General features: G+C 33.9%; 51 protein-coding genes and 1 tRNA gene (1 of these 52 cut by a window edge). 38 read left to right on the top strand and 14 right to left on the bottom strand.

All coding sequences use genetic code 11. The features are described 5' to 3' along the window. Positions 1–37: 37 nt before the first annotated feature. The 3 genes from J0M37_15720 to J0M37_15710 are packed head-to-tail and all read left to right on the top strand — an operon-like array spanning position 38 to position 3,550. Positions 38–448 (top strand): ATP-binding protein, encoded by a 411-nt coding sequence (locus tag J0M37_15720; GenBank protein MBN8586537.1) that lies wholly within the window; start codon positions 38–40, stop codon positions 446–448. A gap of 10 nt (positions 449–458) precedes the next feature. Further along, the gene (locus tag J0M37_15715) at positions 459–1,757 is read left to right on the top strand and encodes an erythromycin esterase family protein (GenBank protein MBN8586536.1); all 1,299 of its coding nucleotides are present in this window, start codon (positions 459–461) and stop codon (positions 1,755–1,757) included. 2 nt (positions 1,758–1,759) lie between these two features. Further along, positions 1,760–3,550 (top strand): hypothetical protein, encoded by a 1,791-nt coding sequence (locus J0M37_15710; GenBank protein MBN8586535.1) that lies wholly within the window; start codon positions 1,760–1,762, stop codon positions 3,548–3,550. Here J0M37_15710 and J0M37_15705 read toward each other — a convergent pair. Beyond that, complete coding sequence (locus tag J0M37_15705) at positions 3,547–4,455, bottom strand: NAD(P)/FAD-dependent oxidoreductase (GenBank protein ID MBN8586534.1); 909 nt, start codon at positions 4,453–4,455, stop codon at positions 3,547–3,549. The two genes, J0M37_15710 and J0M37_15705, sit on opposite strands and share 4 nt — an antisense overlap. A gap of 198 nt (positions 4,456–4,653) precedes the next feature. Here J0M37_15705 and J0M37_15700 point away from each other — a divergent pair, with 198 nt between their 5' ends. Beyond that, entirely contained in the window at positions 4,654–5,190 is a 537-nt protein-coding gene (locus J0M37_15700; protein ID MBN8586533.1) for an AAA family ATPase, read from the top strand. Positions 5,191–5,229: 39 nt separating this feature from the next. Continuing rightward, positions 5,230–5,772: an ATP-binding cassette domain-containing protein gene (locus J0M37_15695; GenBank protein ID MBN8586532.1), complete on the top strand. Its 543-nt coding sequence runs from the start codon at positions 5,230–5,232 to the stop codon at positions 5,770–5,772. A 33-nt stretch (positions 5,773–5,805) separates the two neighbouring features. Here J0M37_15695 and mdh read toward each other — a convergent pair whose 3' ends face one another. From mdh to rplU, 3 genes are all read right to left on the bottom strand, one after another. Further along, entirely contained in the window at positions 5,806–6,738 is a 933-nt protein-coding gene (gene mdh, locus J0M37_15690) for a malate dehydrogenase (protein MBN8586531.1), read from the bottom strand. A 190-nt stretch (positions 6,739–6,928) separates the two neighbouring features. Further along, positions 6,929–7,192: a 50S ribosomal protein L27 gene (rpmA, locus tag J0M37_15685; GenBank protein ID MBN8586530.1), complete on the bottom strand. Its 264-nt coding sequence runs from the start codon at positions 7,190–7,192 to the stop codon at positions 6,929–6,931. Between the two features lie 56 nt (positions 7,193–7,248). Further along, entirely contained in the window at positions 7,249–7,557 is a 309-nt protein-coding gene (rplU, locus tag J0M37_15680) for a 50S ribosomal protein L21 (GenBank protein MBN8586529.1), read from the bottom strand. 215 nt (positions 7,558–7,772) lie between these two features. On the opposite strand from rplU, the gene J0M37_15675 reads away from it, so the two are divergent. The 3 genes from J0M37_15675 (at position 7,773) to J0M37_15665 (ending at position 10,043) form a co-directional block, all read left to right on the top strand. After that, a tRNA-Ala gene (locus J0M37_15675) sits at positions 7,773–7,845 on the top strand. Positions 7,846–7,938: 93 nt separating this feature from the next. Continuing rightward, on the top strand, positions 7,939–9,309 hold the full coding sequence (dgt, locus tag J0M37_15670) for a dNTP triphosphohydrolase (GenBank protein ID MBN8586528.1): 1,371 nt from the start codon (positions 7,939–7,941) through the stop codon (positions 9,307–9,309). 5 nt (positions 9,310–9,314) lie between these two features. After that, a complete protein-coding gene (locus J0M37_15665) occupies positions 9,315–10,043 on the top strand; it encodes a hypothetical protein (protein MBN8586527.1) in 729 nt (242 codons plus the stop codon). A gap of 119 nt (positions 10,044–10,162) precedes the next feature. Here J0M37_15665 and J0M37_15660 read toward each other — a convergent pair whose 3' ends face one another. From J0M37_15660 to J0M37_15650, 3 genes are read right to left on the bottom strand one after another with little or no spacing between them, the layout of a single operon-like run. Continuing rightward, positions 10,163–11,191: a histidine kinase gene (locus tag J0M37_15660; protein MBN8586526.1), complete on the bottom strand. Its 1,029-nt coding sequence runs from the start codon at positions 11,189–11,191 to the stop codon at positions 10,163–10,165. A gap of 31 nt (positions 11,192–11,222) precedes the next feature. Continuing rightward, positions 11,223–11,939 carry a response regulator transcription factor gene (locus J0M37_15655; GenBank protein ID MBN8586525.1) on the bottom strand — a complete coding sequence of 239 codons (717 nt, stop codon included), beginning with the start codon at positions 11,937–11,939 and terminating at the stop codon, positions 11,223–11,225. Next, positions 11,936–12,973 carry a histidine kinase gene (locus J0M37_15650; GenBank protein ID MBN8586524.1) on the bottom strand — a complete coding sequence of 346 codons (1,038 nt, stop codon included), beginning with the start codon at positions 12,971–12,973 and terminating at the stop codon, positions 11,936–11,938. Before J0M37_15650 ends, J0M37_15655 begins: the two co-directional genes overlap by 4 nt. Positions 12,974–13,224: 251 nt before the next feature. On the opposite strand from J0M37_15650, the gene J0M37_15645 reads away from it, so the two are divergent. The 4 genes from J0M37_15645 to J0M37_15630 all read left to right on the top strand — a co-directional run bounded on the left by J0M37_15645 (position 13,225) and on the right by J0M37_15630 (position 17,252). Next, positions 13,225–14,688, top strand: a complete 1,464-nt coding sequence (locus J0M37_15645; protein ID MBN8586523.1) for a T9SS type A sorting domain-containing protein — start codon at positions 13,225–13,227, stop codon at positions 14,686–14,688. A gap of 49 nt (positions 14,689–14,737) precedes the next feature. Beyond that, on the top strand, positions 14,738–15,400 hold the full coding sequence (locus J0M37_15640) for a DUF4395 domain-containing protein (protein ID MBN8586522.1): 663 nt from the start codon (positions 14,738–14,740) through the stop codon (positions 15,398–15,400). Between the two features lie 15 nt (positions 15,401–15,415). After that, positions 15,416–16,345 carry an NAD(P)-dependent alcohol dehydrogenase gene (locus J0M37_15635; protein MBN8586521.1) on the top strand — a complete coding sequence of 310 codons (930 nt, stop codon included), beginning with the start codon at positions 15,416–15,418 and terminating at the stop codon, positions 16,343–16,345. 67 nt (positions 16,346–16,412) lie between these two features. After that, a complete protein-coding gene (locus tag J0M37_15630; protein MBN8586520.1) occupies positions 16,413–17,252 on the top strand; it encodes a metallophosphoesterase in 840 nt (279 codons plus the stop codon). 213 nt (positions 17,253–17,465) lie between these two features. Here J0M37_15630 and J0M37_15625 read toward each other — a convergent pair whose 3' ends face one another. From J0M37_15625 to J0M37_15615, 3 genes are all read right to left on the bottom strand, one after another. Then, the gene (locus tag J0M37_15625; GenBank protein ID MBN8586519.1) at positions 17,466–20,645 is read right to left on the bottom strand and encodes a nucleotidyltransferase domain-containing protein; all 3,180 of its coding nucleotides are present in this window, start codon (positions 20,643–20,645) and stop codon (positions 17,466–17,468) included. Positions 20,646–20,766: 121 nt separating this feature from the next. Continuing rightward, positions 20,767–22,053 carry a Glu/Leu/Phe/Val dehydrogenase gene (locus J0M37_15620; GenBank protein ID MBN8586518.1) on the bottom strand — a complete coding sequence of 429 codons (1,287 nt, stop codon included), beginning with the start codon at positions 22,051–22,053 and terminating at the stop codon, positions 20,767–20,769. 187 nt (positions 22,054–22,240) lie between these two features. Next, on the bottom strand, positions 22,241–23,110 hold the full coding sequence (locus tag J0M37_15615; protein MBN8586517.1) for a WYL domain-containing transcriptional regulator: 870 nt from the start codon (positions 23,108–23,110) through the stop codon (positions 22,241–22,243). A 174-nt stretch (positions 23,111–23,284) separates the two neighbouring features. Here J0M37_15615 and J0M37_15610 point away from each other — a divergent pair, with 174 nt between their 5' ends. Next, complete coding sequence (locus tag J0M37_15610; protein MBN8586516.1) at positions 23,285–24,796, top strand: OmpA family protein; 1,512 nt, start codon at positions 23,285–23,287, stop codon at positions 24,794–24,796. Between the two features lie 187 nt (positions 24,797–24,983). Here the strand turns inward: J0M37_15610 and J0M37_15605 are convergent, their stop codons facing one another. The 3 genes from J0M37_15605 to J0M37_15595 form a co-directional block, all read right to left on the bottom strand. Next, positions 24,984–25,622 (bottom strand): response regulator transcription factor, encoded by a 639-nt coding sequence (locus J0M37_15605; protein MBN8586515.1) that lies wholly within the window; start codon positions 25,620–25,622, stop codon positions 24,984–24,986. 1 nt (position 25,623) lies between these two features. Beyond that, positions 25,624–26,706, bottom strand: a complete 1,083-nt coding sequence (locus J0M37_15600; protein MBN8586514.1) for a sensor histidine kinase — start codon at positions 26,704–26,706, stop codon at positions 25,624–25,626. 120 nt (positions 26,707–26,826) lie between these two features. Further along, positions 26,827–27,282, bottom strand: coding sequence for a rhodanese-like domain-containing protein (locus J0M37_15595; protein MBN8586513.1), 456 nt, complete (start codon positions 27,280–27,282; stop codon positions 26,827–26,829). 568 nt (positions 27,283–27,850) lie between these two features. Between J0M37_15595 and J0M37_15590 the strand changes: the two genes are divergently transcribed. From J0M37_15590 to J0M37_15485, 22 genes are all read left to right on the top strand, one after another. Beyond that, the gene (locus J0M37_15590) at positions 27,851–29,002 is read left to right on the top strand and encodes a Gfo/Idh/MocA family oxidoreductase (protein ID MBN8586512.1); all 1,152 of its coding nucleotides are present in this window, start codon (positions 27,851–27,853) and stop codon (positions 29,000–29,002) included. Further along, positions 28,999–30,243 carry a DUF1343 domain-containing protein gene (locus tag J0M37_15585; GenBank protein ID MBN8586511.1) on the top strand — a complete coding sequence of 415 codons (1,245 nt, stop codon included), beginning with the start codon at positions 28,999–29,001 and terminating at the stop codon, positions 30,241–30,243. Before J0M37_15590 ends, J0M37_15585 begins: the two co-directional genes overlap by 4 nt. Before the next feature lie 2 nt (positions 30,244–30,245). Further along, on the top strand, positions 30,246–30,599 hold the full coding sequence (locus tag J0M37_15580; GenBank protein MBN8586510.1) for a hypothetical protein: 354 nt from the start codon (positions 30,246–30,248) through the stop codon (positions 30,597–30,599). Between the two features lie 35 nt (positions 30,600–30,634). Further along, the gene (locus J0M37_15575) at positions 30,635–33,586 is read left to right on the top strand and encodes a hypothetical protein (GenBank protein MBN8586509.1); all 2,952 of its coding nucleotides are present in this window, start codon (positions 30,635–30,637) and stop codon (positions 33,584–33,586) included. 343 nt (positions 33,587–33,929) lie between these two features. Beyond that, the gene (locus J0M37_15570) at positions 33,930–34,982 is read left to right on the top strand and encodes a site-specific integrase (GenBank protein ID MBN8586508.1); all 1,053 of its coding nucleotides are present in this window, start codon (positions 33,930–33,932) and stop codon (positions 34,980–34,982) included. Positions 34,983–35,179: 197 nt separating this feature from the next. Further along, positions 35,180–35,560 carry a PEGA domain-containing protein gene (locus J0M37_15565; GenBank protein ID MBN8586507.1) on the top strand — a complete coding sequence of 127 codons (381 nt, stop codon included), beginning with the start codon at positions 35,180–35,182 and terminating at the stop codon, positions 35,558–35,560. A 151-nt stretch (positions 35,561–35,711) separates the two neighbouring features. Beyond that, positions 35,712–36,479, top strand: a complete 768-nt coding sequence (locus J0M37_15560; GenBank protein MBN8586506.1) for a hypothetical protein — start codon at positions 35,712–35,714, stop codon at positions 36,477–36,479. Positions 36,480–36,520: 41 nt separating this feature from the next. Then, a complete protein-coding gene (locus J0M37_15555) occupies positions 36,521–38,524 on the top strand; it encodes an SAM-dependent DNA methyltransferase (GenBank protein ID MBN8586505.1) in 2,004 nt (667 codons plus the stop codon). A 1-nt stretch (position 38,525) separates the two neighbouring features. Continuing rightward, positions 38,526–40,034, top strand: coding sequence for a hypothetical protein (locus tag J0M37_15550; protein ID MBN8586504.1), 1,509 nt, complete (start codon positions 38,526–38,528; stop codon positions 40,032–40,034). Beyond that, the gene (locus tag J0M37_15545; GenBank protein ID MBN8586503.1) at positions 40,027–41,382 is read left to right on the top strand and encodes a restriction endonuclease subunit S; all 1,356 of its coding nucleotides are present in this window, start codon (positions 40,027–40,029) and stop codon (positions 41,380–41,382) included. The genes J0M37_15550 and J0M37_15545 overlap by 8 nt, the downstream gene beginning before the upstream one ends. Continuing rightward, a complete protein-coding gene (locus tag J0M37_15540) occupies positions 41,372–42,214 on the top strand; it encodes a hypothetical protein (protein ID MBN8586502.1) in 843 nt (280 codons plus the stop codon). Before J0M37_15545 ends, J0M37_15540 begins: the two co-directional genes overlap by 11 nt. A gap of 14 nt (positions 42,215–42,228) precedes the next feature. After that, on the top strand, positions 42,229–45,225 hold the full coding sequence (locus J0M37_15535; GenBank protein MBN8586501.1) for a type I restriction endonuclease subunit R: 2,997 nt from the start codon (positions 42,229–42,231) through the stop codon (positions 45,223–45,225). A 23-nt stretch (positions 45,226–45,248) separates the two neighbouring features. Further along, positions 45,249–45,635 (top strand): hypothetical protein, encoded by a 387-nt coding sequence (locus J0M37_15530; protein MBN8586500.1) that lies wholly within the window; start codon positions 45,249–45,251, stop codon positions 45,633–45,635. Positions 45,636–45,657: 22 nt separating this feature from the next. Next, positions 45,658–46,467, top strand: coding sequence for a hypothetical protein (locus J0M37_15525; protein ID MBN8586499.1), 810 nt, complete (start codon positions 45,658–45,660; stop codon positions 46,465–46,467). Between the two features lie 104 nt (positions 46,468–46,571). After that, positions 46,572–46,994, top strand: coding sequence for a hypothetical protein (locus J0M37_15520; GenBank protein ID MBN8586498.1), 423 nt, complete (start codon positions 46,572–46,574; stop codon positions 46,992–46,994). A 43-nt stretch (positions 46,995–47,037) separates the two neighbouring features. Then, positions 47,038–48,360 carry a hypothetical protein gene (locus tag J0M37_15515; GenBank protein MBN8586497.1) on the top strand — a complete coding sequence of 441 codons (1,323 nt, stop codon included), beginning with the start codon at positions 47,038–47,040 and terminating at the stop codon, positions 48,358–48,360. An 88-nt stretch (positions 48,361–48,448) separates the two neighbouring features. Next, entirely contained in the window at positions 48,449–48,727 is a 279-nt protein-coding gene (locus tag J0M37_15510) for a helix-turn-helix domain-containing protein (GenBank protein ID MBN8586496.1), read from the top strand. A 7-nt stretch (positions 48,728–48,734) separates the two neighbouring features. Then, a complete protein-coding gene (locus J0M37_15505; protein ID MBN8586495.1) occupies positions 48,735–49,262 on the top strand; it encodes a hypothetical protein in 528 nt (175 codons plus the stop codon). Between the two features lie 32 nt (positions 49,263–49,294). Beyond that, positions 49,295–50,329, top strand: coding sequence for a site-specific integrase (locus J0M37_15500; protein ID MBN8586494.1), 1,035 nt, complete (start codon positions 49,295–49,297; stop codon positions 50,327–50,329). Positions 50,330–50,492: 163 nt separating this feature from the next. Next, a complete protein-coding gene (locus J0M37_15495) occupies positions 50,493–50,654 on the top strand; it encodes a hypothetical protein (GenBank protein MBN8586493.1) in 162 nt (53 codons plus the stop codon). A gap of 24 nt (positions 50,655–50,678) precedes the next feature. Further along, positions 50,679–51,026, top strand: a complete 348-nt coding sequence (locus J0M37_15490; GenBank protein MBN8586492.1) for a hypothetical protein — start codon at positions 50,679–50,681, stop codon at positions 51,024–51,026. Positions 51,027–51,203: 177 nt separating this feature from the next. Beyond that, positions 51,204–52,517 carry a hypothetical protein gene (locus J0M37_15485; GenBank protein ID MBN8586491.1) on the top strand — a complete coding sequence of 438 codons (1,314 nt, stop codon included), beginning with the start codon at positions 51,204–51,206 and terminating at the stop codon, positions 52,515–52,517. A gap of 314 nt (positions 52,518–52,831) precedes the next feature. Here J0M37_15485 and J0M37_15480 read toward each other — a convergent pair whose 3' ends face one another. Further along, positions 52,832–54,286, bottom strand: a complete 1,455-nt coding sequence (locus J0M37_15480) for a hypothetical protein (protein MBN8586490.1) — start codon at positions 54,284–54,286, stop codon at positions 52,832–52,834. A 185-nt stretch (positions 54,287–54,471) separates the two neighbouring features. Here J0M37_15480 and J0M37_15475 point away from each other — a divergent pair, with 185 nt between their 5' ends. From J0M37_15475 to J0M37_15465, 3 genes are all read left to right on the top strand, one after another. After that, complete coding sequence (locus tag J0M37_15475) at positions 54,472–54,840, top strand: hypothetical protein (GenBank protein ID MBN8586489.1); 369 nt, start codon at positions 54,472–54,474, stop codon at positions 54,838–54,840. Positions 54,841–55,168: 328 nt separating this feature from the next. Further along, positions 55,169–56,410 (top strand): T9SS type A sorting domain-containing protein, encoded by a 1,242-nt coding sequence (locus J0M37_15470; GenBank protein MBN8586488.1) that lies wholly within the window; start codon positions 55,169–55,171, stop codon positions 56,408–56,410. Positions 56,411–56,428: 18 nt separating this feature from the next. Continuing rightward, positions 56,429–57,671, top strand: partial view of an OmpA family protein gene (locus tag J0M37_15465; protein ID MBN8586487.1) — the 5' end (the start) only. 6,272 nt of this gene lie beyond the right edge of the window; 1,243 of the gene's 7,515 nt are visible here — the first part of the coding sequence; it begins with the start codon at positions 56,429–56,431; its stop codon lies off the right edge, out of view.

Below are 57,671 nucleotides of genomic sequence, written 5' to 3'. Positions count from 1 at the left end.
ACATCCCCCTTTTTAAGGGGGAATATAAAAGCATATATTGAAAAAATACTTTCTTGAAATAAGCTCGGAACGGAAAAATATTCAAAAGGTTGAAGAACTTATGCTGAATATCAATAAAGATTTCGGCCTGCCTGAAGATGAATATAACAAGATGATGATCGCGGTAACTGAAATTGCCATGAACGCAATTGTGCACGGCAACAAAGAAAGTATGCTGAAGAAAGTAAAAATGTATGTTGAGCATAATGAGCGCACAATTAAAGTAATGATATTTGATGAAGGCGACGGCTTTGAAATCAGCCGCCTGCCGGACCCGACTGATATGGATAATATACTTGATGTACACGGCAGGGGAGTTTTTATAGCGCGCGCAATGGTTGATGAATTCTATTACCGCAATGAAGAAGGCAAGGGCTCTGAGTTTGTGATGATAGTTAATAAGAAGTAAACCCATACCCATGAAAAATCTCTATATCTTAATTCTAGCCTCTATAATCCAGATTTCATGTACCAGCCAAGAAGTTATTGAAAAGAGCAAATCCCTTGAACCTGTACTTCAGACCATAAAGACAATTGATCCAAAGGATGAAGATTACTCAGATCTTCAGTTTCTTAAAAATATTATTGAACGGGATTCTGTTCAGGTAATTTTGCTTGGAGAGCAAACCCACGGAGATGGCTCAACTTTTCTTGCGAAATCCCGTTTAATTAAGTTTCTCCACAAAGAAGCGGGTTTTGATGTACTTGCTTTTGAAAGCGGGTTGTTTGATTGTACCAATGCATGGGGTGATATCCAGCGCACGGGGAACTATACAGAAGGCATAAGGAAAGCTGTTTTCCCCATGTGGGTGAACTCAAATGAATGTGAAGAACTGGTACAGTATCTTCAAAGTACGCTGCAATCAGGCAGGCCGCTGGAGCTTTCGGGGTTTGATTCGCAGTTAACGGGATACGAAAGCTGCCAGTTATTACTGGATCAATTATATAAACATGAACTTAATTTCTTAACTCAGGGTGAAAAGAATCTCTTTGTAAAACTTGTTTGCCTTAATGAAGAGATAAAAAGCGGCAGAGACAGAACATATAATAATATACTTATAGATAAGGTCATTAACAGTTTGGATAGTTTATCTAAAACAGACGAAAAATTTGAATTCTGGAAACTTGTAATTGAAGGTGTAAAGCTTAATTATAACGGTTACCTGGCAATGAAATATGAAACAGTTAATCACAATGACGCCGGTCTGATAAATGCAAGAGATCAGCAAATGGGTAAAAATTTGCTATGGTTAGCGCAGAATAAATTCAAAGGCAAAAAGATAATAGTTTGGGCAGCCAGTTTTCATAACTCCAGAAATCTATCATCAATTTTAGGAAAGGAAGCTGATTCATCATTTATAAATAATCTTTACAAAAAAACAAAAACTATGGGCGATGCAGTTTATAATGAATTAGGGAAAAAAATGTATTCAATTGTCTTTACCGGGTACAGCGGAAGCAGCAGGAATATTCAAAAATATGATGAAACAGAGGTCACAAATGCATCTGAAAACTCACTTGAATATATATTAGAGTACTGCGGAAAAGAAAATTCATATATAGATTTAAGAGATCCATCTAATCCGGGGTGGCTCAGTGAAAATTTTGTTATGAGACCTTTGGGAAACAAAGAAATGGAAGGGAAATGGAGTAACAGCGCAGATGGAATTTTTTACATAAAGAATATGAAGCCAAGTACATTTAGCAATGAAAAATAATATTGTTTAATAATTTAGGAAATATAAAAATGCTGCCGCCGGTAAGCTGGTTTAACTTAAAACAGCTTGCAGGTACTGCTTATAAATCGATCATTTCAACAATTATCGGTGAGCAGTCAGACCGCAGGCTTATGCTTGCGCTGGCATCCAGCGAGAAGGAATTTTATAATTATACCCGGTATCATAAGATAATTAACGGAAAGATCGTTCCTGATGAAGATTCCAAACGCAAAGAAATGTGGCTGGATTTTATTGCTGATACGGGTGACGGCTGGAATCCTACCTACAGCGTAGCATATTATGCAGCTAAGCAGGGATTAGATCTAAAGTTTGGTGACAGCTCATTTGAGACCAAAAGGGGCGAAGTGCTGATATTTGGAGGGGATGAAGTATATCCCGCGCCTTCAAAACAGGGATACAGGGAGAGACTCATCACACCATATGAACAGGCTTTTGGCGATGATAAGCCTGAAAATCCGCCGCATGTTTTTGCATTACCCGGCAACCATGACTGGTATGACGGGCTTGAATCCTTCACCAGGCTGTTTTGTTCAGATCTCGGGTCGCGTAAGTTCGCAGGCGGCTGGTATTCGCGCCAGAAGCGCAGCTACTTCGCGCTAAAGCTTCCAAATAACTGGTGGCTGCTTGCATCAGACGGTCAGCTTCATTCAAATATTGATACCGCGCAGCTTGATTACTTCAGGGCAATTGCCGATGGCCATATGAAAGAAGGCGATAAAGTTATATTATGCATATCAGAGCCTGTTTGGATCTATGCGCATAAATATAAAAAGTTCGGTGGTGAGTATGATGAAAGCGACCTTATTTTCCTGCAGGAAGAGATATTAAAGCCAAGAGGTGCTGAAGTAAAAGTATTCTTAACCGGTGATCTTCATCATTACAGAAGGCATGAAGAGCTGAACGCGAAAGATACAGGGGCAAAAGTACAAAAAATCACAGCCGGAGGCGGCGGAGCGTTTATTCATCCGACTCATGGAGGTGATTTTTCATTGCTTACTGAAGAAAAACAGCTCCCGGGACAAAAACCCCGTGAGTTTGAGCTTAAGAAAAGCTACCCTGATGTTAAAACTTCTAAAAAGCTGGGGTGGATGAATATTTTTTTCCCGTTCACAAATCCCGGATTCGGAATTCTTACCGGTTCATTTTATTTAATCACTATCTGGATAGTCAGCTCAACTTTTCATTTTGATTTTGCACATAATGTAAGGGGCTTTTTTGACCAGACTCTCAGGGCATTCCTTATAAATCCCGTTGCTGCCCTTTGGCTTGGCGCTGTGGCTGCTGCATTTGTTTTCTTTACCGATACACATTCAAAATGGTACAAATGGCTTGGGGGTTTGTCACATTTTTTTATGAACCTGTTCAGTATAGCTTATATCGGACTATTTGCGACATACATTAATAATACAGTTTTCAATGAAGGAGTTGTTACGGGATTTATATTTATTCCGCTGATCGTTTTCTGGTTAGGCTGGTTCTTTGGCTCGCTTAATATGGGAATTTATCTGACTGTATCTATGAACATTTTCGGAAGGCATGATAATGAAGCGTTTTCAGCGCTGCGGGTGCAGGATTACAGGAATTTTTTGAGGCTGCATATTGATGAAGAAGGCACGCTTACAATTTTCCCGTTAAAGATACAAAAAGCCGCCCGCAAGTGGCGGTTCAGGAAGTCCGGTGAAGCTGATAATTCATACATAGTACCCGAAGACGGCTCAATACCTGAGCTTATCGAAGAGCCGATAGTAATCAGAAAAACCAAGGAGAGCTAAAAATCTTCATCAGCCAGCTCTTTATTCACAGCAGCGCCAGCCATGGTACCCGAAAAAACTGCAGCAGATACAGACCTCATAGGGAAATAATTATCACCGCAAACGAACACACCATCAATATTTGTTTTCTGAAGGTTATCTGCCTGGTAATGGCCGGTATCGCTCATTTCACAGCCAAGCTTTGATGGGATATCACACTGCTGAACAAAAGGAATTTTAGCATAAAGCGCCTTCAGCTTTTCTGAGCTGCCATCTTTAAATACCAATTCTTTGATATATCCTTCTGTGTGTATTATTTCCGCAATTTCAGATTCTATTATTTTGATATTATTGTTTGCGAAATCCTCTTTCTGCTTAGAGGTAAATTCAGAGCTGCCATTGGTATAAATGGTAAGATCCTTTGATAAATTATAAACAAGCTTAGATAGTTCAAAAGCAGGCTCACCGTTTGCGAGAATGCCTGTAGTTTCATTTCTGAATTCATAACCATGGCAATAAGGGCAGTGAATAACTGAAATACCCCAGCACTCAGAAAATCCTTTTATATCAGGCATTAGATCTTTAATACCTGTGGCGAAAATTAATTTTTTCGAATTAAATTTCAAACCGCTTGCGGTGGTGACCTCAAACCCATTATCAGTTTTTATTCCGCTCACAGCTAACCCATTATAGAATTCAACGGTTTTATAAAGTTCAACCTGTTGTTTAGCTTCCTGCGATATTTCAGCGGGAGTTTTGCCGTCATTTGTGAGAAAATTATGCGAATGCGGGGTCTGTATGTTGCATGGCGTTCCGCTATCAATAACCAGGGTTTTTCTAAGGGATCTTCCCAGCGACATTGCCGCAGAAAGCCCGGCATAGCTTCCGCCGATAATTATTACATCAAAGCTTTGAACATTATTCATAATATTTATACTCTAAACATGTTTCCGCAGAACTGAATTTAATAGTTCTTATTTAATTTATAAAGTTTTAATTTTGCAATATACGGATAAAAATATTAACCGTTTGTTTAGTATTATTACTGTATGCAATTTTACAGGTGAATAAATCCCGGCAGTAAGTGTGCTTTTAGACCAGCAATTTTTGGCATTTTATTATAAATGATAAAAGGAAAAAAAATATTAATTATAGGTCCAAACGGCAGCGGCAAAACTACGATCGGTAAAAAGCTGGCAGCCAAAACCGGGCTGCCTTTTTATGAGCTTGATTACTATTCATGGCAGCCTAACTGGGTGGAAACAGATTATACTTTGTTCCGTAATAAGACCATCGAATTGACTTCACTTGAGGAATGGATAATAGACGGCAATTATGCAAGGAACCAGGATGTAACACTTCCAGCCTGTGATACTGTAATATGGCTGGATGTACCGCATTACGTTTCGGTTTACAGAACATTCAAAAGATCGGTATTTCGTGCCTTAAGCGGTGACCCGCTGTGGCACGGTAACCGCGAAAGCTTCAGAAGGCTGTTCTCGAAGGATTCAGTGATGAAATATGCATTCTTTTCCTATAAGAGAAAAAAAAGAAGATATAAACTGTTTATGGAAGAAAAATTCAGTGAAAAAAACTGGGTAAGGATAAGAAACAGAAGTGATGAAATGAAATTCTGGGAGAAAATAAAATTCATCCGGTGAACTTTATTAGCCCGCAGGGCTTAAAGTGACAGGATGACTATGAAAATGAACTTAGGAAAAAAAATATTAGTAGTGGGTGCTAACGGCAGCGGCAAAACTACTTTTGCACAAAAATTATCTCAAATTCTGAGTATTAACCATCACGAGCTTGATAATATTTACTGGAAACCTGATTGGCAGGAATCTAAGAATGAAGAATTTCGTTCGAAAGTTGATGAAATCACGCTAACCCCAAGTTGGATTATTGACGGTAATTATCCGCGGAATCAGGATCTGACGATTGGAAGAGCTGAAACAATTGTTTGGCTTGATGTGCCTTATTTTAAAATGCTATATAGAATTACAAAACGTTCAATTCATAGGATATTGACTCAAAAGCCGTTATGGCATGATAACCGTGAAAGTTTCAGGAAATTGTTCTCTAAGGATTCAATTATCTTTTTTGCAATGCGGACTTACGGAACTAAGAAATCAAAATATAAAAGAATCATTAATGGAAATGAGTTCAGTGATAAAAACTGGGTAAGGATAAGAAACAGAAGTGATGAAAAGAAATTCTGGGAAGATTTATTCATCCGATGACTTTTGAGTCATCGGATGAATAGGAATTATTGCTTAGTCTTTCATATTATCGAGAACATCCATAACTTCTTTTACCGCTTTGGCAGATTCATTTACGAGCTTCATTTCATCATCATTCAGCTTAAGCTCAATAATCTTTTCAATTCCGCCTTTGCCAAGAATTACCGGAACGCCGAGATAAATATTCTTTAATCCATACTCGCCGTTTAACAGTGCGCAAACCGGGAATACGCGTTTCTGGTCTTTAATAATGGCTTCAACCATCTGCGCTGCTGCAGAGCCGGGGGCATACCATGCTGAAGTGCCGAGCAGGTTAACAATTTCACCGCCGCCTTTTTTGGTGCGGTCAATTATCTTATCAAGCTTATCAGCTTCGATCAGTTCAGTTACGGGAATACCGCCAACGGTTGTATATCTCGGAAGAGGTACCATTGTATCGCCGTGGCCGCCCATTAACACTGCCTGTATATCCTTAGGTGAAACATTCAGCGCTTCTGCAAGGAATGATTTATACCTTCCGGTATCAAGAATACCTGCCATACCGAATACACGGTTAGAGGGGAATTTTGCATTTACATAAGCACAGTAGGTCATAACATCAAGCGGGTTTGATACAACTATTATTATTGTATCGGGTGAATATTTTACTACCTGCTCAGTCACTGATTTAACGATCTTAGCATTGGTTGAAATTAAGTCATCGCGGCTCATGCCGGGTTTCCTGGGGAGTCCGGATGTAATTACCACAACATCTGAACCGGCTGTTTTGCTGTAGTCATTGGTTGAGCCTGTTACCCTGGTATCGTACATATTGATAGCAGCGGTTTCCCATATATCAAGGGCTTTGCCTTCAGCGAAATTCTCTTTGATATCAAGAAGTACAACTTCATTTACAATTTCATGGTGCGCTAAAACTTCTGCGCAGGTCGCGCCTACATTACCTGCTCCTATTACTGATACTTTCAATTTATTTGCCTCTTTGGATTATATTATTAAAATGGTTTTAACTTTTCTGTATTTTTGCCGGATGCAGTGCTTTTTAGCAGGTATGCTTAAATACACCGGCAGAATATAAAAAAACAAGCGAGTGAACCCGTGTCCACTCGCTGCTCTAAACTATTCATCAGCAGTGATACTGCTTAAAAATTGATAATTCTTATTTGGTTTCTACGGGCAGAATATTGATCTTTTTCTTCAGTCTGGTCTGGTTGGCAAACTGAACGTGACCTGTAATGGTGGCAAAAATTGTGTCATCTTTGCCTAAAGCTGTGTTAAGTCCGGGAAGGAACTTTGTTCCTCTCTGCCTTACAATAATGCTGCCTGCGGTAACAAGCTCGCCGCCAAAACGCTTAACGCCTAATCTTTGTGCATTACTGTCGCGGCCGTTCTTTGTACTTCCTAATCCTTTTTTATGAGCCATTGTATATAAAATTAAAAATTTATTATTATCTGTTTTGGTTGAAACTAAGCAGTAACTTATTTAATTGAATTGATCTCAATTTCAGTGTACTGCTGGCGGTGTCCTTTGGTTCTTTTATATCCTTTTCTTCTTTTCTTTTTGAAGACGATAACTTTATCATCTTTAACATGTCCAAGAACTGTAGCTTCAACGTTCATTGAAAGCTTCGGAGCGCCTACCTGGAATGATTTTTCATCCTTTGAGAACATCAATACATCGCCAAAGGTGACCTTTGCGCCAACATCATCCTTTATCCTGTTGATATATATCCTGTCTTTTTCAGAAACCTTGTACTGCTTACCTTTTATATCTACTATTGCGAACATTTTACTTATTTTTTAATTATTATTTTTCTTAAAAGTAAAAAACCCCCATAAAACTCATATTTTTTGAAAAGATATTATATTTATTAAGTTTTTTGGGAATTACAAATTTAGTTATTTTTTTACTTTTTTGCAATCCATAGACTATTCATCAAAGTATAAATAATATTTTTGAATTGATATAAATTGTATTTTTTCGCTATTTTTGCATAGATTTAGGGGCTATAGCTCAGCTGGGAGAGCGCTTGAATGGCATTCAAGAGGTCAGGAGTTCGATCCTCCTTAGCTCCACATGATTACTTAATATTTTATTAAATAAAAAATCATTATATTTAAAATTATATCAATACTAAACAATAACTTTAATAGAAATGAGTTTTAGTAATGGATAATAGATGGGATACATTATTACTGGATAAAAGTTTCAGAAAGAGAACACAGTTAGAAAAATTTGATGCTAGAAATCCATTTGATAATGATTATTATAGAATAGTTACCAGTGCATCATTTAGACGTTTACAAGATAAAACACAAGTATTCCCTTTAGAACAAAGTGATTATATTCGTACGAGATTAACTCACTCTATTGAAGTAAGCAACATAGGAAGATCAATAGGACTAAGTATAGAAAAGAAATTAATTGAACAAAAGAAACTTAGTTCAAAACATATTGGTTATATTAGTTCACTTTTAGCTACTGTTGGTTTAGTACATGATATAGGTAATCCACCTTTTGGACATTTTGGAGAAGAATCAATTCAAAAATATTTTAAAAAATATTTCAAAAATGATAATAATCAAAGATTATTTAAAAGAAATAAACAGGAGATTAAAGACTTTGAGTTCTTTGAAGGTAATTCCCAAACATTTAGAATTTTACGTAAATTATGTTTTTTGAAAGATGAACATAGTCTTAATTTAACTTTTCCAACATTAGCTGCAATTATCAAATATCCAAGATCTTCTATTACTGGGAATAAAACAACTGATAATATCTCTGATAAAAAATTTGGTTATTTCTCTTCCGAGCAAAAAGATTATGATATAATAAATAAAGATTTAAAAATTAATAATGAAAGACACCCAATAACATATTTACTAGAAGCTGCTGATGACATTGCATATATGGCTGCTGATTTAGAAGATGGGGTCAAGCTAGGTATATTAAATTATAAAATTATAAGGGAGCAATTTAGTGAAATAAAAGAAAGGGATAATAAAAAACTTATTGATAAGTTTGATGAATTTTATAAAGAATATTCTTATATGCAAGATCACGAGTTGGAGTTTGCGGTAACTAGATTTAAAATAGAAATGCAGTCATTTATGGCAAAGAAAGTTATAAATAATTTTTGTGATAATTACGATAAAATCCTAGATGGTAAATTTAAAACAGATTTATTCAAAAATTTAGCTGTTTATGAAATTCGTAAAGTATTTAAAAATTTGGCTAAAATTGTATATTTAAGCAAAAACATAACTGAAGCAGAATTAGTAGGTTGCAAAGTAATAACTGGACTGTTAGAATATTACATTGAGGCTGCAGAATCTGATAACTTTAACTCAAATGGAAATTCAAAAGAATCAAAATTATATAGGACCATTTCGTCAAGTTACCGTTATATTTACGAAAACAATAAGACATATTCTAATGAACTTTATAATAAATTTCAATTAGTTTTGGATTTTATTAGTGGCATGACGGATTCTTACGCTTTAAATTTATATAGAAAATTATCTGGAATTCATAATTAAAATTTATGATTAAAAATATAGACAGAGGAAATTTTAAAGCAAAATTTGATATTAAATTAAATTTATTGAAAATAAAAAATCCTAGTCTTGATAAATTTTTAAAATTATTACCAACAGATACTGACATTTATATAATAGGCGGTTTTTTAAGATCAATAAATGATAGTAAGTATAAACCGAAAGATATCGATTTAATTATAGATCTGAATAGTAAAACATTGTCAAAATATATTGATAGCGCATTTAAGGTATATGAAAAAAATAGGATGAATGGTTTCAAAGTGAAATTATCAAATATAACCTTAGATGTTTGGAGCTTAGAAAATAATTATGCATATAAGTATAGTTTTACAGTTTATAAAAGAAATCCTGAATGCATATCCATGAGTACTTTTTATAATTATGATTCAATTAGTTTAAAGTTAAATAATAAAGAATTATTTTCAAAATATTATGAAGATTGCATAAAGAGGAATACTTTAGACATCGTTTCAAGAAATAGGGATTATTATTTTAACAATCCCAAGAAAGAATTTTTATTATTACGCGCAATATATCTTAGGAAAAAATATAATTTTAACTTGTCAAAACGTTTGACTAATATATTTGTTAATGCACATACAAAAGATGATCATTTTGTTAATCATTTGTTTGCACAATTAAAGTCAGAAAAAAAGTATCAGAATTTGTTAAGAAAAAAAGATATCGAAAATTTTATTTTGTCATTAAAATAGATAATAATATTTTTTTTAGTTTTATATTAAAGTAGTATATTAATATCCTTTCCCAAAATAACAAGAAAATTATAATTTAAAACAAATCTTTAAAGTTTAAAATTACTTATTAATATGAATTAAAATTTTAAGTTTAATATTAATTTGAAATTGTTTCCGTTAATTTTGGATTTAATAACATTCCTCTCTTGTAAATAGTACTCTAAATAACGTTTGATAGGTTCAGAGTAATTAAATAAATTATTACAATTGTTTCCGTTAAAGATCTTAAAATAATAGGATAAAACGAAAATTAATTCAGATTTAAGGATATTTAATTCAAACTTTATTCCAGGGGTTTCAGTTGCATCTTCATCAACTTCTCTAAAAACATGTTCCAAAAACGGCATAAACAGCATAGGCGGAACTTTTACATTATAAATTTCTCCTTCGGTTTTAAAGCTTATATAGCCGGGTTTAAACCGGGACTGCTGAAGCGCAATATAGCTTCTGATATAATTTATCTCACCTTCCAGGGGAACTTTATCAGATGAAGTTTCATACAGAATGTAACTCATTATCTCCGAGAGGTCATCTATATTTGATACTGCATCATCCGGCTTTGTGGTTACAAGTTGTTTCAAACGGTTTAAAGTATGATACAGGAACTGCGGATTTATCTGCGAGCGAAGAAGTTTCAGTTCGCCAGAAATTTTCTTTTTCTCTGATTCTTTTCGGCTGATCTCGTTTTCTGTCCAAAGCACTGTAAATCTCAGGAGTGCTCCCGCTAAAGCATATAAAAATAAAGAATGAAAAATGCTGAAGAATATCTTCAGGAAAGTGATGTTGAAGCCGCTTCCGCTGAGCCCGGGAATGCTGCCTGGTAAAAGCCAAATATACAGAAATGAAAATAGAAAGGATGCCGGCAGTAAGATAAGAATACCTGCTGCAAATAGTATAATTTTGTTTTTATTCTGTAAACTTTTTCTGCCTGTAAAAAAATAAAATATATAAAAAGTTATTAAATGAGATGCTAGATATATAAAATAGTCACCTGCTAATAATTCAGGAGTTAATTTCCCTAATGCCGGTATCATTTCCAAAGATGTTGAAATGATAATCACGAGCCAGAAAGCAGCATGTATATATATTTTATTTTTTAAATTCATAATTTCTGAAATTCTTCTTTTTTTAGAATGTTCATCTGCTATTCTTTAAAGAAGAGATAACTTCAAAAAAACGTTTCCGGTATTTATTGCCGATAGGGAGCTCCTTTTTTGCAACAACCAGGTTTTGTCCTACTATCGATTCAATTTTGTTTACAGCTACCATATATGATTTATGTATCCTGATAAAATCCTGCGCAGGAAGAATGTTTTCAATATTTTTAAAGCTTTGTAAGGTAATAATATTTGATGATGTTGTTTTGATAATGATATATTCACTTAAACCTTCTATATATAGTATATCTTTAAAGTCTACTTTCATCATTTTGTAGCCGGATTTTACAAAAAAGAAATCTTTACTGCCTGAAAAATCAGATTTATCTTTTTTATTATCATTAATAAGATAACATGCTTTTTCAACCGCTTTGAGGAAGCGTTCAAATTTAAAGGGTTTAACGAGGTAGTCTGTTACATCAAGATCAAAAGCATCCACGGCATACTTTCTGTACGCAGTTGTCATAATGATCTTAGGCTTTTGCTGAAGTGTTTTAAGAAGCTGAGTCCCGGTAAGTCCGCCCATTTCAATATCCAGGAAAACCAAGTCAACATGGTTTGAAGCCAGATACTCCAGAACGCTGATGCCGTCACTAAATGTTTTCAACAGCTCCAGGAATGGAACTTTGGATATATAATCACAGATAAGATCCAGAGCAAGCGGCTCATCATCTACAGCAATACATTTTATTATCATAACAGGAATAATTTTAGTTTAACCTTGAATTCCTTTTTTTCTTCGTTTATGATTAGTGAATAATTATCTCCGAATAAAAGCTCAAGGCGGCGTTTAATATTTTTTAACCCAAAACCGCTGTTCTTACTAACAGTATCATAATTTTCCTTCATTGAATTAGTTACAAAAAAATCGATATTTCTTCCGTTTATATCAAATTTAATTTTTATCCCCGGAGGAGCTACAAGCTTATTTCCGTGTTTAAAGGCATTTTCAATAAAAGGCATGAAAATCAGCGGCGGAATTCTGATCTCTGAATAATTTCCGTTTATACTAAAATCAATATATCCTGGGTCACTGTATCTTATTTTTTCAAGTTCTATATAATCTTGTATATAGGTAATTTCCTTTTCGAAAAATACGGTATCCATAGATGAATCATACAGCATATAATTCATAATACTGCTCAGTTTATCAATGCTGTTAACAGCTTTTGATGGCAGACTTTTGGTAAGAGATTTGATATTGTTAAGTGTGTTGAACAAAAAATGGGGATTCACCTGCGCTCTTAACATTGCAAGCTCTGTAGAAAGATTCTGTTTTTCGGTATCAGCCTGATTAAGCTTATTGGTGTACCATAGTAAAGCAATTTTTGAAAGTAATCCTAATATAGAATACAGTGTCCCGATGCCCATGACACCGTATATAAAACTTAAGACCCACTCTTTGTGGGTATATTTTATGGGCAAAGTTTCAGGGTAAGTAAATATAAAAAGATAGTAAGAAAAAAAAGTTACAGCAAATCCTGTAATAGTAACTACACTAAAGCTAAAAAATGCAAAACGTATATACTTTTTGTTTACAAAAAATTTTTCAGTTAAATATGAATAGAAAATATAAAAGATAACAAAGTTGTAAGCTAAAACCGAAAAAGTACCTGTAAATTGGGGAATAAATAAAGGATGACCTGTATATAAAAATGATTCAGGTAAAGTTACAATAACTACCAGAACCCAGAAAGCAATATGGAATTTAATAATAGCCCGGTTTTCCATAAGTATTATTTATAAAAATAATCATAAAGGTTAGCTTTAAATACTCAAATTCAATGAACCGCCGTTTTTATTAAGTCAAATGAAAAAAAAGTGTAAAAATTCCATTAAATCCACTGATTTTTGACTGAACAAAACGTATTGTTCACAGATTTTTTTAATTGATTCACATGAAATGATTTTTACAGTTAGTTTTATCACTATATATTTACTCTAAAGCTTATTGAATGTTTAGAAAATAAATCATAATAACAATGAAAACTATATCTGCTTTAATAATTCTGTTCATTTTATGTGTAAATACTAAAACACAACCGATACCTGCTGATAGTATGTATCTTGGGCAGACTCCGCCCGGGAATACACCAAAAATATTTGCACTTCCTAAAAGTACGGGGTCTTTTACTGCAGAAAGAATAGCAATAACCAATGACGGGAAAGAAATTTATTATACCGTAATTAGAAATTACTACCCGACATCCGGTGATACGATCAAATGTTACAGGTACTTTGATAACCGCTGGCAGGGGCCGTTCAGTATTTTTAATAATTATCTTGCTCCCGCTTTTTCAATTACAGGTGATACAATGTTTATTCAGAACAACAGCTCAATTTACCAGACACTAATTTCATACAGAACTTCCGGCGGCTGGAGTGTGCCGAAACGCATATTATATGGACTTAATAATGCACATTATTTACAGGTCACTAACAGCGGAAATTTTTATATTTCATCTGTATCAACAACCGGTATAGGCGCTACTGACTGGTGCAGGCTGGTTATTAACGGCTCTGATACAACAGCGGTAAGCTTAAGGCTTCCGCTGAACAACACAATTGATAACCTTGATTTTTTTATTGCAAAAGATGAATCTTATTTTATTGCAGCTAAAAATACCGGGAATAATGCCAGGCTTCATATCAGCTACCGGAAAACTGACGGAAACTGGACAAATCCAAAAAATCTTGGTCCGGCAATAAATTCAGGAGCGGCTGCATGGGGTACTTACGTTTCACCTGACGGGAAATATTTATTTTATACAACAGGTACTAATCCTAATTATTCCGATACTTATATTTATTGGGTACGGATAGATAATATTAGGGATAGCCTGCGATATACAAACTACGTACCATATCTTAAAAATCAGGTCCCAAATTTAACCGATACAAACGGAACACTATTTACATATACATTGCCAGACAGCGTTTTTGTTGATGATGACGGCAATAACACTCTGAAATATTCTGCTTCATTAAGCAGCGGTCAGCCGCTGCCTGCGTGGTTGAGCTTTGATTCCACTTCAAGGACTTTTTCAGGGGTTATTTCATCTGCAGTATCCATTATCCTGAAGGTAACTGCAACAGATACAGCAGGCGCATCAGCATTCTGCACATTTATGCTGAATGTTGTTCAGCAAATTGGAATTGAGCCTTTGAATGAAGAATTACCGGGTGAGTTCAGGCTGCTTCAGAACTACCCAAACCCTTTCAACCCTAAAACTGATATTATCTTTGATATAACTAAAACATCCTTTACAAGGCTGATCGTTTATGATATTACCGGCAAAGAAATTAAAATACTAGTAAATGAAAGCCTCAGCTCAGGAAGGTATAAGGTCAGTATGAACTCAGAAAGTATGTGCAGTGGTGTGTACTTTTATAAACTTGAAACGGGTTACTTTTCTGAAACAAAAAAGATGGTACTGGTAAAATAATACAGAATCTAATAAATTATACAATCAAAGAAAATAAAAAATTATTATAATGAAAAAGATATTTAATTTTGGTGAAGATGCTGCCGGGTTCAGCGAACCTGTATTGAATGAAAGAGAAATAAGGGCAGCAGCAGGAATACTGTTTGTTGCAACATATACATCTTTTATGTTAATAATTTTAGCAGAAAACTATATTCCATTCAAGCTGGTGATAGCATTTTTTCTTCTGGATCTGGTAATAAGGGTATTTGTAAATCCGAAATTTTCTCCTTCGCTTATTTTGGGAAGGCTGATAGTTGGAGATCAGTCACCGGAATATGTTGGCGCAGCGCCTAAAAAGTTTGCATGGATAGTTGGTATTATTTTAACAGGTATAATGTTCGTGTTTTTCAATATTCTAAACATTATAAGTCCTGTTTCAGCAATTATTTGCCTGATATGTATGGTATTTTTATTCTTCGAATCTGCTTTCGGGATATGTATTGGCTGTAAATTATATCCGTTTTTTTATAAGAAAAAACCGCAATATTGCCCTGGTGAAATTTGCGCTGTAATGGTAAAGCAGGATATTCAAAAAGTTTCAATAAGTCAATTTATTGTATTGATCACTTTTGCGGTAATAATTGTATTTGCAGTTACCGAACTAAATGGAGTATTAAGCAAAAGACCTTCCAATTTACCTGAAAGTACAATTTTAAATGATAAAAATTAAAGCTGGTATAAAAAAATGAAAGCTGTGATCTGCACAAAATACGGGCCACCAGAGGTTTTGAAATTAATTGAGGTGGATAAACCTGTTCCTAAGGATAATGAATTACTTGTAAAAATTATCGCTACAACAGCACATATAGGAGATACAAAGATCAGGCGGTTTGAACCGGGTCTCGGGAAATTTAAAGATCTTTTGTTTAAGCCTTTGATGCGGTTTATTGTCGGCTTTAGGGGCCCCAGAAAAAAAATTCTTGGTATGGAGTTTTCGGGTGTAATTGAATCAGTTGGTTCCAAAGTTACAAGGTTCAAACCAGGTGATGAAGTATTTGCAACTACTGAATTCAGGTTCGGGACTTATGCTGAATACTGCAGCATAGCAGAAAATGCTGCTGTAGCATTAAAACCTGTAAATATGTCACACGAAGAAGCGGCGCCGGTATCGAATGCAGGTTTAACAGCGCTTATAAACTTAAGGAAAGCCAACATTCAAAAGGGGCAGAAAGTATTGATATACGGAGCTTCCGGAAGTGTAGGTACTTATGCGGTCCAGATAGCCCGGTATTTTGGCGCTGAAGTGACCGGTTTTTGCAGTACAGGTAATATTGAGATGGTTAAATCTATTGGAGCCGTATCAGTTATTGATTATACTAAGGAAGATTTTACCCAACGACCCGAAAAATATGATGTAATTTTTGATGCGGTTGGGAAAATAAAATATTCAAACAGAAAAAAAGCATTAAATAAAACAGGAAAATACCTGAGCTCACTTGCCATATCTGGTAATATTAAATTAAAAGCTGAAGATCTTGAATTTCTTAAACAACTTTGTGAGGCAGGAAAATTAAAAACTGTTATAGACAGAACATATAGATTAGACCAGATAGCAGAAGCACACAGGTATGTGGATAAGGGTCATAAAAAGGGGAACGTGGTGATAATTGTTTGAAGCTTTCTTACCAGATCGTAAATTATTTATCATATTACATTTAGAATTATCACGTTAAATTTGCAGTATGAAGGCAATTTGTGTAAGCGACCTGCACGGCAATGATGTGAAATTCAAAAAGCTTTGCGGTTATATAAAAGAATATCTGCCGGAAGCAGTTTTTATTGCCGGCGATGTGCTGCCGAATTATTATGTTGATGAGCCGGGTGATTTTATAAGGGATACATTATACCCGCTGTTTAACGGTCTGAAGAACGAACTTGAAAAAAAATACCCAAGGGTATTTTTGATAAACGGTAATGATGATGTGGCAGCTTCGGTGGATCTTTTCAGAATACTTGAATCAAATGGACTAGTGAATCTTATAAATAATTTAGTTGTAAATTTTAACGGCTACACTGCTGCAGGTTATCCTTTCGTTCCGCCAACTCCATTTTTACTTAAGGATTGGGAAAAATATGATATTTCACGCTACCTGCCCCGCGGCTGCGTTTCACCTGAGGAGGGTTTCCGTACAGTTGAAGTTGCCCCGAATATCACGAAGTATTCCACAATTAAAGAAGACCTGAATGAAATGGCATTGCAGATACCTGATTTCAGGAAAACTATAATGCTGTTTCACGCGCCGCCATGTGAAACCAACCTGGATAAGATTGCCGGAAAAGATATTAATGGGAATAATGAAATCAGAAGTATCGGCAGTATTGCGATCAGGAAGTTCATAGAAAAATACCAGCCGCTAATTACTTTGCACGGACATTTACATGAATCAACAGAAATTACAGGGAAGTGGTGCGATAAGATAGGGGATACCTTTTGTTTTAATGCCGCTCATTCCGGCGGTGAGCTTGCTGTGATTAAATTTGATACCGATGAACCTGAAAAGGCTGTAAGAATTTTAATTTGAGTTATTTTATTCTTAAACAAAATAATCCCTTAAATTTCAATCAAGGGAAATGATAAATCTATAAAGATTCCTGCTTTCGCAGGAATGACAAAGATATTAAAAGCATGCTTGGCAGCCTCATTCCCAAACCGGAGTTTGGGAATGAGTGAATTAACACACCCCGTCATTACCTTCGGTAATGACACCCCTCTCAAGAGGGGAATTAAAATTATTCTACTTACCAATTTTAAGCTGCTTGGCGGGATCTGTAATTGCGCCAATTTTACTTGCAAAGCTTGTTCGTTTTTCTATATCTTCATCTGTTACATAATGAATATCCAGCAGTCCTTCAGAAGTATAGCCGGTTTTAAGATAATTAAGCTCACTTAAGCATTCGCTCCAGCCTTCAAACCAGAGGTTCATTTTTTCGGTATCGGCATCATCATCGATATGGATCAAAAGATCGATATCACTTGCCGGACCCGCATTAGCATTTTTGGAGCTACCGAAAATATAAAAACCTTTAACACCGAATTTTTCAGCAGGGATAAGCTCCGCCATTCTTTCCGCCATTTTATAACGCCACTGCCAGTAGTTGCTTGGCTGCCACTCAACATATTCGCTGGTATCAAGAGTTTTAACCTTTGACGCTTTAGGCTCATCAAGGAATGCAACAGCTTCTTCGAGCTCTGCATTTATCAGCACTCTTAATATCTGTCCTTCAGCTGCGTGGGTTACATCAATTACTTTGACCGTTTCTTCCAGGTGTTTGTATTCAGGTACAAGATGCTCCAGCATATTTTCTGATTTCCTGAAAAATGGTTCATTAAAAATAACATCTTCTGAATCAGGATAAAGCGGCAGATATCTTATCGAAGCTTCCACCAGGTCCTGGAAAAAATGCGTGCCGAAAGACAGATCAGGCGTATAGTTACCGACCTGTTTGGCAATTTCTATAAGCATAGAAGTATTGTTTATATCTGAATAAGTAACATTTACACCAAGCTTTATATCGCCCCTGCTGCCCCATCTGCCGGGTCCCATTAATATAAATCTGCGTTTAGGCAGAATTTTATTCAACTTGCTTACAGCCCTGCCAATTTCAACAAGCTCTTCCTTGGAGCCTATATTATTATAATTTACCGGGTCAACATATACAATATGAGAAATCTCAGGCACCTTACCGTTTGAAACATATTTGTTGGCTGTGAAGACTATTTTTTTCCGCGGAATATCCCTCGGAATAGGATCAGGCTGAATTTCTTTTGATTTAGTTTGTGAGCGGCACTGCAGAATATAAAAATCGGTGCCGTTAGAGGCGAACTCAATATCAACAGGGCAGCGCATGCCTTCCTGCAATGTATCCAGCAGGAATTTTATCTGCGAAACAAATGTACTGTTATTTATTAATCCTTCGAACGTTAAAATTATATCATCATTTTCATAATCAGTATTCAGTCCAATAGGCTGTGTAATATGGTTATCTTTTACAATTGATATCATATTCCTGATGCCCGGATATTCAGCGCCGGTTTCAGCTATAATATTCCTTATCTTATGTGTTTCAAACTCATTGGTGTTTAGATCGATAACATCAATATGCTGAGGGGTGTATTTACGCTTTTCAAGGAATGAAACATTTACCCTTAAGTTAGGCTGACCGGGTGCAAGCAGGATAGGGTAGTCGTCTCCAAGGCGGTCAACAGCGCGGGTACCGAGACCAGGAACAAGCCTTATTAAGCCATCTTCGCGTTTAATTCTAGGTGACCAGCGGAACTCATTGTTGCTGAAGGCAACGCCTGCATAAGCAGGCATAAAATACCTGCCGATCTTTGTTCCGACCACTTCCTGTATCATAATACCCATTTCCTCATGGAAATCAAGCAGGTTTCTTTCTGCGCGGTATTCTATAGGGTCCGGACCGAATGTTGAGGCATATACTTCTGAAATAGCGTCAAGTAAAGCTGATAACCGCTCGCTTTTTGTTCCCTGGTTGGCAATAAACAGACTTTTATATTTACCTGAAAAGGCTGCGCCAAACTGGTCTTCCAGCAGGCTTGAGCTTCTTACAACCAGCGGACATTCACCAAAATCATCAAGCGCTACCGATACTCCGTTTATGAACTCTGAAGTAAAATCAGAGTTCTTGAAGATCTGTACTATGTGAGGATATTCTCTTCTGATCTCTTCAATATCTTTGTATTTCTGCTCGATTACTTCCTCCAGCTCATTGTAATGCAGGAAGTGCATGATACCATCAGACGGAATGAACCAGGTTTTAGGTATTTTGATATTTTTGAATTTATCTGATGTCCTGGCCTTTTTAGCAATGATCTTTGAAGCGAGGAACATACCCGCTGATTTACCTCCAAGTTTACCGTAACTTTTGGAAGGAAGAATTATCCTGTCGGTCAGGTCATAAAAATCATTTATATCAACAAATTCTTTTGCTATTGAAATAAATTCGGTCTGGTCTGTAAAGAATCTGCGGATAAGTGATACTTTTAATCCTTTTTCAATTGAAGGGGATAGCTCGCCGTTTGAAAGCAGCGGATAATATTTCCTCAGTGCTTCTGAAATTTCATTGAGTGAAGTTTCCATTGTCTCAACCGCTTTAACCAGTCCGCTGCATTTATCTTCGTATATCCATTTTTGCAGTTTTGCAAGGATTTCATCATCCCTTAAATTTTCATCGGCAAGTTTAATAACAGACTGAACAAAAACAGCATTATCAAGAGATTTCTTTTTCAGCGGTTTGTTATCTTCGTACATTGTATCGCCATCTTCATCAACCAGCGATTTTTGTTCAATACCTGCTTCCTTTAATAGCTTCTGTGCTTCTTTGTTTTCCTGCCAGCATAAGTTATGCAGAAGTTTGCGGATTATTGTGTTAAAAAGAGGTTTATCGGTCTTGTAGAGCATATCAAGCACTACCTGCCACTTATGCTTTAAATTACCTGAAGTAACATCCCTTATTTCCTGCAGTTCAGAAATAAATGCAAAAGTATCCTTATGAAGTATAAAGTGGCTCAGCCTTTCAGCTATTGTATTAAGTAATTTACGTTCTTCCTTTAAGAACGGACCTTCATCGTAATCTCTGACAGGTTTTACATAATAAACTGAAATATGGCCTACGACCTCATCATTTACTTTTATATCAGCCCGCTGAAACCAGATACTTTCGGAAAAATGTTCGGTTGTATATGTATTCCCTTTATATTCAAGCTTTACACGGGTAATATCCGGGTACTGCCACCCGGGGGGGATTGCATCAACCACAAGATTGAATGCTTCATCAAGAGAAATATCCGAATGATTGAGGGTGTCTTCAATTCTATAAAGACAGTTAAGCTCTTTGGCTCTTTCTTCAAGCTCCCTTACAAGATGCTCTATAGGCTGTGTTTTTTCGCTCATTATTTAAGTATATAAACCAGTTTGAAGAAAAAAACTTTCATGAAATTTAATTGAAAATCATATAAAAAAATATAGCCGGGTTTAAGCCCCGGCTATTGTAAATACAGTGTTTAATTTTATTTTACAGCCAGCCTCTATCTTTGCATGCATGGGCAACTTTAGAAATTGAAATTACATAAGCCGCATCTCGCATGTAAAGTTTATTTTTAACTGCTGTATCGTATACAGCGTCAAAAGCTGCTGACATGATATTATCCAGTTTTGTAAGTACTTCTTCTTTTGTCCAGAAATAGTTCATGTTAGACTGAACCTGTTCAAAGTAACTGCATGTAACACCGCCTGCATTTGCAAGAAAATCCGGAATCACGAAAATGTCTTTTTTCTGAAATATTTTGTCGGCTTCAGGGGTAGTAGGTCCGTTTGCGCCTTCAGCAACAATTTTTACCGTATCAGCGATCTTTACTGCATTATCTCCGCGTACCTGGTTTTCAAGGGCAGCGGGAATAAGTATATCAACTTTCTGCTCGATCCAGACATCACCCGGCAGAATTTCATAGCCTAATTTTTTCGCTTCTGTTTTATCAATACCGCCGAATTTATCGGTTATCTTCATCAGTTCATCAAAGCTTATACCGGACTCTCTTTTAAATGTATAGGAAGTCTGGTCTTTTTGGTCCCAGCATGATACGCAAATTGCTTTTCCGCCAAGCTGTATATAGAGCTGAAGCGCGTATTGCGAAACGTTTCCAAAGCCCTGGAATGCGGCTGTTGTTTCTTCTATCTTTATTCCTTTTTTCTTACAAGCTTCGCGCAGTGTATAAATAACACCGTACCCTGTAGCTTCAGTTCTGCCAAGGGAGCCGCCCATACCAACAGGCTTGCCTGTAATAAAGCCCGGGTGCTTTCCGCCGTGTATAACTTCGAATTCATCGAGCATCCATAACATATGCTGGGCATTTGTCATTACATCAGGTGCAGGTACATCATTTATAGGTCCTACATTTTTTGCAAGCTGTCTGACCCATCCGCGGCAGATCTGCTCCTGCTCGCGCATACTTAAATTATGCGGATCACAAATAACTCCGCCTTTTCCGCCGCCTAAAGGAATACCGACAACTGCGCATTTCCAGGTCATCCACATTGCGAGTGCGCGAACCGTATCAATTGTTTCCATCGGGTGAAATCTTATTCCGCCTTTTGAAGGACCGAATGCATCGTTATGCTGAACTCTGAAACCTTTGAATATTTTTGTTGTGCCGTCATCCATTTTAACAGGAATTGAGAAGTGATATTCGCGTAAAGGTTCCCTTAATAGCTGTCTTGCTGATTCATCCAGTGTTAAAATATCCGCTACTTTATCAAACTGTGCCTGTGCCATCTGGTAGGCGTTAAAATTTTTGTCGCTCATTTTATGACCTCTGTATCTTTATTTTTAGATATCCTATTAATTGTTAAAATCTAAATATATGTTTATTATGGGTTAAACTTTTTGACTCTATACAAATATCATACTTTTTTAATTAAAAAAAATTGATATAAATCATACATATTCAATTTTATTTATTTCTGCTTAAAGTGAAAACAAGGGTGAAAAATCAGTCATTTTCGTAGTTGCCAAGTGAGTCTTTTGCCAGGGATATTACCCTGGTTCTTAGCTCATCGGGTTCAATAACTTTAACACCTTTACCGCGGCTTACTATCCATGATGCCAGTTCATCCAGAGAGTTTACAGTCGTTTCATAAATGAAATTTCCTTCTTCCGATTCAGTGAATGTTTCATTTGTCATTAATTGTTTAGGAAGAATACGTTCTTTCCATACAGTTGAAAATTGAAGTTTGATATCAATCTTATCAGTGCCAACCCAGCTTTTCCAGGAAAAGCGGAAAACATCATTCAACACTTCGGGATCTACTTTAGGAAATTCCTTATCTGTTTGCCTGGCTTCAAGTATTTTATTCAGATGGAACTGTTTAAAACATCCGTTTGTGAAAGCTAGTACGCGCCAGTATCCTTCATTCTGAAATACCAGTACAGGATTTATCTCCCTGCCGAAATCAAGCATACCGTTATCTTTTTCATAATCAATTGCTGCAGCATGGTTTTTTTCAGCGCACATTTGAAGCACTACTATGTTAGCCAATGATTTTTCACCCAGCCTGTTGACAAGCAGCTTTGTGGAGCGTTCTGCGGCAGATGAATTCATAGCCAGTGATGCATACTGCCTGATGAGCTCTAGCAGCTTAACGCTGCTAATTTTTTTATTTATGCACACCCCGTGTTTTTTTGTTGAATGAATATCAATTCCAATTGCACGAAGCTGCTGAAGGTCACGCATAATGGTAAGCTCTTCAACTTCAAAAATATCTGCCAGCTCTGTTGACCTGATTATTCCCGAAAAATTCTGGGATAAGATCAAGCCTGCTATCTCAAGCTGTCTTTTAAATTTACTTCTTATATCCTGCATTGATGCAAATTACAAATATTAACCCAAACTACAAATAACTTATTTGAATAAATATAATTAGTAACATTGGTTAGTTTAAACAGTTAGAAAAACCGGAATTATTATCATGCAATGATAGGAAATTGAAAGATGTTAATTGTAGATTGCTGTGAAAATTAGAGGAGGAAATTTATTATGAAAAATTTACAGATTAAAAAAAGCGCTGTACCATTACACGAAAAATTTATAAAAGAAAGAAGTGGTTACGGCTATCTTTATATTTTGTTCATAGCAGTGCTTATTATTTCGGTTTTGACGCTTATTTCAACTGCATACAGCGATCAAAACGGATTTAAAGTATTGCTGGATTCTGTTAATAACAGCAATGTGATCTATTTTGATTACGGGAAATCAGAGCTGAGGCCTGCTGCGCTGGAATTACTTGACAAAATTTCTGAAGAAATGAAAAGTAACCCTGGGTATATACTCTATATAACCGGATATACAGATGATCTGGGAAGTGAGAACTTCAATGATGAGCTTTCGCTTATGCGGGCAAACTCAGTGAAAGATTACCTGCAAAGTACAGGTGTTTCAGGTGAGAATCTGATCGTCAGCGGAAAAGGTGAAAGTGAACCGGTAAGTGAAAATACTTCAGAAGATTCAAGAGCTAAAAACAGGCGAGTTGAGTTTTCGTATTCAAACCCGGCAAAAAACAGGGGAAATTATGCTATCGATAAATTTCCGCACCGAAGGTTTTACGCTGAACCAACACTTAAGAACGACAGGGTGAATACGATATTTACAGTCAAATCCAGGGAAGAAATAACTGCGGATCTTTCGATCCGTGATTCAGCAGGCAAGCCCATTGATTCAATTAAAACCGAAGATCTTTCAGCCACACTAAGATGGGATAATAACGGAATTATTGACTCAACGGAAGGACAGCCCAGGCTGATACCGATAAATGACAAGAAAAAAATTGCATTTACGCTGACAATGGATTACAGCGGCAGCATGTATGGCGATGATACACAAAATCCATTTGTAAAAAAAAGTGATAAGGTTGCCGCCATGGAAAAGAGCGTTGCACTGTTCATAAATCTGCTTGGCGGAAATATGTTCTGTAAAATTATTAAGTTCGGAGGCAAGGTCTTGCAGCCAATAAGGTTCACCAGGTCAAAAAGTGTTCTTTTGAGCGCACTTGAAAACAATTCCTTCCCGATGGGCGGCACAGCATTGTATTCATCCATTTATACTGCACTTAAGGATACAACATATTACAGCAATCCAACAGTAATGAAAACGGTTGTTGCCTTTACGGACGGTATGGAAAATTCATCGGGCAAGATAACACTTGATTCTATTTACAGAAAAAGCGCAGCTTATAATACCAAGGTTTTCACAGTCGGTTTATTTGATGATGTTGGTGATTATGTACCGGATGAATCTGAGCTGAAAAGAAGAAAGGCCGATATGATATCAATAGCCCAAAACACAGGCGGATTTTTTTACCAGGCAGATAATGCAGCGGACCTGAAGCAAATTTATGCGAACATCCTTGACCAGGTGCTGAAATCTTACCACATCAGTATTGTATGGAACAGCGCCAAGCTTCCGCCTAAAGGTACCATGGTTAAAGCAGAGCTGAAGATCAATGTTAAAGGAACAGTCAGAGTTCTGTATAAAAACTATACAATTGAATAATGAGAAATAAAAAGGCCCGGGGTTTTTAAGCCCCGGGCCGGTAATTAACATTTAATTAAACAAAGAGTTTTACTTTACAAGTATCATCTTTTTTACATCTGAACAATAATGAGACAGAATGAAATTCATCTGCAGCTAAAAAAGCAATAGTTGGTTGAAAAGTTTTACGAGCTTAACTATATTAATGCTAATTACTCAGTACTAATTTGTTTTTTATAGCATAATGCGTGATCTCAACATTTGATTTTAGACTTAATTTTTCAAGTATCCTGGTACGGTATGTACTTATAGTTTTAATGCTTAATTCCAGCTTTGCGGCAATTTCAGTTAATGAAAATCCTGAAGCAAGCATACTCAGCACCTGGAATTCTCTTTCAGAAAGACTTTCATGGAGTTTTTTTGAGGGTTCACTTTTGAGAGATAAAATCATTGATTCAGCAAGAGTATCACTGATATATTTACCACCGGATGCGACTTTCCTTACAGCTCTCAATAATTCACCGGGTACACTTTCCTTATTCAAATAACCATCTGCTCCTGATTTTATTGCACTGATTGCAATCTCTTCTTCGGGATGCATAGAAAGTATTAATATCTTGATATCCGGCCTTTTTTGTTTAATTTCAATTATGGCATCAAGTCCGCTTTTACCAGGCATGGTAATATCCAGAATTAAAAGATCCCAGCTGCGGGAATCTAACTGTGCCATAATTTCTTCACTGTTTGATGCTTCAGCCAGAACCTTGATATCAACTTCATCAGAAAGGATCTGGTTTATGCCCTTCCTTACAACAGCATGGTCATCTGCAATTAATATATTTATCATTTTAATTAAGTGGTACTTTTAAATTTATTAATGTTCCTTCACCTGGAGCGGTAATAAAGTTCAGCTCACCATGGATTATTTTAGCTCTTTCCTGCATACCTATCAGTCCTAATGAACCGGTTTTGTAATAAATTTCATCATATAAAAATCCTGTTCCGTTATCATAAATTGACATATTTAAATTTTTTGAATTTACAGAAATTCTGATTTCAGTCACAGTGCATTCAGAGTGCCTGGCAATATTGGTCAATGCTTCCTGTAATATCCTGTATAACGTAATTTTTACGGGGCTTTCAAAATCAGTATTTGTTTCAGGCAAATGGAGTATTATCTTTATCCCTGTTCTGGCGCGGTATTCCTTAACCAGGCTTTCAATTGCCGGCAGCAGGCCAAGCTGGTCGAGCAGCCGGGGTCTCAGGTCAGAAGAAATTTTCCTTACGGTGGAAATTGTGTTTGTAACTACCTGGGATAATGTGTGCATTCTTTCCACTATATCCGGATCGTTCGAATGTTTTTTACTGATCCACATCAGCTCAAGATTTATTGCAGTTAGTGACTGTCCAAGCTCATCATGAATTTCCCTGGCAATCCTTTTATTCTGTTCTTCTTTGATAGTTTCAATTTTTTTATTTAGTTCACTCAATTGCATGCTTTTAAGGAGCAATGTATCCTGTGACTTTTTATGCTCTTTGATCTCATTTTTCAGCTGCTTAGTTCTCAGATTAATAATTTCTTCCTGGTTATCCCGCAATGATTTAAGCTTTACAATTAGTACGGTTACGATTATAAAGAAACCAAACCTTACAACAGTACTCCAAAAAGAATAAACTAAGTTATTAACTTCTGTGAAACCTATTGTATCCATTATAAGCCACAGACCAGCTCCGGCAACAGCAAAAATAATACCAAAAAGTTTACCCCCATACCATGCCATTAATGTTATTGGTATCAGATAAAATATCGAAAATGATATTTCATTTGTTGTAATATAATCAGCAAAGGCAACCAAAGAGATCAAGACGGTACCTGTTAAAAGCTTAATGTAAATATTCGATCTTTCGAAATATTTCTGTAATTCAAACATTTAACTTAATCTTTAGGTATATATATCATTAACACTAATACAATATAATTGCATTAAATTTAAAATAAATTATATTTTTTAAGCGTATTGTTTTTGTCAGTAAAATTTCAGTATTTCAGATTATCTATAAATATTTTTACCGGCTTTTATCCATTCATTAATACCACCGGTAATATAATGAATTTTCGGGAATCTCTGTTCACGCATTAACTCTAAAGCCATAGCAGCTTTTCTTCCGTTTTCATCAATAATAATGTATCTTTTTTCATGATCCAGTTTGGATATTTGGTCAGGAAAATCCGTTTGGGAAAAATCAAAATTTATCGAATTTTCAATTCTAACTGAATCATATTGTTTTTTTGTCCTTATATCAAGTAAAATAACATCAGGATTTCCACTGTTTTTTTGAATGAATTTAGCCGCTTCTTCAACAGGAATCTTATCCCCGCTCAATGGAGGAAAAAAATAATCACATCCTGAAAAATTGAAAGAAATTAGAATTACCGAAATAAATACAACGGGAATGATAGAATTTTTAGGGCTGATCTTTATACTGTGAAGAGGTGATTTTTTCATGGCGGAACTTCCTTTCGCTCAAAAATACCAATAAAACCCTTAAAATTCAAAGATTTTAATGGTTTTTAAGCTACCAGAATGTAATTATTTTTACTACAAGGCTTTAATATATATAACTATTTTTCAGCATAGGTTAAAAGTGTTATGTTTGTATAGAAAGAATGAAACAGCAAAGTGATTGGTTAGATAGTTTAAATAGTTAATTAGATCTTCCCTTATGATTTTCACCTGTTTTTTTACCTTTATGAAAATTTGAAATAACCCTTGTGAAATTGAAGCTTAACCCTTATGTTAAATTGGTTAAACCCTTATGAAAGCAGTAATAACCCTTATGAATGAAATGGACAACCCTTATTTGAAAGAATTGATGAGACCCTTATGCAATGAGTTTTAACCCTTATACTTAATCAGATTGGTTTAAGCCGGTTGCTGTATGGGTTTAAAAGCCTGCAACAACCGGTTTGTTTTTTTCTCTCCTAGTGTATCTTAACAAACAAAAAATTTACCGTCTTTTGAATGTTGTATAATTTCAAATGATTTATGCATAAATTTATGTATGAATAAAATTGTGAAATTAGGAATACTGGGATGCGGTTCAGTTTTCAGGTCCATGCATCTTCCTGCTTTACTTGCTCAAAACAATAAATATTCAGTTGTATCTGCTTATGACCCGGATGAAGCAGCCATAAAACTTACCAAAAAGGCAGCCGGGAAAAATTCCGGAATTAAGTTTGTCAGCTCACCCACAGAAATTATTAAAGACCCATCAATAGACGCCATTGCAGTACTCACGCGTACATCAATGCATGTTAAATACACCATCGATTCTTTAAAAAACGGAAAATATGTTTTTCTTGAAAAGCCTGCGGCAGTTCTGCCTTCCGGAGTAAGAAAGATCATATCTGCAGAAAAAAAATATCATAAATACTGCCAGGTTGGAATGGTGTTAAGATACAGCTCGTTCTATAAAGAACTTAAAAAAATAATTTCACCTGGTAAATACGGAAAAGTATTTTGGATGAACTGGCTTGAGACAAGACCTTTTGATCCATATATATGGAGGTATCTGAATCCCGAAACTGATGGTGATGCAATTATTCATGATAAAGCTGTACACCAGATAAATTTATTCAATTCATTTGCCGGCTCGGCGCCTGCTGAAGCTGCGGCATTTGGAGGGCAGTATCTTATCAATCCATTTAAATACAGTAAAGTACGGGCGTTTTCAAAAGAAGTTTTGTTAAAGGGAAGGTCCGGCGATAATCTTATGGCGCTGATAAAATATAAAAACGGAGTAAAAGCTTCTATTACAGTTTCGTATGTAAGTCCCCACGCACGTGAATCCCGCTGGATCATTCAGCTTGAAAAAGCAAGAATAGCCGCACATTTTGAAACATTTGTAAATCCCTCAAAAGGTTCAAAATATAAATGGGAAGGGCATCCTTCAGCAATTTACCTGTTTAAGGATAACAAAAATTTTCCTGTAAAGTGGAAATATCCGAATAGCTACCCTCCCAGTGAAGAGAACCTTGTGTTTTATGATGAGTATAAAGATGAACCGCTGCATCCGGGTTCAGGCGGGCAGTGGCATGAATTTTACAGGACTGTTACACGCCATATTAAGCCAGAAAGTAATACCATGATAGCGCTCAAAGATATAATAGTTGCCAAAGCTATCGATGATTCCATAAAAAAGAATAAGATAATCAGAATAAAATGAAAATAATTAGGTTTGATTTTTTTCAAAAAACGATATTCATATTCATATTTTTTTTAACAAACTTTAACTGTTATTCTGAAAACAGCAAAGCATTATCAGAACCTAAATTCCGTTTAGGCAATGAGATCCTGTTAGATAAAGCTGCAGACTTAAAGGATAAACGCATTGCAGTGCTTACAAATCAGACCGGTATATTGCCGGATGGCACACATATTATTGATGCTATGCTTGCAAAAGGTATTAATATTGTAAAAATATTTTCGCCTGAGCATGGTATAAGGGGAGATGAAAATTATGCAGAAACTGATAAATCAGGTTTGCCAATTGTTTCTCTTTATAACGGGAAGGTAAAACCTTCCAAAAGTGATCTTTCTGATGTTGATGTTTTGGTTTATGATATACAGGATGTGGGTGCAAGATTTTACACATATACATCCACACTATATTATGCTATCGAAGCTGCTGCTGAAAGCAATGTAAAGATAATTGTTTGTGATAGGCCAATGATAGTAAATCCTTCTTATACCGGCGGATTTATGCTTGAGCCGGCATTTGAATCATTTGTAGGCACAATACCTGCACCACAGGCATACGGTATGACAAGCGGAGAGCTTGCTGCATATATAAATACAGAAGTATTTGGAAAAGCAGCAAATCTGGATGTGTTATTAATGGAAGGATACACGAGGAATACAGATTATTCTGATCTAAAGCTTACATGGGTAAAACCCTCTCCCAGCATGTTCTATCCATCAACCGCAATTTGTTATCTTGCAAATTGTTTGCTTGAAGGCACTAATGTATCTGAAGGCAGGGGAACAGATAAGCCTTTTGAATATTTCGGCGCACCGTGGGTAAATTCACAGGTAATTGCTGATGAGCTGAACTCGCAGGGACTTGAAGGAGTTGTATTTGAACCGGTAACATTTACTCCTTCAGAAAAAATTTCGGCATACCCGCCTAAATTTTTCAATAAGCAGTGCAGCGGAATATATATAAATGTAAAAGATAAAAATAAGTTTGACCCGGTAAAAAGCGGAACTGCAATATTAATTTCATTATATAAAAATTGCCCTGAGTTTAAATTCAATAAAGATAATTTTATAGATAAGCTTGCAGGAACGGATAAACTCAGGAAAATGATCACTGGCGGTAAAACAGCCGGTGAGATAAATGAAGCAATGAATGAGAGTAACAGCAGCTTTAGTGAGATAAGAAAAAAGTATTTATTTTATAATTAACATTGCCTGAACATAATTTGGAAGTTCCGCAAATTAAACAGCCGGTATGGCAGCGTATTACCGCTGCCGCTGTATTATTTGTAATACTTGGTGTAATTTATACTGTGGTATATGGGTTCTGGGTAGGAATGTCAGCATGGGCTGATACAAAACCTTCAGATGCTGATACGCCTGAAAGATATTACTTAACTTATATTTGGCCGGTAATACTGCTGGTTTCATTGATCTTTCCCGCTATAATAACATTAATGAATACACGCTGGGCTTTGAAATGGCTTTCATGGATCACAGGAATTATAATAGCCTTTCTGGGCTGGGTTGCATGGTTTGGTGTTATTGAATTTACATCTAAATAATAATTCGTTTTTTAATCATCTAAAATATACTAATAATGCTGCAGGATGAACTGAAATCGCTGTTCAAAAAACACAAAAGTGATAATGAAATTTACCATGATCTTGCGCAGTATCACGTCAGAGAGATACTGCTTGTAACATCACTGTATGACGCATTCATACTGGAAGAAGAAGAAAAGCTTAATGAAAAGATCTTCGGTGAGTATTACGGGCTTGATCTTTCTAATGTGCCTCGTATAACAAATGCATCAGATGAAACAGAAGCTGAGCAGCTTTTGACACAGAAATATTTTGATTTTGTAATTGTAACAATGCGTACACAAAGCCTTTCACCGTTTGAGCTTGCTACCAAAATTAAAAATATAAGGCCGGACCTTCCGGTATTTCTGCTGCTGTATGATAACAGTGATATAGCGCTTGTTAACCAGATACGGGATAAGATCGATATTTTCGAAAAAGTATTCGTGTGGAACCGTGAAACCAAGATATTCCTTGCCATAATTAAATATTTTGAAGATAAAAGAAACTGTGAAAACGATACCCGTGTAGGGCTTGTGAGGGTAATTCTTCTTGTTGAAAACTCCATTAGATATTATTCACGTTACCTTCCGATATTATACACTGAAATTATCAAACAAACCCAAAGGCTAATTACCCGTGATAACCTGGACGGTGTGAAAAAGATACTCCGCATGCGTGCCAGGCCTAAGGTACTGCTTGCAGTAAGTTATGAAGATGCTATATCTCTGTTTGAAAAGTATAAAAATAACCTGTTATGTGTTATATCCGATGTTAAGTATCCATTTGAGGGAAAAATTAATGAAGAAGCAGGCATAAAGCTTCTTCAGGCTATCAAAGCTGCTGATAGCGATATTCCGTTCCTGCTTCAGTCTTCAGAAAGCACATATGCTGAAACTGCAATACTGAACGATGCTACGTTCATTAATAAAAACTCAGAAACATTATCTGATGACCTGCGAGATTTTATACTAGATAATCTCGGATTCGGTGATTTTATTTTCAGGGATAGAGCCGGCAATGAAATTGCACGCGCTTCTTCAATTGATGAATTCAAGCATCAGCTAAAGCGTGTTCCATCTGAATCTGTGTTGTATCACGGCAGCCGCAATCATTTTTCAGCCTGGCTGATGGCAAGAGGTGAGATACAAATAGCAGAACACCTGGAAGAGCTGAAAGTAACCGATTTCCCGGGAGCTGATGCTATCAGAGATTACATTATCCGTGTTACCAAAAACGTAGAAACGACAGTTTCACGGGGAGGTGTGGTTGATTTCAGCCCGAAGTTCCTTGAGGAGGATAACCTTATATTAAGGCTTGCGCCGGGTTCCTTTGGAGGAAAAGGCAGGGGAATAGCATTTATCAATACACTTCTGCAAACCAAAGAGCTGTTCAGCGGGATTGAAAATGTTTCAATTAAAATACCCAAAACCGCGATAATAGGAGCTGAAGAATATGAGAACTTTATCAACAGGCATGATCTGTACGGAATACATATGGAGCATGAATTTGATGAAGTAAAACAAATATTTCTATCCAAGGATCTTTCAGAAGAGCTTGTTTCAAAGCTCAGAGTGTACCTGGATAAAATAACTTCACCGCTTGCGGTAAGGTCATCGGGAATGTTTGAAGATTCGATCTCTGAATCATTTTCAGGTATTTACCAGACATTCCTTATACCAAATAACCACGAAAACCTGAATGACAGGCTGAAAAACCTGACTGATGCTATAAAGCTGGTTTACGCATCCATATATTCAAAACATGCAAGAAGCTATTTTGAAGCAATAAATTACAGGATAGATGATGAACGCATGGCAGTTGTACTACAGGAAATTGTTGGTATAAAATATGAAAATATTTTTTTCCCGCACGTTTCCGGTGTTGCCCAGTCATATAATTTTTATCCGATAGCGCGTTTTAAGCCCGAAGACGGTATATGCATTGCTGCAGTTGGGCTGGGAAAATATGTGATCGATGCTGAAAAGGCTTTCAGGTTCTGCCCCAAGTATCCTAAAATAGATATTGTTGATCCTGAAACACAGCTTAAGGATACCCAGTCATTCTTTTATGCAATTGATATGGACCGCGGTATTTCAAATCTTGCACAGGGAGAAGATATTACCTTAAAAGAAGTAAAAATTGCCGATGCTGAAAATTTAGGAGTACTGGATGATGTTGTTTCAGTTTACGACCCCCAGGATAACAAAGTGAAAGTAGGTTTAAATTATAAGGGACCGCGTATTGTGAACTTTGCGGGGATTTTAAAATACGACCTGTTTCCTTTCGCGAAAGTTCTCAGCAGGCTTCTGGAGATAATAGAAAGCTCAATGGGGCTTCCTGTAGAAATAGAATTTGCAGTTAACCTTGATGAAGAAAACCCGGGGTTTTACATTTTGCAGCTTAAGCCATTGATCAGGAACTCGGATTTCTTTTCAATTGATGAAGAGGAAATAATCAAAGATGAGCTGATATTATATACGGAACGAGGCATGGGTAACGGCAAAATAGAAAACATTACTGATATCATTTATGCAGACCCTGTTAAGTTCAATGTAGCAGAAACCCAGCAAATGGCTCTTGAAGTGGAAAAACTGAATGAAAAGATGAGAGCATTAAAAAGAAATTACATTCTTATGGCACCCGGCAGGTGGGGAACCCGTGACAGATGGCTTGGTATACCGGTACAGTGGCCGCAGATATCAAATGCGAAAGTTATTGTTGAAACCGACCTGGATGATTTTAAAGTTGATGCTTCGCTGGGGTCACATTTTTTCCATAATATCACTTCGATGAATATCGGTTATTTAACAGTACACCAGTCAAACGGGCGTGATTTTATTGACTGGGAATATCTTAAATCATTTAAACCGGAAAATACTACAGAACATTTTATTCATCTTCACCTTGATAAGGCAGTAAATATTTTAATGGATGGCAAAAAAAGTATCAGCATAATTGAAAAGTAAATCAGAATAATTAAACAGATAATTAAAAATCATCTGTAATATCAAGCTAACATTATTAAGGCAGCTTAAGCTGCTATGAACTTTTATATATAATACTTTATTAAATTGATTTCTTCATAATAAGGTAGTTGATTGCATCAAAACAAGTAATTATTGATTCACAGGGTTAGTTGCCCTATTATTGTAATGAAAACAAATGAAAACAAAAGTAACAAATAATACAAATATAGTATCATTTTATGAATTTATCGTATCCTTGTTATATGCTTAATTGCATATGTTTGTTACTTATTTGTTACTCATTTGTTGCTCATAAATATTACAATAATTAAATAAAACGACCATGATCAAATTAAGAAAGAAGCAACTTGCAGATGGCAGCCAAAGCTTGTACCTGGATATCTACTTTGAAGGAAAAAGACAATGTCAGTCATTAAACCTGAGACTGACCAAAGACAAAGAAGGCAATAAAGAAGTTCTTAAACTTGCTAATAAGATTAGAGCAACAAAAGAGCTTGAATTTCAAAGTTATCAGCATGGGTTTATTCCCGCTTATAAGACAAAAATTAACTTTGTGGAGTATTTCCAAAAAATAGCTGAAGAAAGGGACCGTAGAAATTCAAAAGTATACAAGAATACGCTTAATTACTTAAAGAAATTTACCAAAAACTCTATCCAGATTGGGCAGATAAATGAAAGCTGGATTGCTGAATTCCAGAAATATATGCTGAAATATGTATCACAAAATTCCGTATGGGTTTATATGAATACTTTGAAAGCAGGTATCAACAAGGCATACAGAGAGAAACTTATTCAGGTTAACCCTTTACACTATTTCAGGGAAAATGTAAAGAGGATTGAAACCAAGAAGGAATACTTGACTATCAACGAAATTGAGACATTAATTAATACAAAATGCGGAAACGATGATGTAAAAAGAGCCTTCTTATTCAGTTGTTTCACCGGATTGCGAATTTCTGATGTAAGGAATCTTGAATGGGAAGATGTAAAAGACGATATGATAGATTTCAGGCAGAAAAAAACAAAAGGGTATGAATACATTCCGCTTTCAAAAACTGCAGTAGATTTACTTAATTTTAAGGACGGGAATATCCATAAACTGAGAACCGGGAAGATATTTGATCTGCTAAGCAAAGATTATGCTAATGTAATTGTAAAAGAATGGGTGAAAAGGGCAGGAATCACAAAGAAGATCACTTACCATAACAGCAGACATACATTTGCTACTTTATCACTATCACAAGGGGTAGACCTGTTTACTGTAAGTAAATTATTAGGACATTGTAATGTGAGAGTCACGCAGGTATATGCAAAAATAGTTGATACAGCTAAAAGGGAAGCTGTTAATAAACTTCCACATTTGAAAATTGCATAAGAAAAAGCAGTGAACTTTAGTTACTGAAAACCCGTAATTGATTTACGGGTTTTTTATTTAAATTAATATCATTCAATGATATGAATAGAGCATTTTTATTTTGTATGTTTGAATATTAAATTTTTAGTTTCATTATGATATAGATTTAACCCTAATTTCGGGGAAAACTTAATATATTATATCTAAGGAGGTATAAAATGAAGAATTCAATTAGCTTCATTGTTGGATTACTATTGTCAGTTTTTGCCTTTCAAGGCTGCGCTACAATCTTTTCCGGTAGTTATGATGAGGTAGAGCTTAGCAGTGAGCCAAAAGACGCCACTGTGCTTGTAAACGGCAAAGAGGAAGGCACCACACCGCTTACTTTGAGGTTAAAGAAAAGCAAAGAATACACAATTGAATTTGTCAAAGACGGATTCAAAACCAAGAGCCTAAGAATGACTTACGGTTTAGGAGCCGGCTGGCTTATTCTCGATATTCTTTCCGGTCTGGTTGGTATTATCGTGGATGCAGCAACTGGTAATTGGAATAGTTTCGATTATGACAGTTATCGTGCAGTGCTGAAAAAAGCGGAATAATCAAATACTGCTTTTGTAACTTAAAAACCTGCCTACCAAGCAGGTTTTTTGTTTTTGCTTTCCTCTTATAACCTTTTATTTATCATTAAAATATTTTAATTTTAATTAATCAATTAGTAAAAATATACATAAATCCCTTGTGAGGGAATCTATGCCTATATATAAAAAAGAATTGAAATTTGCCGTAATAAATAAAGCCATATTACTTCACTTATTCTTTTCATCATTCATTGGCTGCTACTCATTATTGCCTACTGATGAAATTAACAATGGTATCCCTGAGGATTCGAGAACCTGGAAATATTATCAAATAATATGGAAACCGGGAGAAAAACCTAACTTGGAGAGAATGTTAGAAAATTATTATAGCGGAGACTGCAACCCGGGTTGTGTATATGAATATATATTAACTGTAAATCTAATTGAAGAATTGAGTGAATATCAGATAAAAAATCAAAAAGATAAGATACCAGAGGGAAGCTGGATTAGTTTGGGTGAAATTGATACTTGCGGAACAAAATATTGCAAAGGCAGAATTATCCCATATATACAATTGTTAGGTGATTTAAAAGAAGAAATTAGAGAGTTTACCGGTAAAAAACGAAGAATACCACTGAATGTAAATCAATCAGAAAACGCAACACAATGGAATTATTTTAGAATAAACGCAAAAACCTCAGATGATACTTTATTTACATTGTTGCAAAATGATTTAGGAATAAATCCATATCTGGATAGTTATACAATAACCGTTAACATTTCAGATCTAAACCCTTTCAATCGATATATAGTAATAGGAGATGAAGCTGATCCTTCAGCGCAAAGATGGCCTTGGTCTCAGTTATCTAAATTGATGCAAGACGGATTAATATACTGGACTAAACCCAATAAAGTGAATTTTTCAATTGATAAGTGGTAACCAATGATAAATTATAAAATTCAAATAAAGAATATGATTTTATGAATAACTTCCGGGAAACTGCAAATTTTATATGGAGTGTGGCTGACCTTTTAAGGGGTGACTATAAACAAGCTGAATATGGGAAGGTTATATTACCTCTAACAGTTTTAAGGCGTTTAGATTGTGTACTTGAACCAAAAAAAGAAAAGGTTTTAAAAAAATTAAAATCTTTAGGTAAACAAAAAGAAGAAATTCTGGACAGAATTTTGAATCGTGAGGCAGGTTATAATTTTCATAATCATAGCCTGTATAATTTCTCAAAACTTGTTGATGACCCTAATCATATAGCTGCTAATCTGCGCAATTTTATCAACGGATTTTCAAAATCAGCAAGAGATATTATTAAATATTTCAAATTTGAAGACCAAATAAAGAAACTAGATGAAGCAAACCTTTTATATAAAGTAATTAAAAAGTTTCAGGAAATTAACTTACACCCTGATATTATTTCAAACTTAACTATGGGTTATATTTTTGAAGAGTTAATAAGAAAATTTGCTGAACTTTCAAATGAAACAGCAGGTGAGCATTTTACACCGCGTGAAGTTATTAGATTAATGGTGGATGTCCTTTTCGTAGAAGATAGTGATGTTTTGACAAAACCTGGTATCGTTAAGACCATATATGACCCTGCCTGTGGAACCGGCGGAATGCTTTCAATAGCTGAAGAATATATAAAAGAGCTTAATCCGAAGGCACACATGGAGCTTTTTGGACAGGAATTAAATGATGAATCATTCGCAATCTGTAAGTCAGATATACTTATTAAAGGACAAAATGCGGATAATATAAAATACGGAAACAGTTTTACTAAAGATGGGCTACCAACGGAAAAATTTGATTATATGCTTTCAAATCCACCATACGGAGTTGAATGGAAAAAAGTTGCTGATGAGATTAAAGCTGAACATGAAGATAAAGGTTTTGGCGGAAGATTTGGAGCAGGCTTACCTCGTATAAATGATGGTTCATTGCTTTTCCTACTACACATGGTAAGCAAAATGAAGCCTTCAAACGGCGGTACAAGAATGGGAATAGTTTTTAACGGTTCACCTTTATTTACAGGTTCTGCCGGAAGCGGTGAGAGTGATATAAGGAAATGGGTTATTGAAAATGATATGCTTGAAACAATTATTGCACTACCTGACCAGCTTTTTTATAATACAGGTATTTCAACATATATATGGATTGTAACAAACAGGAAAACCAAAAAACGTAAAGGCAAAGTTCAGTTGATTAATGCAGTCTCATTCTTTAAGAAAATGACACGGAGTTTAGGTAATAAAAGGAATGAAATATCAAATGAACATATAAGTGAAATTGTAAATTTATATACTGATTTTGAAGAAGCTGAATATTGTAAGATATTTGATAATACTGATTTTGGTTACCACAGGATAACAGTTGAAAGACCTTTAAGGCTGAATTTTCAAACAACTCAGGAGAGAATCGACAAATTATGGATGCAAACTGCCTTTGATCATCTTAAATTAGGTTTTAAGGGTAAAAAGTTTGAAATTAAAGTAACAGAAGAAGGCAAAAAATTACAGTATGATATCATAAAAGCAATTAAGTTAATACCGGAAGATAAATTATTTAAAAATAGGGAAAAATTTGTTAAAACATTGAACGAGGTTTTTGAACAAGCAAACATCAAACTTACCGGGCAAGTCATAAAAGCCATATTAAATGCTTTATCAGAAAAAGATGAAACGGCGGATATTTGCACTGATAAAGACGGGAACCCTGAGCCTGACCCGGATTTAAGAGATTATGAAAACATACCGTTAAAAGATAACATACAAAGATACTTTGAAGCAGAAGTATTGCCCCATGTGCCTGATGCCTGGATAGACCATACAAAAACTAAAATAGGCTATGAAATAAATTTTACCCGGTATTTTTATAAATATCAGCCATTGCGTTCACTTGTTGAGATTAGAGCTGATATTATAAAGCTGGAGAATGAAACTGAAGGAATGATAAAGGAAATTATTGACTAACTTGGCTAACAATAAAAAAATAGATCTTAGTAATCTTAAAATGAAGGAGATTAATGACCTTACTGCTGAATTTTATGATAGCAAACAAATATTTACTGCAAACTTCCAACAATTAGGAAAATCATTTCTCAATAAAGTACTATCAATAGATCTTTGGGTAAGTGACTTTGATAAAATAAGAAAAACTTTCATTGAAGATTCAAAATCCAATGATAAAGAAGTTCCTGATAATGAAGAAGGATTTTACAAATACATTGTTGACATTTATTTTCAATTAAAACAAGAGCCAAAACAAAAATTGCTTGATACGTATATAAGTGCAACTCAACATATACAAGAAATTGATGATAGAATTGCCAAAATCAATGAAGAAATTGATACAATCATAAAGTTAAAAAATCAAGAAGTTTATCAGAAAAAAGTTCCATTATTGACTTTTTACTCTAATTTGAATAAGGATGCAAGAATTGAATTAATTGAGTTTCTTAAAAAAGGTATATATGATTACGTTATTAGTGAATGCAGTGCAGGATTAGGAATAGGTTTATGGAATACTTTACAATATGAATATGCCCTATTGGGTTCTAAAAATTATGATGTATCTTATCCTAATATGATATCAAATAAATTTATGGATTTAATACCTGATGAAAAAGAAGAAATGGAAAGGATATATGATAAAGATAAACCTGCTTTCCAAAAAGCCTTAAAAGAATATATTGAAAATAATGACATTATTGATAACATAAGGTTATTGTATGACAAAAATCACATAGTAGCTAAGAAAAAAGAAATACTGGAACAATGCATTATTGCATATGAAAACGACAGCAAGATTGTATCTGGTGGTTTAAGTATTTTTATTATCGAAGGTATTCTTCATGAAATTTGTTCTCTCTTTGATATCACTGAAAATGAATTATTAGGTATGGGTCTGAAAGAGAAATTGGATTTTTTGCAATACAAATTATCTTATGAATTACATTACGAATACTATTCCTTTGCATTTAGAATTTTAAGAAATAAGATGGCACATGGGATTGCTGAGAGTAACGAATTAAAAGAAATGGCCGATTTATTATTACTGGATATTAAGGATTCAATTGGTATTGCTACTTCTATGCGTATACCAATGAATCAAAAAAGATTTTTCATCCATCAAGCATTAATTGAAACTTCGTCAAACAAATATAATTATGTATTCGGATATTTAAATACATATAAAATCCCTATTGACCCATTTTATGACATACAGAATGACATTTTGAAAGTTCATTCCCTTGTTCAAGAGAATTCGTTTTGGAACTATATTGATAATTTAGTAAATCACGGTAATCTATATGGAAAATCTTTTGCTGAATCGTTTATAAAATCGTTGCTATCTTGCAAAATTGAACATACAAAAGATAAATGTGTTATAAGATTGAAAAAACTAAGCAATTTTCAACTTGAAGAATTTGACAAGAATAGATTCATCAATTCTCTTTTAGGATTTGTTCGATATGTATAGACCATACCCAAAATATAAGCCAACAAATATTCCCTGGGTTGCAAATATTCCCAAGAATTGGGGATCTAAGAAATTAAAATTTGTTTCCAAAATACAACCGAGCAATGTTGACAAATTGTCTAAACCTGATGAAATTGAAGTTTTATTGTGTAACTACGTTGATGTTTATAAAAATGATTTTATAAACAGCAAAATACCTTTTATGATTGCAACTGCTTCAATCAGTGAAATTGAAAAATATTCTACAAAATTAGGAGACGTTTTAATTACAAAAGATTCTGAAACTCCTGATGACATTGGAAATCCTGCGTTTGTAGAGGAAGAAATTGAGAATTTATTATGCGGTTATCATTTATGCCAAATTAGGACTAACAAAGCACACATATTAGGTAAATATTTGTTTAGATTATTTCAAACAGATATAATGAACGCTTATTTTGAAAGCCAAGCTAATGGAGTCACACGATTTGGTTTAGGTGTAGATTCTTTTAAGAATGTTATCTCTATTTTACCTTCTCTTCAAGAACAACAGAGTATCACTGACTTCCTTAATTATAAAACAGCACTAATTGACGAATTAATAACAAAAAAAGAAAGACTTATTGAAATATTACAGGAAGAAAAAACTGCAATTGTTAATCAAGCTATAACTAAAGGGTTAAATAAAGATGTAAAATTGAATGATTCAGGTATTGAATGGCTTGGGAAAATACCGGACCATTGGGTGGTTAATAAAGTTAAAAGAGTTTCAAAAATATTTGGTAGAATTGGTTATAGGGGTTACACTATTGATGACATAGTTGCTGAAAAAGAAGGTGCAATTACAATAAGTCCAAGTAACATGATTAAAGGATATTTAGACTTAACAAAATGTACTTATTTGAGCTGGGATAAATATAATGAATCGGAAGAAATTAAAATTTTTGAAAATGATATACTTTTGGTAAAAACAGGTTCCACCATTGGAAAAGTTGCTTATGTTCAAAATGTTGAATACCCATTAACAATAAATCCACAAATTGCAGTTTTTAAAAATATAAAGTGTTTAAATAAATTCTTATTTTATTATATAGCTTCTGATTTTATTCAAAATCAGTTTACACTAAGCAATAGTGGCAGTACAATACCTACTATGGCACAAGAAGAAATTGGGAATTATCCTATACCTTTACCTCCAATTGAAGAACAAACAGAAATTGTAACATTTATTGAAAAAAAGATTGTGTTTAATTCTACAACTATTTCAAAGATAGAAAACGAAATAGAATTATTGCAAGAATACCGGGATGCGTTAATTTCAGAAGCAGTAACAGGTAAAATTGATGTGAGAGGAAACAATGTCAATTAAGGATACTAATAAATTTCATTTAACAACTACCCATGAACTTATAGCTATTAAGGATCGAGTTAGAAATCTAATTGATCATTGGGGTGAAGAAGGGAAATATAAAGAAGCGATCTTAAAAACAGTTATCAAAAGATTCTTACCGGAGAAATATTCTATAGTTTCAGGTTTCGTTGTTAGACAAACAGATGAAAGAGGAAAGCACGAACCTTCACCGCAAATTGATATTATAGTTTATGATAACTCATATCCAACAATGTTCAAAGAAGGGGATTTTGCAATTGTAACGCCAGATTCCGTAAAGGCTATAATTGAAGTGAAGGCAAATTTGAAAAATCAAAAAAACAGAAAAATTATTCATAGAATGAACAAAATTGGAAAATTTGTTTATGATGCCAAAATGAAAGCACTTGAGAAAAAGTATTTGATAAACACTGTCACAACTCAAGAAAAAATTGACAGTAAATTATTCAATGGTATTTTTTCTTACACAGGTTATGAAAAAACAACAGATTATGAAGTATTAAAAAATTACATTTTATCAGAATCAATTAATCTGCAAGATAATGAAAATTATGAATATTATTGTGTAAATCATATAAGTTTCAACAAAAACAAATTTTATAAATTTGTTCACCCGATGAGCCTTGATCGAATAAATCAAAATACAAGAAACGGTTATATATTTGAACTTAAAAACCTTTCGTTTTCCTATTTTATTTCAAATCTTTTAGATTATTTATCGGATTCAACAATTGATAATAGCTATTTGTGGTATCCAACAGATAAAAGTTTTAATGCAAAAGCAAGATTAAATTTTGAGGAAAATAATTAAGATAAATAAATGTAATGGTTAATACCCAAATACATACTGAAAAAGCATTTGAAGAAGCTATAGAAAATAGCTTAATTGAAAACGGTGGTTATTTTAAAGGAAATACGGATGATTTTAATAAGGAACTTGCCTTAGATAAAAATAGAATTATTGATTTTATAAAGTCTTCACAGCCCAAGCAATGGGAAAGAATATCTGATATACACGGTGATGATGTTGAAGATAAATTAATTCAAAGATTATGCAAAGAGCTTGAACTTAATGGAACGATTTCAGTTTTAAGATATGGCTTTACTGATTACGGCATAAAATTTCAAATGGCTTTCTTCAAACCGGAAACAACACTAAATCCCGATACAGAAATATTGTATTCATTAAATCAGCTTACAGTTACAAGACAGGTTAAATATAGCTCATCAAATCAAAATTCAATTGATCTTTTGATATGTTTAAACGGCTTGCCAGTAATAACAGCAGAACTTAAAAATCAATTTACAGGTCAAAATGTAGAAGATGCAAAAAAGCAATATAAAGCTTCAAGAAGTGCAAATGAATTATTGTTTCAATTTAAAAAAAGAGCATTAGTCCACTTTGTCATAGACACTGATAAAGTATTTATGACAACAAAAATTGATGGGAATAGAACTAAATACCTTCCATTTAATTTAGGTTTTGAAAATGGCGCAGGTAATCCCCCAAATCCAAATGGTTATAAGACTTCATATCTTTGGGAATATGTTTTAGTAAAAGATAGTTTAATGGATATTTTAGGACGCTACCTCCATTTACAAGTTGAAGAATTTAAATTTGGGAATGAAATAAGAAAAAAAGAAGCTTTAATATTCCCCCGGTATCACCAATTAGATGTTGTAAGAAAACTGATTAATGACGTAAAATTAAATAATTCAGGTAAAAATTACCTTATTGAACACTCTGCCGGAAGCGGAAAAAGTAACTCTATAGCCTGGTTAACTCATCATCTATCAACTTTACATGATAGTAACAATAATAAGATATTTGATTCTGTAATTGTAATAACAGATCGTAAGGTTCTGGATAGACAACTACAAAATACCATTTATCAGTTTGACCATAAAGATGGTGTAGTTAAAAAAATTGATGAAAGTTCATCTCAGCTCGGTGAGGCACTTAAAAATGCTATACCTATAATTATTACAACACTGCAGAAATTTCCGTTTGTTTCAATTTTAGATATTGTGAAGGACTTGCCTAACCGAAATTACGCAATAATTGTGGATGAAGCACATAGTTCTCAGGGTGGTGAAGCAACAAAGAAACTGAAAGAAGTATTAGCAGCAAAAAGCCTTGAAGAAGCTGAAAAAGAAGAATCAATAAATGATACTGACGATACCGAAGATTTAATCAGGAAATCAATTAAAGCAAGAGGAAAGCATAAGAATTTGAGTTTCTTTGCTTTTACGGCTACACCTAAATCAAAAACACTTGAAGTTTTTGGCGAAAAAGGATCCGATGGTTTACCCAAGCCGTTTCATTTATATTCAATGAGACAAGCTATACAGGAAGGTTTTATACTTGATGTCCTAAAAAACTATACAACATATAATGCATATTACAGGCTTTCAAAATCTATAGAAGATGACCCTTTACTTAATAAAAAGAAAGCTGCAAGAGCTGTTGCAAGGTTTGTTTCTTTACACCCAACTAACCTTTCACAAAAAACTGAAGTTATCATTGAACATTTCAAACAAATCACATCAAAGAAAATTGGTGGTTTGGCAAAAGCTATGGTTGTAACTTCCTCCAGGCTTCATGCTGTAAGATATAAGTTAGAGTTTGATAAATATTTAAGGGATAAGAATTACACAGACATAAAAGCATTAATTGCATTTTCAGGGAAAGTAATTGTTGAAAATCCGGATAACCCGTTTACCGAAGCTCAAATGAATGGTTTTCCTGAAACTGAATTACCTGATAAATTCAATACTATTGAGTACCAGATTTTACTTGTAGCTGATAAATACCAATATGGATACGACCAGCCTTTATTGCATACTATGTATGTAGATAAGAAACTCTCAGGGGTTAGAACAGTTCAAACTCTCTCAAGATTAAATCGTACTTGTCCCGGAAAAGAAGATACTTTTGTATTGGATTTTGCTAATACTACAGATGAAATTCTTTTTGCCTTTAAACCCTATTACGAGATTACAGAATTAGAAAAGGCAACAGACCCGAATTTGTTATTTGACTTGAAAACGAGAATTGAAACAAAGCAAATTATATGGAAGAGTGAAATCGATAACTTTTGTGGTATATTTTATAAAGCACAGGAACGATTACATTTAAAAGACCATTCACGTCTAAATTCTTTTATAGATCCTGCAGTTGACAGGTTCAAAGAGTTAAATAATGAAGACGAAAAAGAAGATTTTAAAAATTCTTTACAGAGTTATACCAGACTTTATGCGTTTTTATCTCAGATAATGCCTTTTCAGGATATTGATTTAGAAAAATTATATACATATGGCAGGTTTTTACTGACTAAATTACCGAAATCTGACTTATCGGGTATACTAAAATTAGATGATGAAGTTGCGCTGGAGTATTACCGGTTGCAAAAAATGAGTGAAGTACAGATAAACCTGGATACTGATGAGAAAATCCCATTAAAGCCCGTAACTGAGGCAGGGATGAGAAAAGATAAAGATGATGCAATAAAACTTTCTGAACTTATAAATTTATTAAATGAAAGGTTTGGCACTGAATTTACAGATGCAGATAGATTATTCTTTGAGCAAATACAACAGGAATTGATAAATGATGAGAATCTCCAAAAACAAGCAGCTTCAAATCAGATTGATAATTTTAAATATCCCTTTAGTGATATTTATGAAAATAAATTGATTGACCGTATGGAGCAAAATCAGGAAATATTTACAAAATTAATGAATGACGCTGATTTTGGTCAATTTGTAAAAATGTGGATGCTGAAGAGTGTTTATGAAAAGATAAATTCCGTAAAACAGTAATTTAAACTCATAACTAAACATTTATGAAATATCTATTAATTTTAATTGCAACTATTTTTATTTTGATAAACACTGTTTACTTTTATGCTCAAGATAATAGATGGGTGTTATATTATAATAATGAATTTACTGAATATTATATTGATAATGAGACAATAAGTTATCAAGATAAATATGTATATATTTGGGAAAAACAAATCCCTCTTTCTTTATCCAAAGATGCAAACGGAAACATTAATTATTCACTTCTTAAAATTAAAATTAATTGTACTGAATTGAGTTATGAAGTATTATCTATTACTACTTATTATTCTAATGGGACTTATATTGATGATGATAACTTATCGGATAAATTTTACGCTAAACCAAACTCATTAAGAGAAAAAACGATTAAATTTGTTTGTAAATAATATATTCAATAAAATTTAAGTTATGCCAAAATTTTATATGTTCAGGTGCGGTAACCAAACATATGATGATTGTATTAAGTTGAAACTGTTTGGACAAACTGCGAATATGGGAAAATATGTTCAGGAAGTAAAAAGAGGTGATATTTTATTTTTGAATAATTTAAATAAGATCATTAATCAGGAAAATGATTTTATTGAAGGACCATTTTATGCGGATTCTGACGGTACTTTTAACATAATACCGGATGCGTGGGGTGGTGGTTTCCCCTGGCAGGTTAGAATAAAAACGATCCAAGCACCAAGAAGAATAATGAGAAATGATTACCTTAACTTTATGGGCATTCCGTATTCAAAAGTTTTTTATCCTTTTGAAATTACTGAAGATAAAGGCAATAAATTAATTTCAGCGCTTGGAATAAACTTACACGAAAAAGAAGAAGAACTTCCTGAAAGAGTTAATAAAGCAGTTATTGAAAATGATGACAGAAATAAATTTCCGTCAAATTACAGATGTGAGGATGGGCATTATGTAAAATCTCTCAGCGAGGTTTTAATAGATAATTGGCTATTTAATCACAATATTGCCCATGCTTACGAAAGAATTGTTCCAATCAAAGAAATGATAGTAAGTGACTTTTTTATTAAGAGTGCTAATCTTTACATTGAGTTTTGGGGTTTGAAAAATCCTGAATATATAAAACGAAAAGAAAGAAAATTGCATTTATATAATACAAATAATCTAAATTTGATTAATCTTGAAAATGAACATATTCAGAATTTAGATGATATACTACCAAATAAATTAAGAAAATACGGAATTAATATTTTGTAGAAATGAAAAGTATAGCATACAAATTATCACACAATATTTATCATTATCTTTTGCTTATAACAATTCTATTGACGATTTATATACAAGATACAAATTCACAAGAAATGAAAGAACTTAAAGTGTATACTGGTTTCGTAAATTATTCAGATGAAGCTAAAAAATTCAAATCTTATTTACCTGATCTAAAATATATAATTGATAAGATAAAATATAAAATACCGGAAATAGAACCATCTATTTATTTGTTGATAGGTACTGATGGTTTTTTCACTGTGTGGTTTTCTTATAACTTCTTTCAAAATCACGAAAGTGTAAATGATGTAATATACTATGGCGGAATTGAACTTACAATATACAGGGATTTTACGGATAAAAAAACTGAAGCTCCAATAACCGTAAGCGTCTTTCATGAATTGTATTATGTTAATTTAATGAATCCGACTTTAGAAATGATAAAAACTGATTCTTACAGTATAACAAATGAATTAATTGATAAATTTGCGCTTGAATATTATAGAGATAATTGAATACAGATAAAGAAAAATTGTTTGATTATATAAAAGCCAACAATTGACACTGACTTTAAGAGAAATATCCATAATATTGTTGGAGAAACTTCAGGAATTTCATGAAAAAGAACCATCCGCCAGCGGTATAGGATTTGAAAAGTTTTTGGTTTTAGACGAATTTAAAGCACATCAAACTAAACTTAAAGATGCTGCTTTATTGCTTGAGGAGGATGGCTTTGCAAAGTGCTTTATGACAAACGGACCAGATATTTATGCAATTGGAATTACTTCACGGGGTAAACATAGGCTTGAAGAAAGAAAAAATAACCAAACAAAGCCTTCAGAAATTCAACTTTTAATTAAAGATTTAATTGATGAGTCGAACCCGGATAGACCCAGAGACATGGAAATACCTAAAACAAATTCCTTTTATAACAAAGTTAATGATTTTAGTGATGTTAATGGAAAGATTGAATTCCTGGAGAAAGTATTGATGGGTATTGAGGAATTTCTGATTAAAAAGTGGAGCAAAGGACAAAAACCCGGCAATTATATTAATGGATTTCCAGTGGAATATTGGAAAAAACAGGTAAAGCAGTACTCTCTATACATTAAAATAAGGCGAATGATTGAAAAGTTGGTTGATGATCCACGTTACATCTTTCCAAATCACTATAAGGATATTCTTAATATTTACAAAGATTTAGAAAAATTACAGAATAAACAGGCAATGGAAAGGAAAAAGTATTGGGAAAATCATCTTTTTATTGATGTTATTGAAATCAAAGATTATTTGAAGGTATTAAATGATATTGAAAAAATAGAATTTTTAGATTATCATTTGCATGAATTGAACCAGATTTGTTATCATTACCCTGATGATGCAATTGAGATAGTATTAAAAAAGCATGGGTTGCAAGATAAATTCAAAAGGATTAAATATTCACCAATGGCTGATTTTGAACGTAGCCACATAAGCAGGTCAGAATACGAAAGCTTTTTAAGATTATTGAGCAAAAATATTCTTCCCTTGCTGCATACTGAAAAACGAAGGTTAAAGACAAATGTAGATAATGTAGAAATGAAAAATGAACCCGAAAATTACATTTTACCAACACCAGAAAAAGATATGAATACAAAAGCAAAAAATAGGATTGTTTGGAAAGGTAGTATTGCTGATCTAAAGGAATTGTTCCAAGAATTGAAATTAGGCGGTTTGATTGAAGAAATTACACAACCGAATGCAGTAATTCGTGATTGCTTTGTTAAACCAGAAGGTACGGATTTTAAAGATGAAACTGTACGAAAAACAAACATTAAGGGTAAATCGAAAAACTATGATAAAATTAAAGTAAGTGTAGAAAATGTAAAAAAAGGAAAATAAAGTCATAGACTGTCTATAGACAGTCTATATACTTAGCTATACCAGATGTGTTATTTTTGAATAGTTAATAATTAAACAACTATTCAAGATGACTCAAAAACAAATCGAAATGACCTTAATTGAAATTAAAGAACTACTAAAGGTTCAGCGGATAAAGCCTTATACCTTCAATGAAGCTGCTGAATATCTCGGGATATCCAAATCATACCTTTACAAATTAACCTCAGGCGGAAAAATACCGTATTATAAGCCTTTCGGCAAAAAGATTTATTTTGATAAGGTCATGCTGGATGATTGGGTATATCAGAATCCGGTAAAAGGAACTGCTGATATTGAAGCTGAAGCCGTAAAATATTTATCTAAATAGGTGAATAATGTCAAAAAAGATAAATATATCACTAATTAAGGGCAGGAAGGTTTACACCAATCAAAAATTGGCTGAGTTATTTCATGTTCATATTCGCACTATTCAGGTGTGGAAAAGAGAAGGTATGAAGCCGCTTGAAGAACATGCAAGACCGCATCTTTACTTGGGATTTGTAGTTAAAGAGTTTCTTCAAAAAAAATTTAAAAGTAATAAGAAAAAATTAGAATTACATCAATTCTACTGCCTAAAATGCAGGAAAGAAACTATAAGTAAGCCTGAAAAATTGCGATATATCATAACCGAAAAAGGCTTGGGGAATGGAAATAAACATGCAAAAATAACTGGCAATTGTAACTTTTGCGGGACTGCAATATACAGGTTCGCTTCTGATAAGATCATAAATAAAATGATCTCATTGAAGATACTTAAAGCGAAAGGAAAAGGATTAATGAGTAACTCATCTCTCCCTTTAAACACTGACATAGACAGGGTTACTAAAAAACATATAAGCGAACAATTAACTTTGAATTTTTAACAGAAAATATATTAATGAGAGGAGCTTTAAATATGACAATTAACATTCAGAATATTAAGACCAAACAGGAATATTACAAATGGCTGCAGGAAGTTAAAGGTAAGAATCCAGCAACTATTGATAAGATTGAAAGTGCTTTAACAAAATATGAAGAATTTTCAAATTATGAAGAATTTGCTAAGTTTGGAAAGGAAAAAGCATTATCATACAAAACCTGGCTTAAAAAGTCCAGTTACAGAGATAAGCCTATCCAGATATCTACCTACTGCCATTATTTGAAAATGCTGAAAAATTTTTATGAATGGCTGCTTATGCAACCGGGATATAAAAGCAGGTTATCCGGCAACGATATAGCCTACCTGAATACAGCTGATTCGGAAAGCAAAATATCTCAGCAGGGGAGATTAAAGAAAAACCCTTCACTTGATTATGTTTTAAAGCTAAGTGCTTCTGTGAAGGGAAAGAGTGAAGTAGAAATGCGTGACCGTTCTTTAATTGCCTTTACGGTACTTACCGGTATGAGGGATTCAGCAATTGCGAGTTTACCCTTAGGATGTATTGATATTGAAGAAATGGAGGTTTACCAAGACCCGAAAGAAGGAGTCAAAACAAAGTTTTCCAAACAAATTAAAAGCAAGATTTTCAACTTTGAGCCTAAATTACTTAAATATGTAACTGATTGGGTGGAATACCTTAAAGCAAAGGGCTTTAAAAAAGACGACCCGGTTTTTCCCAGATCGAAATCAACATCAAAAGGAAATGATCTATGCTTTGAAAAATCAGACGAAGTGGAACCGGTATTCTGGACAGGTTCGGGTCGTATAAGACATATTTTTAAAAACCGGGCTAAAGATGCAAAGATGGAGTATTACAATCCTCATTCTTTCAGAAAATTGACGGCTCACTTAGCATTGGAAAAATGTGTGAACGGCGAGGAAATGGCTGCTGTGAGCCAGCATTTTGGTCATGAGCATGTGGCAACAACTATAGGCTCATACGTAAATTTTAATTCGTTCAAATTATCCCAGGTTTTGAAGAAAATTGATAAAAGAAAGAAAAAGGATTAGAATTTGTTGCGCGGTTGTTACTTGCAGTTTTATAAACAATGCAGTAACAATACTTTAAAAGTAATCAACGGATTAGAATCAGTAACACTTGTAAAAAAGTTGTGCATAATTTATGTATAATATAAAAACACATATATTAAATTTGTGCCCAAATTGCGGCGAAATGAAAATTGTTGACAGATATTTTTTTGATCACGAAAAAAGTATTTTTGTACTTTTCGTCTGCCCCAAATGTGATGAAAAGCCTATAATAAAAGATGTTATGTGTTATTATGGTAAAAATGGTTATTTAGGAGATGAAGAACGCAATGATAGCACAAACTAAAAAAATAAAGGAGTAAATATGCAATTGAAGATTGGAAAACACGATCTGAATGAAGACCTGAGCATGGAATTGTTTCTAAAAATGGTCAGATGGCGCTGGGAGAATTTTGGATTAGATCTTTGCGTTGATGAATGTCAGGATTTACTAAATGAGTATGATTTTGTAATGGATTGGGTTTACCACAAAGATGAAGAGTATGGATGCGAGTTAATACACTTTTTTATAACAGTTAAAAATCCGGATATAATTAAAACTAAACTTGATGATGTAGGTTATTTTGAATTTGAGTTTATGAATGTGGTTGGCAAACCGGAAAGTGAAAATGAACTCAATTTGCTGGAAATTATAGAAAATAGTATATCGGAAAACTAGTTTAATCGCTCAAAGTTTTCTCAGGAAGATTTTGTTATGTTTTAATTGTTCGTTTTAATACTGTTTTTTGAGGTGTGATACTTTAACTGACAGAATTTTATCTATTTCATTTTCAAAAAAATATTCGTTAAATTAACAGTTAAATTTTGCTAAGAATAAATTTAATAACAAATAGAGATGAGAATATCTATATTTCTAATCATATTTATTCAATTTATACTTTCAAATGATTATTGTTTAGGTCAAACACAGTACCAGCTTACAATAGGCGGACCAAATATTGACGATGAACATTCATTGATACAAGTAGCGGATGGCAGTTATGTTTTAGCCGGGTATACAAATCCTGATTATACACAAAATAATGATTTTTATATTGTGAAAATTAATATAGATGATTCAATAAAATGGAGTATGTCACTGGGTGGAAGTGGGACCGATATTGCTCACTCAATAATTCAAACTAAAGATGGTGGATTTGCGGTAGTTGGTTTAACTAACTCGTATAGTGAAAAATCTGATGCTTGTCTTATTGTAAAGTTAGATAGCAATGGTGCTCTAACATGGAGCAGAACTGTTGGGGGAGGAAAGGGAGAATGGTGTTCTTCTATTGTACAAACAAAAGATGGAGGTTATGCTATAGCCGGATATTCCTTCTCGTTTGGATCTGGTAAAAGTGATCTTTACATTTTCAAACTTGATGTCAATGGGAAACTTTTATGGTCCAAAACAATTGGCGGAACTGATCATGATGTAGCAAGAGACATTATTCTAACTGAGGATGGAGGTTTTGCTTTAGCAGGATATACTTTTTCTTATGGGGAAGGAGGTTCTGATTATTTTATCGTAAAACTTGATGGCTATGGTAATGTTGAATGGAGCAGAACTATAGGCGGGACAGGGTGGGAAGATGCAAATTCAATTATACAAACTAAAGACGGAAGTTTTGTTATAGCTGGATATACAGATTCCTTTGGTGCTGGATTCAAGGATTGCTATATTGTGAAACTTGATGCTTCCGGAAGATTACAATGGAGTAGAACCGTAGGTGGTACTGGATTTGAAGAAGCATTATCAGTCATAGAGGCATTTGACAACGGATATGGTATTGCCGGTTACACTAATTCTTTTGGAGCGGGCGGCAATGATTTTTATGTTTTAAACCTTGATAAAAGCGGGAAACTGAAGTGGAGCAAAACTGTAGGAGGAATTAATTATGAAGCTGCGGAAAGCATTAATCAAACAACTGACGGCGGTTTTGTTATTGCCGGTTATACTGATTCTTTTGGCTTTGGAAACTTTGATATTTACATTGTAAAGCTAAGCGATAGTGGATATACTTGTGAGAATTCTTACTCACCTGTTAGTATTTTAGGAAGGGGAGGAATTGCATCTTCAGTTGACCTGAAATCTGTTTCCCAAACCTCTATCCTGACTTCTGTTACACCTGATGTTAGCAATGGAGGTAAATTAACTACAATTTGTAAATAGCACTTATAAACGGCATAATTCCATTTTCTACAAAAAAGCTGCGAATTATTTTTTATAATTAATATTAGTTATTAATAATTTCGTAGTTTTTTTACAACAACAATTACTATTATAAGTTATAACTTTACTGTAATGTCTCAATTCGATAAAGTATATAAAAATTAATCACGTATAATTTAACCAGATTAATTTTATTATAAAAGTTTTATGTTTTAAATTATGTTGAATTAATTTAAATCCAATAGGATTAACATTTTTTTTATTTCGACTAATTGAATTATAATACCTGCAAATAATATTCATTTATTACATTCTTACTCAATTCTTTTTTTCAAAAATTTAATAAGCCAGTCTTTTGCATAAAAATTAAAAGAATTAGCTGTAATGTTATCTAGTAGTTTTCTGAATTCGTACATTTTGCTATCCATATTATTTGCTTCGTGATTAATTCTGATAATTTTTTGAACATAATCTGCAAATGTTGTGTAAGCGCGAATAAAATGCTCGCCAATATCTTTGTGAGTTTTTATGTATTTTTTTATCAGTTCTAAAATGTCAATTGCCGCTAATAGTTCATTTTGAATAAGCGTAATTCGCAGTTCAAGGAATTTCACATCGAAATACATTAAATAATTTTCGGTTTTAACTTTAGTTAATAAAAATCTTGCAGTATTAAATTCTTCTTTAAAGAAAAATAATTTGGCAGCCAGCAGATTTGTAATATTATCTGAATTATTTTCTTTAATTAAGTTTTTGGTCCTGTTAAGGAAATCCAAGCCCCAGTCATAACTTTTAAAACCGATGGCGCATTCTATAATGATTTTGAGATCGATAAATGTTACTCCGTATTTTTTTAATATCTCCTTCTTTTCCATTAATTCAGCCAGCTTTATAACTTCAATTTCGTATTCACTGTGGCCTTCATTAACGATTTTTGATAACGTATGCAATAGTGTTAAATAATATCCATTTTCATTAATTTTTATGTTTGGATCAATATTATTTATATAATTTATATACTCCCTGTAAATATCTAAGTTGAATCCCTTATTTTGAAGTTCAAGGGCTAAATACCTGAAAGCAATTTCAGGATCATTTTTGAAAATATTAACTTTGTTTCTTTCAATATGTTCGTTTATGCAATGCGATAAAGTGAACATATGTTCAAGATCTATTCTATTGGTATATTCATAGGAAGTAAAACGCTGGAAGAGAAACAGTTTGTTTGCAATATAGTATTTATCCAAATATTCATTAACTTTATAACCATCATCATTTTGAAATTCATTAATTCTTGAATCAATAAAATTAAATCTTTTAGAATATAGCTGCTGCATTTCCAGGTAATAAGTATCATCTCTTTCTGAATATGTCTCTATGCTTTCTTTCAGCTTGTTGAATTGTTTCTGGAATTCTGTTTTATAATTTTTTCTTTGATGCCAATTAAGTGATTGTTTTCCTTTAGTGATTAAATCTGAAGAGAATTCGTAATAAGAATAAAATTCGTTTAACCTATTTTTATATTCTGATAATAGTTTCCTGATGTTTGCATAATTATTGTCAGAATCTTCCCCAGGGTAAAACTCATCGTTAATATTTTCAAGAGTAAGGGTATTGTTATTCCCAGCTCTTGAATTTTTAATAATAAAGTCATGCAGTTTTGTTAATCTTCTTGGAATTTTGAAAAATGGAGAGTGAAAATAATCAGTTAAATACTGCATTTCATCTCCCGAAAAGTTCTTAAATAACTCTGTAATATCAATAAACATTTTTTTACAATACCAAAATTCACAATTTATGCCTTAAATTAGTGATAAATTGCTGAAAGCGCAATAAAATAATATACTTACACTCATTAGGACTTCACAATTAACATAATTTTTCTTTGGATTTAGTATAAATGTTTTAAGATATTAAGGAATTCAAATTCAATTAGTTTCTTCAAAACAAAAAAATGGCTCTGAGAAAGAGAATTTCATCAATTAAAATTGCTAAGGCAGCCAAAAGACTTGAAGCAATGATAAATATTGATAAGAGATATTATAAAACTATAAATTATGGATGGGAGCCTAACCCGCTGACAGTAACTGAAATGAATGCGCAAATTGAAGAATGTCGAAAACTGATTAATGAATATAATACCGCACTGGAAATTGCTGACAGGAAATCAATTGAACTTAAAGATGCCGAAACATTACTTGGTGATTTGTTTACACGAGTACTTGCAGGCGGAAAAAGCATTTTTGGGGTTGATAGCCTTGAAGTCGCTGAGCTTGGCGGCACAAGAAGAAGCGAAAGAAAAAAGAAAATTCTAATCAAATAATTAATTTAATGCTGAAAATTTTGTATTTAATGCTGATGTAGCAATTGCACCGGTTGTGAGTGTAAATGATGAAGAAGTTAAAACATATGACACAATAGTAGAAGCAATCGCAGATTTAGAAAATGAATAAAGTATTCCAAAGGAAAAACTGGATAAACTAAAGTTTACATTAAAATGAGCTTAAGCTCACAGGAAAAGTAAAAATTAAGAACGGAGAAATAATAAACAGTTAAACTTAAATTTCTTGACTTAAGTCAAATGCATTGAAATTTCAAATAATTATTATTGTGGGTCAAATTCCATCCAAAAATTTAAACTATATTATTAAATGAAGAAATATTCTTTCATTTTTATTAGCATTTTAACTATGATTCTCTCTGTAGGTTGGCTGAGAGATTATAAAGGTAAAATAGACATAGATGACAGTTCGGATGATGATATACAGTTTTATAATCAAAGTACCGGTTGGTTTTGCTCTTCTGTATACAGGGATACAGTTTTTAGAACCAACAACAGTGGCTTGAATTGGACAGGATATTTAACTGTGGATACGAATCGTTTATCGACACTCTTTTTCGTAGACCAGAATACCGGTTGGGCCGTGGGCAGGAGAGGAAAAATAGTCAAAACCACAACCGGAGGAACATCTTGGTTTCTGCAGACTTCAGGTGTACAATCATGGCTAAATGATGTTAAGTTTATTGATGCACAGACTGGTTTTATAGTTGGATCATACGACTCATTGCGTATCATACTAAAAACAACCACTGGTGGAGCAACCTGGTTAAACTTAAGTTCAAACGGAACCGGAAGACTGTTTTCGGTTAAAATGCTGAGCGCAAATACCGTTTATGCCGCAGGAGATTCCGGACGCATAATATTTACATCCAACGGAGGAAGCAGTTGGAATACGCAAACAACCAACGTCAACACTACTTTAAGAGAGATTGTAATGAAGTCACCAACTATTGGATGCGCAGTGGGGTTGAATGGTATAATTTTAACAACTTCGAACAGCGGAATAAATTGGGTGAATCGTACTTTCAACAATATAAATTTTTATTCAATAGATTTCGGCTCAAACGATACCGGATATACCGGTGGGCAAAACGGTAAAATTTACAAGACAACAAACGGCGGAGTTAACTGGTTTCAGCAGTCAACTCCAGTAGATACTTCTAAGAACATTAAAAGTATTTTTTGCATAAGCAATCAAATTGTATGGGCAAGTGCCAAAGGTGATGGACTCATATATACAACAAACGGGGGAATAACAGGTATATCTAGCATTTCAACTGAAGTACCTTCAGAGTATTCCCTGTTTCAAAATTATCCAAATCCATTTAATCCGAATACTAAGATTCAATTCAGCATCCCAAAACCAGCATTTACAAAATTTACAATCTATGATGTTGCGGGAAGAGTAATGGCTATTCTTGTTAATGAAGAATTGCAACCCGGCAAGTATGAAGTAGATTGGGATGCTTCGCATAGGGCAAGCGGAGTGTATTACTATAAGCTGGAAGCGGAAGGGTTTAGTGAGACGAAGAAGATGGTATTATTAAAATAATTCTCAACAGACATAGAATTGAATAATTCATCCGAAAATAATAATTCATCAGCAAACCAATTCCTTAAAAAGGATAGTGGGAAAACAAAGTCCAATGCCATTGAAATCCCTTCAGTTTCACTTCCTAAAGGCGGCGGAGCTATTAAGGGAATAGACGAAAAGTTTTCTGTAAATGCTGTAAATGGTACAGCTTCATTTTCAATTCCAATCCCGGTTTCACAGGCTCGTGGTGTTACCCCAAATCTTAGTCTATCATACAATTCAGGCGGTGGTAATGGCGTTTTCGGATTGGGCTGGTCACTTGGTATATCATCAATAAAAAGAAAGACAAATAAAAAACTACCTGAATATTTTGATAGTATAGATTCTGATACGTATCTCTTCTCAGAAGCTGAAGACCTTGTGCCTGAATTTAAAAAGGATGAAAATGGATATTTTGAAAAAGACCCCAATGATAATTATATAATAAATGAAAAGAATTCACCTGATGGTTTTTATAGAATCAGATATTATAGACCCAGAATTGAAGGTTTATTTGCACGAATAGAAAGATGGACTAATATTGCTTCCGGTGAAATAAAATGGAGGATAATTACTAAAGATAATATAACTACTTTATACGGATGGAGCGGCAGCTCTAGATTAAGCGATCCACAAAATAACTTAAAGATCTTTGAATGGATGCCTGAGTTTGTTTTTGACGATAAAGGTAATTGTGCTATTTACAGATATAAGCATGAAGATTCCTTAGGATTTAACCCTGGTTTACTTCATAACAGAAACAGAATAGAAAATGGCAATTTAAAATATACAAATATTTATCTTGAAAAAATTCTGTATGGTAATAAAATACCTTATGATAAATTTGGAGATGCATATCCTGCTGATTCCAGCTTTATGTTTCAAACAATTTTTGATTATGGCACACTTCTGCCGGGTGATGCGGTTGATACAATAAATCAATGGGATTTCAGAAATGATGATTTTTCGGAATACAAATCCGGCTTTGAAATAAGAACTACCCGGTTATGTAAACGGGTGTTATTATTTCATTACTTTGAAGAGCTCCCTGAAGGCTCTGTTTTGGTAAAATCTTTAAATTTAAATTATGATACATCTATTGAAAATGGTTTTACTTTTTTAACTTCATTATCTTCTTTTGGATATATAAGGAAACCGGATGGAACATATACAAGTAAAAAGCTCCCTGACCTTGAGTTTGAATATCAAAAACATGAATGGAATAATGATGTAAAATTTA

It is taken from the genome of Ignavibacteria bacterium, assembly GCA_017303675.1.
Taxonomy (GTDB): Bacteria; Bacteroidota; Ignavibacteria; order Tepidaquicellales; family OLB5; genus OLB5.
Note: the sequence above shows the minus strand (reverse complement) of the source record. Positions and strands in the feature narration are given on the sequence as shown.

What these genes read in the sequence shown, in the direction of transcription:
- J0M37_15715 (MBN8586536.1), top strand. Translation starts at nt 459, where the DNA reads ATGAAAAATCTCTATATCTTAATTCTAGCCTCTATAATCCAGATTTCA.
- J0M37_15705 (MBN8586534.1), bottom strand. Translation starts at nt 4,455, where the DNA reads ATGAATAATGTTCAAAGCTTTGATGTAATAATTATCGGCGGAAGCTAT.
- J0M37_15700 (MBN8586533.1), top strand. Translation starts at nt 4,654, where the DNA reads ATGATAAAAGGAAAAAAAATATTAATTATAGGTCCAAACGGCAGCGGC.
- J0M37_15695 (MBN8586532.1), top strand. Translation starts at nt 5,230, where the DNA reads ATGAAAATGAACTTAGGAAAAAAAATATTAGTAGTGGGTGCTAACGGC.
- rpmA (MBN8586530.1), bottom strand. Translation starts at nt 7,192, where the DNA reads ATGGCTCATAAAAAAGGATTAGGAAGTACAAAGAACGGCCGCGACAGT.
- rplU (MBN8586529.1), bottom strand. Translation starts at nt 7,557, where the DNA reads ATGTTCGCAATAGTAGATATAAAAGGTAAGCAGTACAAGGTTTCTGAA.
- dgt (MBN8586528.1), top strand. Translation starts at nt 7,939, where the DNA reads ATGGATAATAGATGGGATACATTATTACTGGATAAAAGTTTCAGAAAG.
- J0M37_15665 (MBN8586527.1), top strand. Translation starts at nt 9,315, where the DNA reads ATGATTAAAAATATAGACAGAGGAAATTTTAAAGCAAAATTTGATATT.
- J0M37_15660 (MBN8586526.1), bottom strand. Translation starts at nt 11,191, where the DNA reads ATGAATTTAAAAAATAAAATATATATACATGCTGCTTTCTGGCTCGTG.
- J0M37_15655 (MBN8586525.1), bottom strand. Translation starts at nt 11,939, where the DNA reads ATGATAATAAAATGTATTGCTGTAGATGATGAGCCGCTTGCTCTGGAT.
- J0M37_15650 (MBN8586524.1), bottom strand. Translation starts at nt 12,973, where the DNA reads ATGGAAAACCGGGCTATTATTAAATTCCATATTGCTTTCTGGGTTCTG.
- J0M37_15645 (MBN8586523.1), top strand. Translation starts at nt 13,225, where the DNA reads ATGAAAACTATATCTGCTTTAATAATTCTGTTCATTTTATGTGTAAAT.
- J0M37_15640 (MBN8586522.1), top strand. Translation starts at nt 14,738, where the DNA reads ATGAAAAAGATATTTAATTTTGGTGAAGATGCTGCCGGGTTCAGCGAA.
- J0M37_15635 (MBN8586521.1), top strand. Translation starts at nt 15,416, where the DNA reads ATGAAAGCTGTGATCTGCACAAAATACGGGCCACCAGAGGTTTTGAAA.
- J0M37_15630 (MBN8586520.1), top strand. Translation starts at nt 16,413, where the DNA reads ATGAAGGCAATTTGTGTAAGCGACCTGCACGGCAATGATGTGAAATTC.
- J0M37_15625 (MBN8586519.1), bottom strand. Translation starts at nt 20,645, where the DNA reads ATGAGCGAAAAAACACAGCCTATAGAGCATCTTGTAAGGGAGCTTGAA.
- J0M37_15620 (MBN8586518.1), bottom strand. Translation starts at nt 22,053, where the DNA reads ATGAGCGACAAAAATTTTAACGCCTACCAGATGGCACAGGCACAGTTT.
- J0M37_15615 (MBN8586517.1), bottom strand. Translation starts at nt 23,110, where the DNA reads ATGCAGGATATAAGAAGTAAATTTAAAAGACAGCTTGAGATAGCAGGC.
- J0M37_15610 (MBN8586516.1), top strand. Translation starts at nt 23,285, where the DNA reads ATGAAAAATTTACAGATTAAAAAAAGCGCTGTACCATTACACGAAAAA.
- J0M37_15605 (MBN8586515.1), bottom strand. Translation starts at nt 25,622, where the DNA reads ATGATAAATATATTAATTGCAGATGACCATGCTGTTGTAAGGAAGGGC.
- J0M37_15600 (MBN8586514.1), bottom strand. Translation starts at nt 26,706, where the DNA reads ATGTTTGAATTACAGAAATATTTCGAAAGATCGAATATTTACATTAAG.
- J0M37_15595 (MBN8586513.1), bottom strand. Translation starts at nt 27,282, where the DNA reads ATGAAAAAATCACCTCTTCACAGTATAAAGATCAGCCCTAAAAATTCT.
- J0M37_15585 (MBN8586511.1), top strand. Translation starts at nt 28,999, where the DNA reads ATGAAAATAATTAGGTTTGATTTTTTTCAAAAAACGATATTCATATTC.
- J0M37_15575 (MBN8586509.1), top strand. Translation starts at nt 30,635, where the DNA reads ATGCTGCAGGATGAACTGAAATCGCTGTTCAAAAAACACAAAAGTGAT.
- J0M37_15570 (MBN8586508.1), top strand. Translation starts at nt 33,930, where the DNA reads ATGATCAAATTAAGAAAGAAGCAACTTGCAGATGGCAGCCAAAGCTTG.
- J0M37_15565 (MBN8586507.1), top strand. Translation starts at nt 35,180, where the DNA reads ATGAAGAATTCAATTAGCTTCATTGTTGGATTACTATTGTCAGTTTTT.
- J0M37_15560 (MBN8586506.1), top strand. Translation starts at nt 35,712, where the DNA reads ATGCCTATATATAAAAAAGAATTGAAATTTGCCGTAATAAATAAAGCC.
- J0M37_15555 (MBN8586505.1), top strand. Translation starts at nt 36,521, where the DNA reads ATGAATAACTTCCGGGAAACTGCAAATTTTATATGGAGTGTGGCTGAC.
- J0M37_15545 (MBN8586503.1), top strand. Translation starts at nt 40,027, where the DNA reads ATGTATAGACCATACCCAAAATATAAGCCAACAAATATTCCCTGGGTT.
- J0M37_15540 (MBN8586502.1), top strand. Translation starts at nt 41,372, where the DNA reads ATGTCAATTAAGGATACTAATAAATTTCATTTAACAACTACCCATGAA.
- J0M37_15535 (MBN8586501.1), top strand. Translation starts at nt 42,229, where the DNA reads ATGGTTAATACCCAAATACATACTGAAAAAGCATTTGAAGAAGCTATA.
- J0M37_15530 (MBN8586500.1), top strand. Translation starts at nt 45,249, where the DNA reads ATGAAATATCTATTAATTTTAATTGCAACTATTTTTATTTTGATAAAC.
- J0M37_15525 (MBN8586499.1), top strand. Translation starts at nt 45,658, where the DNA reads ATGCCAAAATTTTATATGTTCAGGTGCGGTAACCAAACATATGATGAT.
- J0M37_15520 (MBN8586498.1), top strand. Translation starts at nt 46,572, where the DNA reads ATGAAAGAACTTAAAGTGTATACTGGTTTCGTAAATTATTCAGATGAA.
- J0M37_15510 (MBN8586496.1), top strand. Translation starts at nt 48,449, where the DNA reads ATGACTCAAAAACAAATCGAAATGACCTTAATTGAAATTAAAGAACTA.
- J0M37_15505 (MBN8586495.1), top strand. Translation starts at nt 48,735, where the DNA reads ATGTCAAAAAAGATAAATATATCACTAATTAAGGGCAGGAAGGTTTAC.
- J0M37_15500 (MBN8586494.1), top strand. Translation starts at nt 49,295, where the DNA reads ATGACAATTAACATTCAGAATATTAAGACCAAACAGGAATATTACAAA.
- J0M37_15495 (MBN8586493.1), top strand. Translation starts at nt 50,493, where the DNA reads ATGAAAATTGTTGACAGATATTTTTTTGATCACGAAAAAAGTATTTTT.
- J0M37_15485 (MBN8586491.1), top strand. Translation starts at nt 51,204, where the DNA reads ATGAGAATATCTATATTTCTAATCATATTTATTCAATTTATACTTTCA.
- J0M37_15480 (MBN8586490.1), bottom strand. Translation starts at nt 54,286, where the DNA reads ATGTTTATTGATATTACAGAGTTATTTAAGAACTTTTCGGGAGATGAA.
- J0M37_15475 (MBN8586489.1), top strand. Translation starts at nt 54,472, where the DNA reads ATGGCTCTGAGAAAGAGAATTTCATCAATTAAAATTGCTAAGGCAGCC.
- J0M37_15470 (MBN8586488.1), top strand. Translation starts at nt 55,169, where the DNA reads ATGAAGAAATATTCTTTCATTTTTATTAGCATTTTAACTATGATTCTC.